The following is a 56,734-nucleotide window of genomic DNA, read 5'->3' on the forward strand; positions in this document are numbered from 1 at the left end:
ATGAACGGGATACGGGCCTCCCAGAGATTTGAAGTCATGTCCAAGCGGCTTGGTAGTCGGTTGCGTGAACATGCGCAGGAAACCTTCCCACCGGACGCTCAGAAGGGCCTCCGACGCTTCGCCATGCGGGAAGCGGCTGAACTGCTTCGCATTAATCAGAATACCTTTCGCCATCATGTGTCAAACCTCGAAGGCTTTCCCGAAGGTGTCCTGGAGGGCGGCAACCGCCGTAGCTTCTCTGCAGAGGAGATGGTCGAGGCACAACGCGTACTTCTCGAGACTGGAAGGATCAAGCCAGAAGAACACCCGCACAGAAGACCGGGAGAGGCTTGTCAGGTCTTGACGATCTTCAACCTGAAGGGTGGTTCGGCAAAGACGTCATCTGTTGCCCATGTAGGACAACTACTGGGTCTGCGCGGCTACCGGGTCTTGCTGATCGACCTAGACAGCCAGGCAAGTCTGACAAACCTGTTCGGGGTTACTCCCGAGCTCGATCCGGATATGCCGACTTCATACGATCTTATCCGATCCGACGATCCATTGCCCGCAGCAGATATCATTCGCAAAACGAACTTCCCGACTGTGGATCTGATTCCAGCATCCATGGACATCATGGAGTACGAGTTCGAGGTCGCCTTGAGCTTCAGGCACGGCGCCACCACGTTCCATAGCCGCATCCGGGAAGCGCTTGAGCCCGTCCTCAACCGATATGATGTGGTGATATTTGACACCCCACCGCAGCTGAACTTCTCTGTGATCTCTGCACTCTTTGCATCAACTGGGGTCCTGATCCCGCTCAACGCGTCGATGCTCGATGTCATGTCGCTGGCGAGCTTTCTGGGCATGGCGAGCAACCTGATGGGCGTCGTCGAGGCACACGCCCCGGAACATGGACTGAACTTCGTGCGCGTTCTGATCACCCGCTACGAAAATACGGATGGTCCGCAAGTGCAGATCTCGTCTCTGCTTCGGACAGTCCTCGGGGATGCCGTGCTGTCTGCCGAGTTCCTGAAATCAACAGCCGTGGGTGATGCTGCGAACACCCAGCAGAGCATCTTCGAGGTCGAACCTCGCGACGTGAATCGCAGAACTTACGAGCGCGCGATCGAGTCCGTCTCGCGCGTGACCGACGAAGTCGAACGCGAAATCCTGAAAGCATGGGGGCGTAGCCATGGCGCGTAAGGTCTTCGGGGACTCACTCAAGAACGCGATGGGCAAAACGCCGCCTTCGGACGAGGATCTGGATGTGAAGCGAACGAGCCCAACTGTAGCTCGCGCACAAGCATCCGTGCTCGAAGAAGATAAACACGCCACGCGGCTGATCGACCCGACCGCCATACGGATGTCCGCGGTCATGGACCGCATCGATCCAAGCGATGGTCTGGATGAGCTTGTCTCGTCGATCCGCGAGCACGGTCAAAAGGTTCCAGTGCTGGTTCGCCGAACCCAGGACGGTGCGCTTGAGATCGTCTATGGACGCCGTCGGCTTCTCGCTTGTAGCCAACTTGGTCAGAAAGTGCGCGCCACGGTCATGGAGATGACCGACGAGGAAGCTCTCATTGCCCAAGGCGTGGAGAATAATGCGCGTCAAGACCCATCGTTCATCGAAAGGGCTCTGTTTGTCGCCGGGATCATTCGAGAACTTGGGAAAACCGACGAAACGCGCAAGAACGCTCAAACGATCGCGTATCGGGCACTTCAGATCGATGAATCGCTCGTCTCGCGGATGAACCGTATCGCTACGGGCATCCCGATGGAACTGATCCAGGCTATCGGACCTGCACACGGCGTTGGTCGACGGGTTTGGGAAAAGCTTTTCAGGCTGTGCGAGAAAGACGTCGCGAGAGCCCGAGAAGTTGCCGGCAAAATCCCTCGCAACGTACCGGGCCCCGACCGTCTCGAAGCGGCGGTTACCTTGCTGACAGCCACCAAACCGTCGACGCAGAAGACACATCCCAGTGAGCGCGTGAAGATCGGCCGAAAGGGCAACCGCATCACCATCGATGTGGACGCTGATCTTGTCCCTCGTGTTGAGGAGGCAGTCCGGAAACTGGTCATGGAGCTTCTTGACCGCGGTCAAGACGGGCCAAAGTGACGACCCCGTGTCTTGACCGCGGTCAAGACATCAAAAGCAACGAGCAGAAACGAAAGGAGGACCGGCTAGAAAAAGAAAGACCCCCCGAAAGCGATGCTTCCGAAGGGCCTCAATCAGTCTCGACACCTGATTGATACCCCCAAAACGAATCGATTTCAACACCGCTCGCGGTGAACGGGGATGCTTTTTCTTCCGAAACACCATGAGACATGCAACTGAAACAACAACCGCCCTGGCGGAACGGATATCTCTGCCCTGCCCTAACCCCTATGAGCTTCTGGGCCCAGTTCGCGTACTGAGGAAGGAGCTCGGTCTCACAGCCAATGACCTCGCCGTTCTGACCGCGCTCATTAGCTTCCTACCCCGCAAAGAACGTGAGATTCAGGACAGCCAGCGACTTACGCTCACTGTCGTGTTCCCATCGAACGCTTCTCTGTCAGAGCGCGCCAATGGACTCGATGAGAGAACACTTCGACGCAGCCTGGGACGCCTCTCAGCTGCTGAACTGATCGAACGCAAGAACTCAGCAAATGGCAAACGCTTTCCGCTGCGGTATGGAGGCGTTATCAGAGATGCCTTCGGCATCGACCTGATGCCCTTGATCCAGAGGTACGGATCGCTCTCGACGCAAGCCTTGCAACTCACCGAAGAACGCGAGCGCTTGCGCTCACTGAAGGCTGAGGCGTTGGCCCTACGAGCTTCGCTACTCCAACAGACACGCTTCGATGACGCAAAGCTCTCTACCCTCAACATGATCAGAAATGTCCTGCGTCGAGCAACATTAACCGTTGATGCAGTCCTGAGCGTTATCTCGGAACTTAGAGCCCTCGGAGCCGATACCGACGCAAGCTACGGTGAACACCATGCCGCAGAAAAAGCTGGTTCCGAAGATAATTTACAAGCTATCGAACACCGACCTTATGCACCAGAATCCAACGATCTGCCCGCCACAAACGGACAAAATGTCCGGCACATAGAGTCTATAAAAAAAGATATTAAAAAGATTGCTCCCTCTACGGTCAATCGCAGTGAACAAACCGCAAAAACCAAACCGACGATGAACCGAGACCCAGCACGCATGGCATGGGAGGATTTCACCCATGTTGCAGGATTTTTCCCAGAACCGCCGCGGACAGGAGAAGCCCTTACCCGCATTCTATACGAGCTCGGTCGATTGCTTAGAATAAGCCAAGACGAACTTCGGTATGGCATCCAGAAAGCTGGCGCGGGAAAACTGCTTCTCGTCTTCGACTACCTGATAGCAAGAGCAGACACGATCAAACACCCTGACGCCTATTTCGAAAGGATCCTACGCACACAACTTGCTCCCACGTGAACTTCTTGACCGCGGTCAAGAACGATCGTGAGAGGGAAAGGAGTGTTGGTTTGAGGGTGACGGGAAGTGAGATCGGGAGAGTGGCTTCCGGCGCCCGTCGTGGAGAAGATCTGATGACCAAAGCTGTCCAGAAAATCACGATGTCCCCTTCACGGGATATCCCTTTCGACAAGCTGGTGCTGAGCCAGTCCAATGTGCGGCGCATCAAGGCTGGCGTGTCCGTCGAGGAACTGGCCGAAGACATCGGCCGCCGCGGCCTCTTGCAGAGCCTGAGCGTTCGGCCCGTCTTGGCTAACGATGGTACCGAGACCGGCAAGTTCGAGATACCGGCCGGGGGCCGCCGGTTCCAGGCATTGTCCTTGCTGGTGAAGCAAAAGCGGTTGGCGAAGACGACGCCCATTCCTTGCATCGTGCGCGATGCTGCGTCCGACATCCTGGCCGAGGACGATTCCTTGGCCGAGAACATGCAGCGCGTCGCCTTGCACCCGCTCGATCAGTTCCGCGCGTTTGTGTCCCTGCGGGATAAGGGTCAGAGCGATGCAGAGATTGCTGCGGCCTTCTTCGTGACGCCGCAGGTCGTGAAGCAGCGCCTGAAACTCGCTTCCGTCGCCCCTGCCCTGCTTGAAGTCTACGCCGAGGATGGCATGACGCTGGAGCAGCTCATGGCCTTCACGGTGAACCCCGATCACGCGCGTCAGGTTCAGGTCTGGGATGTGATCCATTCATCCTGGAACAAGGAGCCATTCCAAATCCGGCGCATGCTGACCGAGACTTCGGTCCGGGCGTCCGACCGGCGCGCGGTCTTTGTGGGTGTTGAGGCCTATGAAGCGGCGGGTGGCACGATGCTGCATGACCTGTTCCAAGGCGATGACGGTGGCTGGCTCGAAGACCCTGCCCTGCTTGATCGGCTGGTGACAGAAAAACTCCAGGCCGAGGCTGAGACGATTGCCGTTGAGGGCTGGAAGTGGATCGAGGTCGCACTCGACCTGCCCTACGGCTACAGCCACGGCCTGCGGTCCCTGTCCGGTGATCCGGCACCGATGACGGATGACGAAGGCGCGGCCCATGCCAGGCTGCTGACCGAGTATCGGGCGCTGGAAGAGGAATACGCGGGTCAGGATGAAATCCCCGACGAGATCGACACGCGGCTTGGCGTGTTGGAAACGGAGATGGAAAAGCTCGAGACCCGGCCATTGATCTTCGATCCCTTGGAAATCGGACGGGCAGGGGCGTTCGTCACGCTCGACCGCTACGGCGCGCTGGCAGTCTATCGCGGCTATGTGCGTCCAGCGGATGAGCCCGTTGAGGAGACCGCGGTCCAGGATGGTACTGATCCTGCGGTGGCGGGGCAGGGGGATGATCGTGATCTCACCGATGGCTATGACAGTGCCGCTCATGGCGGAACCGTAATCATGTCGGGAGGCCAGCCGATTGGCGGCGATCTGCCCGAGGATGAGGATGACGGAGCGCTGAAGCCGCTGCCCGAGCGGTTGGTCATGGAGTTGACGGCCCACCGGACGCTGGCGCTGCGTGAAGCGATCGGGCGCTCGCCCGACGTAGCGTTGACGTTGCTGCTGCTGAAGCTTGTGACGGACACCTTCCGCACCTCCTCTGCTTCGGGCAGCTGTCTCGAAGCCTCGGTGCGTCACGTCTACATGTCGGCGCAGGCGCCCGATCTGAAGGACAGCGTGGTGGCAAAGCTGGTCGACGAGCGTCACGCGGAATGGGAAGCCGATCTGCCGCTTGGCGACGATGCGGCACTCTGGGACTATCTGACGGTCCTCGACCAGGGCAGTCGGTTGGCCTTGCTGGCGCATTGCCTCAGCTTCGGCGTCAACGCGCTGCATGAGAAGGTGAACCCTTACGGGGCAGGCATCTCCGCTGGCGGTCTGACCCGGCGGATGGCGCATGCCGATCTCTTGGCGCGCGCGACAGATCTCGACATGATCGAGGCGGGCTGGGAGCCGACGGTCGACACCTATCTCAACCGCGTGCCCAAGGCCCGCATCCTTGAGGCCGTGCTCGAGGCGAAAGGGGAGGGGACTGCGCAGCTCCTCGATCACCTGAAGAAGGGAGAGATGGCCAGTGAGGCCGCGCGCTTGCTGAAGGGCAGCGGCTGGTTGCCCGAGGTCCTGCGCCGGAACGATCTCGTGGCGCTGGACGGTGAGGACCATGCCGAAGGGCAGGGGCCGGATGTCGATGCCGAAGTCGCCGACAGCGTCAGTGAAGCTGACCTTCCTGCATTCCTGACGGATGACCTGCCTGCTGAAGGCGCGTCGATGCTGGCCGCGGAATAACGTGATCCAGCGGGGGGCGGGCATTCCGCCCCCAATCACCCTATAACGTAACAATATCAATAGGATGAATGCGATTACTCGCATTCGGAATGAGGAATCATGTCTGCAACAACCATCATCGACACAGCCCCCCTCGGGGCGCTCATTCGCTACACTGACGGCAGCCCCAAGCCACCGGCACGCTTCACAAAGAAGCTGGCGGCCTGGGAGCGCTCGAACGGCGTTGGCCGCCTTGTGAAAAAGGAACCACCCCGGCCCTATCCGACATGGACGGCACCCGCGTCGTTCACGCTGCATGAGGGTAACTTCTCCTCGGACGGGGTGATCCTCGTGACCATCATGCGCAGCCATTCCGCTGACAGCACCCTCGTCTTCGAGGTGGTCGAGGATCCGAAGCCCGGGCAGGTGCGCGTGCTTCTCGACTTCGGCGGCAACACGGAGCTGCTGCATCTGGCGGAGTCCGTTACTGCGGCCGAGCTTTGGATCGCCAAGGAAGGATACCGCAACGCGCGGCTTGAAATCGTCGGCGATGAACAGGGCGAAAGGGCAGGGGGCGCGGACCTGGCCGCCTGAGCCCAACTGAAACCGAGAGGCCCGCCCAAGCGCGGGCCTCTCAACCATCACAACCTTGTCCTTTGAGTTCGCGGGGCGCCAAAGGATCCATCCCCAAAGAAGGTGTCTTCAACCAAGAGCGTGGCCGGGAGGCTGGCGGCGTTCCAAGCATCAGCGGGACAACCGGCTCCTGACGTTGGGGGACCATCCCCCGCTCGCCACTCCCTTCCTTGGCCAGAATCCCGTCTTCGAGATCAACCCGCGAGGGGTCGGACTACGGGCAAGCCCGTGCCGCCGGGCGGATTCGGACGAGCCGAACGCACCCGGTGATGTCAGCCAGTCTTCGGGCCTTCGAGGTCCTGTCGCGCGGGGGATGGTCCCCCGCCTCCAAGACAGGAGCCAAACAGATGTCCCGCAAAGATGCACACGCCTTCGCCGCCTCCCTCGCCGCCACGCTCATGGTCTCGATCGTCGTCTTCCAGGCAGGGGATGGAACCTTCGGCGCCGTTCCCGCCGATGAAATCGACGGGGACGAGGTCGTGATCGTCTCGGAGTACGATCCCTTCGGGTGAGGCTTTGGCCTCACTTCCCGAAGGCCCGGGCACGGCGCAGGTGCGCCTACGGGCATATCGACGACCAAGTGATCGGTGATGCCGATCTGAGGAACGCTGGTGTGCCACCCTGGCGCAGATCGTGGTGCGCACAGGCCGCTGGGAGCCGACCTTCACCGCGAAGCGCACGAATGGCAGCGCAAAGCAGCGGGCTGACACTACAACCATCGAAGCATCGGGAAAATTTCACTTGCCTTTAAGAAACACAACATCGTATGATGTAGAAAATCTTAAAGGGGCTGAGCATTGCCGTCATTCAACACCGTGATAGTCTCCACGCTGGTGGACGTTGAAACCCGCCTTGAGGACTTTGGCGTCACTCGCCAGCAGATTATGGCTATCGGACAAACCGCCCGCGCCTATGCGGACGACGCCAGCCCCTCCATGCCGCTCAACGCGGCTGGAATGTTGTCTTACATTCACGGCGTTGGCGAACTCCGCCAGCAGCTTGTCGGTCCTGACTACGTGCCGGACAGAACTTGCGGCATTGAAGCGGTTGTAAAACGTGATCGCACTGTCCGCATTGGCTTCCAGAACGTTGATAAATGCTGTGTCAATATGCCGCCCCTGCCACGCTCCGAAAAGGGTAGCGGCGCGGAAAGCCTTTCTGGACCCGATTTGTTTGTCAACGCAGGTATGAAACCCGGCCCCCTCACCGCCGTATTGAAGGACGGTATCCGTACCTACTATGTCATGGTTGGCCTTGATGGCAGTGTGGAACTGTCTTGCCCCGTGATCGAAAAGGGTAAGTTTGTTCACTGGATGGAACGGATATACATCTATTCGCCTGACAGCGACTGGGAGGCAGACCCGCAAACCGATACCGGCCCCATTGAAGACTTCGACATCACCGTTTCCTTCAAACACTAATGTTCAACGCAGATCGTCTCAAAACAGCCCGCGAACGGCGGATGCTGACAGCGAAGGGACTCGCAGAGCGCGTAGGCGTGTCTGCGGTCACTCTATCAAAGTATGAAAACGGGCATCCGCCCGATGAAGCGACAGCGAAGCGCCTGGCGTTCGCGCTTTCCTATCCAATTGATTTCTTTTACCGGGAAGCGCCAGAGCGTATTGATACCGACGCCGTTAGCTTCCGCAGTCTGTCGCGTATGAAGGCCAAAGAGCGCCGAGCTGCAGAAGCAGCGGGATCGTTGGGAATCGAGCTTTACGAGTGGATCGACTCCCGCTTCAACCTGCCCGCCGCCGACCTTATCGACCTGAGCAAAGAGCGCAGCCGCCCGCATGTCGCCGCCCGCCTTCTGCGCCAGCATTGGGGCATAGGCGACAGGCCTATAGGAAACGTTCTCAAGCTGATCGAGTCAAAGGGTATTCGCGTCCTTTCCCTGTCGGAAGCGACCAAGCATGTTGACGCTTTCTCGTTTTGGCGCGGGGAACATCCCTATGTTTTCTTGAACCAAGAGAAGACGGCGGAACGGTCCATCTTTGATACGGCACATGAGCTTGGACACCTTGTCTTGCATCACCACGCAGGGTCGAAAGCCGACAAAGAGGCAGAGACGCAGGCCGACAGATTTGCATCGGCATTCCTCATGCCCGAAAACGACATGATGGACTATGCGCACCTTTTCACAGTTGGGCAGATCATTTCGGCCAAGAAGCGTTGGAAGGTATCGGCCATGGCCTTGGCATACCGCCTCAATTCTCTGGGCTATATCAGCGAATGGAACTACCGTTCTTTGCTGATCGAGCTTGGGAAGCGAGGCTATCGAAGCGGCGAGCCAGACGGAATCGAGCGTGAGGTTTCGACCGTGCTCGCAAAGGTCTTGGCCGCTCTTTGGTCAAAGGGCATGACTAAGGACGACATCGCCAAAGACCTTGGGATTCCTTTGGGGGAAATCGAGGCCCTTATTTTCCGACTGTCGCCAGATCAACGGGCCGTTAATGAGCCGCACAAACCGGCGCTGCGAGTGGTGAAGTAGCACTGCAAAGCCGGATCCATGAAAGTGTGACGATCACCCGATTCGGCAGTTAATTGTCCGTTCTGTCCAGCCATGTCATTGCCCGATGCTGTTTAGAAAGGCGGTTCAGGGTCGATCGCGTCGCCCACACTCTCAACTTATGGCTAGGTCGCTCGCTGTGTTGCCCGCGTCTAACGCCTCCACGAACCACTGCGGTTTGCGCCCTCGACCGGACCAAGTGAGCGCCGGGTTCTCAAGGTGCCGGTACTTCGCCGCTCCAGGCACCCGCGTGGTTTTCATCTCAGTGCCGACAAGTTCGGCCAGAGAGTAGCCCATTTCTCTGGCCACAGCTTCGACCTTGGTGCGGGCTTCCGCCTTCTGTCGAGCCTCAAAGGTGGAGATCGCCTTGGCGATGTCCTTCTGCATTTTCTTCAGCTCTGGAAGCGACAACGCCTCGAGATCGTAATCAGCCATGCTATGCCTCGTGTCCTGAATGTTCCGGTATCGATAGCCCGCCGGGGCATGGGCCCGCAACTCCCGTAGGCAGGGAGGCAGGTGACGAGGGTTGGTTGAACCATAATCTTGGCCGCTAGTGGGGTGATGGGCTTGGGTTCAGGTAGTCCCGATTGGCAGGATGACAGGGTCTGGCATGGGCTCCCCGCGCCTCTCTGACTTCTGGGCCATCCCTTCGACTGACAATCCCCTAATCCCGTTCGGCCTCCTGCGCGCAACCCCGCGTCAGCCCGGGCCGTGTTGGCCGCCTATGGCGTCCTGCCCGCTCCACCCCGGTCCTTTGGGGGTTTCCGGTGTCCATGCTGTCCACCGTGCACGCATCGCCCGACGGGCTTTTTCCGGGTCTTGTCGAAGGGACGGTCCCGAAGACAGGAAACACAGGAGCTAATCATGCAGAACATCGTCATCCTCGCCGGCAACATCGGTCAGAAACCCGAAACCCGCACCACCCAGAGCGGCACCAACATCACCAACTTCAGCCTCGCCACCTCACGCCCCCGCCTCTCGGAAGGTCGCGTGTTGCGCGACGAGAACGGCTACCGGGTTATGGACACCGAATGGCACCGCATCACCTGCTTCAACGGTCTCGGCAAGACGGTCGCGGAGCATTGCGAAAAGGGCATGAAGGTCCTCGTCCACGGCCGCATCCACTACACCAAGTGGATCGACAGCATGGGGAACGACCGCTACGGCTGCGAGATCATCGCCGAGAAGGTCGACTTCCTGAGCCGCCCGAAGTCGGCCGAGAACGAAAACCCCGAGCTGGTCGACCGCGACGACGAGATCCCGTTCTGAGAACGGGGTCCCCCCCCTCGGGCCCGGCGGGACAACCCGCCGGGTTCGCTGCACTGCCGCAAGGCAGCTTTGAGCCCGAAGTTACCTTTCTGGCTCCTTACTGATTACAGTCGTGACAGTACGCGTCGAACGGCTTTGCGTCATGGCTATCGCCCCCAATATCAAAGCGCAGGCAATTGCCTGTGCAGCTGTGATCACTTCACCAAACGCAAGCACGCCAACGGCAAACATCGTCGGCAGTTCAATGCTTCCGATAACAGCCGTGCGCGTGGCACCGATAATAGGTGAACAAACAGTGTAAATCAGTTGCGGAATAAGCGCGGTGATCAGGCCGATACCAACAATCAGAAACCAGTCACTCCCGCCCTTTGGCTGGATTTCATTGATCTCAGACGCGAGAATGAGAGGCGCAAGGCCAATGACTGACCCAAGTGAGACCGACGCTATTCTGGCCAAAGGGGCAATGCGAGACAGGCGATGAACGAGAACGCATATCCCAAAACCAAAACCGAAAGGTGCCGCCAATGACACGAGCAGCGTTAGAATCTGGTCTGCAGGCGCAGATGCTGGAGATCCTGCAATGATCGCCGCAGTAACAATCAACCCAGCTGCAACGATGCTGCGCCGTGTCGGTCGGTCGCCAAAAAGCGTCCATGAGATCACAATCGTGAACACCGGATACGTCATATATAATACACCAACGGTCGATGCCGGAACTGTCTCAAGAGCCGTGACATAACCGACCCAGCCAAGCCCCATTACGCCTCCTGCCACCATTCCCCAGACGATTTCCCGCCAATTTGAGCGATACTTCAGGAGTGCCGGTAGCAGGACAACCGCTGCCAATATATATCGATAAAATGCGACCGCGTAGGGAGCGAGGCCCTGATCGGTCAACCCGCGGCTAAAATACGGGACAAAGCCAAAGCAGATGGATGCAAAAAGAACACCAGCTGCCGCAAGGGCATAAGGGGTAGCTGTGCCTTTAACTGAGTTTGGTTTGTCCATGTCTGATGGCTAGCACACGCTGATGTAATTGGCACCACCAGAACAAAGGAACAGCAGCTTTGTCCCGCATTGCGGCCGATCATGCCAAGATTTCGAGAGTGAGAGGAGTGCCGGTTTCCCGGTGACGGGTTTAGGGCTGGGAGAGTGGCTCTCGGCGCCTGTCACGGGAGATAGCCGATGGGCGTTGTAGAAGTTCTGGATCCAGTCGCACCGGCGCGGGCTGGTGGCTGGAAGGTGGATGTGAGTCGGGGTGAGCGGAACGGGCGGGTGTCGTCCGAATGGTTCAACCGGCCCGATGACGAGCGGTATCTGTCGCTCGACGATCTCTGGGCATCGGTGAAGGGTCGGTCGGAACGCAGCCGCAGCCGTGTGGTGCAGACTGCCGACATCCGTGTCGAGGCCGCGCGCGACAACCCCGAGCGGTTGCACTTGGTACTGCCAAAGGCACAAGAACCGGTCGCGCCCACGCATTGGGCGTTCGGCCAGCTTGCCAGCATCGTTGGCGCGCCGGCGTCCTACCTGCGGCAGTTGCCCGCGCCGTTGGCGGGCATCAACCTGCAATACGGTCTGACCAACCACCGCGCCGAGCAGGTGAAGACCTTCGAGACCGAGGATGGCCGCACCGAACTGCGCGCGGTGACCGGCCCCGACTACGGCCGCATCCACGACTATGAGCTGGTCGAGGCGGTGCAGCGGATTGCGGGCAATGGCACCGGCGACACGCGCTGGAAGGTGCCGGGCGTGCTCGATTGGTCGACCGGGGTCTACAACCCCGATGTCGAGATCAGCCGCGACACGACCACGCTATATGCCTCGGACCGCGACGTCTTCCTGTTCCTGGTCGACGATCGCAACCCGATCGAAGCGGGCAAGCTGCCGGACGGCTCCCCCGATCTTTACTTCCGGGGCTTCTACTGCTGGAACTCCGAAGTTGGTGCCAAGACCCTCGGCATGGCGAGCTTCTACCTGCGGGCGGTGTGTCAAAACAGGAATCTGTGGGGCGTCGAGGATTTCCAGGAGATCCGCATCCGGCATTCGAAATACGCCGCCTCGCGCTTTGCCCATGAGGCGGCCCCGGCGCTGACGCGCTTCGCCAATTCCTCGCCGCAGGGGTTCGTGAATGGCATCAAGGCCGCGCGGCGACAGATCGTGGCGCGCAGCGATGAGGATCGCGCGGATTTCCTGCGCAAGCGGGGCTTCTCGAAGGCGGAGTCCGGCAAGATCATCGAGAAGGTGCTGATGGAAGAGGGCCGCCCGCCGGAAAGCATCTTCGACTTCGTGCAGGGTATCACGCGGCTTGCGCGCGACAAGACCCAGCAGGATGCCCGCCTCGACATGGAAGGGCGCGCCAAGAAGCTCCTCGACCGGGTCGGCTGAACTGGAGGCCAAGTGCAGACTTCTGCACTTGGCCTATTCTCCGCCAAGCTGCCGGTCTGCACTATTCACTGCGAGCAGCCCTTCTATGAGTGGGCGTTCCAATTCCCGTCCCAAGATGCTCTTTCTGGTATACTTGAAACCATTTCGTGTTGCGTCCTCTTTACTCATGAGCACTGCGCCACGGTCCAAAATTTCTAACATCTCTAGGTGCCTTCGAAGATTGCTATGTTCAGATTGAGCTCTCGCGGTTCTCATCAGAGATGGTTCCCCAATGCGCCCATCCGAAAACTCTAGCCAAGCATGCCCATCCCATTCGACTGGACCTTTTGGATTTCTCGGAAAAGCCTTTCGATACTGAAATGTCTTTGTTCCGTTGCAAGACAGAGATCCAAGGCAAACTTCGTTTAGGATTCCGTCATCTCGGAGTCGCGCGGATATATATGCGCACAAGTTCACGCAGCGCCCGACCGTGTTTGGAAACGCGGCAAGAGCTTCCGTAGCTCGTTTCCCAAACCCTTCTGCAATTGGATCGAGTTGCGTCTCGGTCATTACAGATTCCGAACTTTCAATATTAGGCCTTCAGTAGAACAGCCTTCAGCGCGTTTCTGCAAGACATAGAGCCATCACCGCCGCCCCTTTGAGGAAGAGGGCGGCGTTTTGGTCTTTGACGGCTTGAGGTGGGGAGAACGGCTTCCCGCGCCGTCGGAGATATTGCCATGTTTGACCTTCCCCTGCCGATCCAACCGAGCCCGCGCCTGATGGGTCCTGTCCCAAATGGCCCGACTGTCGCTTCTGATCCCAGCCTGCCTTTCGCGCTGACGCGGATGCACCGGACGCCTGCAGCCCTGATGTCGGGCGCCGCTGCCCCTGTGGTCGTTGAGCGTTTTGCGACGCTGGCCGATGCCATGCAGGGGGCGTTTGAGCTTGCCGAGGACAACGGCTCCGATGCAGCGCCGCAGCTTCTAGCCATCCTTGATTGCGACCAGCGCCTGGTTCTTGCCGGGGCCGCCAGTCATGGCGCTGTGGCTTGGTGCCACCCTGTCGCCAATGCTCTTGAGGCGCGGGCCGTTGTGACCGAGGCGGTTCAATTTCGCGCCGAAGCTGGCCGCGCCACTGACTGGCACGAGCCTGAACTGGCACAGCGGCTGCGTCACCGTGCCGATCTGTTGGATGCCCGTCTTGTTGATCCGCTCTGGCGCGCTTTTGCCGCCCGGGCGCTGCAGATCGCGGCGTGACGCCCGAGAGACAGAGGAGGGCTGGGAAGGGTTTGAGCCTTCGGGGGGCAGAAGAGTGCGCCACCCGGGGGGTCTGACCTGTCCTCACCGAACGGAGATATCCATGACCCAGACTGAACCCACTCTGGCCGCCCCGCTGCGGCCTTCCGCTGTCGATTTCGGGGCGATCCTTGCCGCGCATGCCGAACGCACCGCCCGGACCCTCGCCCTGCGCCCCGGCAACAAGGACCGCCTGTTCCATGGCCTCATGGCCGCCGGCATCACTCATGTCACCGTGACCTTCGACGGTGCTGGCGACAGCGGCCAGATCGAAAGCATCGGCGCCTGGGCGGGTGAGACGGCTGTCGACTTCCCCGCAACCGAAATCCCCTATGCCGCGCTGACGTGGGATGATCCCGAGGTCGAGATGCGGCAGCTCTCGCTGGAGGATGTCGTCGAGCAACTCACCTACGACTTCCTCTCCGATACCCATGGCGGTTGGGAAAACAATGACGGCGCGTGGGGCGAGTTCTGCTTCGATGCGTCCGCACGCTGCATCCATCTCGAGTTCAACGAGCGCTTCACCTCGTCCGAACTTTACACGCACGATTTCTGAGGTGGCGGCGATGGCACATCCCTATCACCACGCGCTCTCCTCGGTGAGGAAATGGGGCGGCACGGTCGATGATTTCATCGCCGTGCATACCTGGTTCGACCAGAGCAAGGAGATCACCGCCGATTTTCGGCACCGGGCCCTGCGGCACCATGCCGAGGGCATATTCATGGCCGAGACGATCTTCGGCCAGACCCTCACGCTCTCGACCGGGCGCTTCATCCCGACCCGATGGGTTGGCGAACAACATGTGAAAGAGGATCTCGGCTTCATCCCGAGCTTTGCCGATTGGGTGAAGGCCATCCGGCCCGAACCCTGGATGGGCCGGTCCGAGCGGATCGAGGCGCAGGTCGATCCGCATCACGCCTCGCCCGTGGTCGAGGTCAGCTGACATGACTGATCCCGCATACTTGCGCCTCGGTCTGCCGCCGACGGCATCGCCTCAGACAGTTCTGCGCGCGGCGGTCCGGGCGCTTCACCCCGACACGCGCGCCGTGCGCAGCTTCCGGACGGCGCGCAAGCGCTTCTACCGGCAGATGCTCTGCGCGCATGCCGCGCGACAGGCGGCGGGCGACAGTCCCACCGGCTGATCGCCGCCAACCACTCCTTCATCCCTACACAACGCCCGGCCTCATGGTCGGGTCTTCCCCATTCAGGAGGTCCCCATGGCGGATTACTTCACCTATTTCTCGTGCCTGCTCGACGTTGGCACCCCTGACAAGGCTGCCCGCGCGCTCGCGCTGTTCCAGGAACTCCGCGCTGCGGATCAGGACGCCGATGACCCGGAGGTCGCGGGCTTCGATCTCGTGCGCCAGGATGCCCCCGAGGGCAGCACCCTTTGGATCCATGACGACGACCACGGCGATGTCGAGGCGGTCATCCGCTTCGTGCTGCGCCTGGCGGAAGAGCTCGACCTCATCGGCCTTTGGGGCTTCCAGTACGCCCTGACCTGCTCCCGACCTCGCCTCGACGCCTGCGGCGGCGGCGCGCATGCCATCGATCTCGGTGCTCGCAAGTCTATCGGCTGGACCAGCACGCAAGAATGGCTGGCCGCTGCACTGAATGGGGAGGACGTCGATGCCTGAGATCATCTGCACCAAGGTCTACCAGTTCCCCGAACTCTTGGATGCCGCCAAGGAAAAAGCGCGCAGCTGGTATCGCGAACTCGGCCCCCACGACGACTGGTGGGACGCGGTCTACGAGGATTTCGAGAGGGTCTGCGAGATCCTCGGCATTCGCCTGAAGACCACGCCCGTCCGTCTGATGGGCGGCGGGACACGGGCCAAGCCCTGCATCTGGTTCTCCGGCTTCTGGAGCCAGGGCGACGGAGCCTGCTTCGGAGGCTATTGGTCCCACGCCAAGGGCGCGGCCGCGCGCATCCGGGACTACGCCCCGAGCGACACGACGCTGCATGGTATGGCGGATCGGTTGCAGGCCATCCAGCGGCGGAACTTCTACCAGCTCGCCGCCGAGGTCAGCCATCGCGGGCGCTACTACCACGAATACACCATGTCGGTGGACGTCACCCGCGACAGCCCGACCTGGCAGCCGCCGACCGAGGACGCCGAGGAGACCGTGACCGAGGCGTTCCGCGATCTGGCCCGCTGGCTCTACCGCCAGCTTGAGGCTGAATACGACCACCTGACCTCGGACGAGTCCGTTGAGGACGGCATCATCGCCAATGAATACACCTTCACCGAAGCAGGGCGGCGGTTCGGATGACACATGGGCGGGCGCAACCCATCTCTTGCAGAATATCCAGAATGTATGTATATTCTGCACAAATGGAGACCTCGATCATGCATGATCTTCCCGAGTTCAAGGCGGCCGACCTGACGCGGCACACAAGTGACCTGTTCGACGCGGCCATTCGGTCGCCGATTGCGATCACCAAGCATCGCAAACCCAAATTCGTGCTGATGAGCATGGACCAGTATCAGCAGCTCGCGCGAGGGGCCACACAGCAGGCTCATATGGTTGACGAGATGCCCGAGGATCTCAAGGCGCTGATGATAGAAGGGCTCGAGCGGGACTTGACGCGGGCGGATGACTGAGCCGAGTGCTGGAGAGGTTTTCCACTATCCGTTCCTTTGGAAACGCGAGCAGATGGCGGGTGAGACCGAGGGCCGCAAGACGCGGCCTGTCTGTATCGCCGTCACTGTCGCCAAGTCCGATAGCGAGACCGTGGTGTTCATCCTGCCGATCACGACGCAGCCGCCCTTGCCCTCGCGCAAATTTATCGAGGTGCCACAGATCGAGTCGCAGCGCGTGGGGTTAGAGACCCATGTCCGCAAATGGGTCATGCTGGACGAGATCAACACGGATATTCTGGAGCGGTCCTATGTCTGGGAGGACCGCACGCCCATTGGCACGTTCAGTTCCGTCTTCACATCCAAGATCCAGTCCAGCCTGATCGCGCTTGCCAAGTCGGGCGGGGCATCCGTTGTCGATCGGCTGAAGTAGTCTCGATCACCGCAGGGTCAGCCCAGCTTTACTTGTTCCCGTCGATCCACTTCGACATCAGCCCCTTGTCACGGAAGCATTCATCCGGCACGGCGCGGCGCTTGATGCGGGCGAGGCGCTCGGCAAAGGCGACCTGCTTTGATGTCGGGCGGCTGTCCTGCGCGCCCGGGTTCAGCTTGGCTTGCGCGTCAATCCATGCGCTCAGGGACCGCCGATCTTGCTGAATCTCCCACGGCAAAAGCGTCTGGTTGCGCAGGGCCAGCGCGCGCGCATAGGCGATCTGCTTAGGGGTCGCGGGCAGGGCGTAAGTGGTGCTTTCCATCGGGGATCTCCCTTCCTAGCTTGGCTCTCAAAATAGAACATAACAGGAACAAAGGCAAGCCACCTCAGGAAATCATGGGGTTTGAGAGGAAGAGGAGGGCCGGGGAAGGTCAGGCCTGAGGGTGCCCGAAAGAGGGTGTCCGGGGCTGATCCTGTCCCTCATTCCGGAGTTTCCCGATGACCCATCTCGCCCATTTTGCGACCGAGCGCGCCCTTGCGTCTGTTGTCCCCATCCCGTCCCCCGATACGGCCGCTGCGATCTTGAGGGTGGCCGAAGCGCTGCAGCCTGATCTGGCGCAAGGTTTCCAGATCGACGTGCTGCGCCTGCGCCTTGAGATGGAGCGCGCCTTTGGCGGCTCTGACGCGACCGGCGCCTGGGACTGGAAGCTGGCCTATGAAGCAGGCGAGGCAGCGCTGGTCCTGTTCCTGCGGAAATTCGGCCGCGCGCTGTTGGCGCGGGCGGGCTCGCCCGCAGCGCTGCTGCCGATCCTTGCCAAGGTGTCCGGCCTTTTGCCGACCCATACGCGGCGGTCCGAGGAGATGGAGCGGTTCCAGCAGTTCTCGACGCCGATGCCTATGGGGCTGGCCGCAATGGCTGCAGCACAGATCACCGCGCGCGATCTGGTGCTGGAGCCATCGGCTGGGACGGGCCTTCTGGCGGTCCTCGCGGAAATCGCGGGCGGCAGCCTCGCGCTGAACGAGCTTGCCGACACCCGCGCTGATCTCCTCCGTCGCTTGTTTCCGGGCCGGCCTGTCACGGGCTTTGACGCAGCCCAGATCGACGATCATCTGGACGCGGGGCTGCGCCCGAGCGTGATCCTGATGAACCCGCCGTTCTCGGCGGTGGCCAATGTCGACGCCCGCACCACCGAGGCGACAGCGCGGCATCTGCGCTCTGCGCTCGCGCGCCTGGTCCCCGGCGGACGGCTTGTGGCCATCACCGGCGCCGGTTTCGCGCCCGATGCGCCCGCCTGGGCGGAAACCTTCGCGTGTCTGACCCAGACCGCGCATCTGGTCTTTACGGGTGCTGTGTCGGGTGCGGCCTTCGCCAAGCACGGCACCAGCTTCGAGACGCGGATTTCGGTCTTCGACAAATGCCGCGGTGGCGAGGCGGGCGGCATCACAGCCGATCTGGCGCGCCCGATTTCGTCCGATGTGGCTAGCCTGCTGTCGCTGATCACTGCCCACGTCCCCCCGCGCCTCGCGCTGGACGCCCGAAGCCCTAGCGCGCACGTCCCCACTTCCCCCTTCCCGGGAAACCCTGCCCGCACCACGCGCGCCGCCATCGGCACATCGCGCGCCACGCTCGCAACACCCCTCGCCACCACTGGCGCGCAGCTAGAGGCCACAGACCTCGCCTACACACTGCGCGATGCTACCGAGGATGGAGCCAGCGCGCGCCTGTCGGATGCCATTTATGAGACCTACCGGCTGCAGGCGATCGACATCCCCGGCGCCACACCGCACCCGACCAAGCTTGTGCAATCTGCGGCCATGGCTTCGGTCGCTCCCCCAAAACCCAGCTACCGGCCGAAACTCCCCGCCGCCGTGCTGCGCAACGGTCTGCTCTCCGATGCGCAAATCGAGACCGTGATCTACGCGGGCGAGGCGCATGGCGCGTATCTTGCCGGGTCTTGGACTGTCGATGAAACCGGCGACATGGTCTCGGCCGCGCCCGACGATGCCGCGGACGCCGTCAGCTTCCGCCGTGGCTTCTTCCTTGGCGATGGCACCGGTGCGGGCAAGGGCCGCCAGTCGGCTGGGATTGTGCTCGACAACTGGACGCAGGGTCGGCGCAAAGCGCTCTGGATCTCCAAAAGTGACAAGCTGCTGGAGGATGCGCAGCGCGACTGGTCGGCCCTTGGCCAGGAACGCTTGCTGGTGACGCCGCTGTCGCGCTTTGCGCAAGGCAAAGACATCCCGCTCTCCGAGGGCATTCTGTTCACCACCTATGCCACGCTGCGTTCCGAGGAGCGGAGCGTAAAAAAGTCCCGCGTCGATCAGATCGTCGACTGGCTCGGAGCTGATTTCGACGGGGTGGTCCTCTTTGACGAAAGCCATGCCATGGCCAACGCCGCTGGATCGAAAGGCGAGCGCGGCGATGTCACGGCCTCGCAGCAGGGCAGGGCGGGCCTGCGCCTGCAGCATAAGCTGCCCAATGCCCGCGTGGTCTATGTTTCGGCCACCGGTGCAACGACGGTGCACAACCTCGCCTATGCGCAGCGCCTCGGTCTTTGGGGCGGCGAGGATTTCCCGTTCGCGACGCGCGCGGAATTCGTGCAAGCGATTGAGGCGGGCGGCGTTGCCGCGATGGAGGTCCTGGCCCGCGATCTGCGGTCGCTTGGCCTCTACACGGCGCGCTCGCTGTCCTATGACGGCGTCGAATACGAGATGCTGGAACATGCGCTGACGCCGGAGCAGCGCGGGATCTATGATGCATATGCGCTCGCCTTCGGAGTCATACATCGGAACCTGTCCGCGGCGCTGGAAGCGGCCAACATTACTGGCGAATCCGGCGGTACGCTGAACCGCCAGGCCAAGTCCGCCGCCCGCTCGGCTTTCGAGTCCGCCAAGCAGCGCTTCTTCGGCCATCTGCTCACTTCCATGAAAACCCCGACCCTGATCGCTGCCATCGACGCCGATCTCGCCGCAGGCCACGCGGCCGTCATCCAGATCGTCTCGACAGGCGAGGCGCTGATGGAGCGCCGCCTGTCGGACATCCCCACGGACGAGTGGAACGATCTGCGGGTGGATATCACGCCAAGAGAGGCTTGCCTGGACTACCTCGCCCATTCCTTCCCGGTGCAGCTCTATGAGCCGTTCACCGATAGCGAAGGCAACCTCTCTTCGCGGCCCGTCACGCGCGACGGCCAGCCGGTGGAATGTCGCGAAGCCGCGCGCAGGCGCGACGCGCTGATCGAGCATCTGGCCTCGCTGCCGCCGGTGCCCGGCGCGCTGGACCAGATCGTCCAGCGCTTCGGCACGGATCTGGTGGCGGAAGTGACGGGCCGCTCGCGGCGCATCGTGCGCAAGGGCGAGGGTCATTTGGCGCGGCTCGTCGTCGAAAGCCGGGCGGGGTCTGCCAATCTCGCGGAAACCGCCGCCTTCATGGATGACCAGAAGCGCATCCTGATCTTCTCGGATGCCGGCGGCACCGGGCGCAGCTATCACGCCGATCTTGGCGCCAAGAACCAGCGCCTGCGGGTCCACTATCTGCTGGAACCCGGCTGGAAGGCAGACGCCGCCATCCAAGGATTGGGCCGCACTAACCGGACCAATCAGGCGCAGCCGCCGCTGTTCCGACCCGTCGCCACAGATGTGAAGGCGGAGAAGCGGTTCCTGTCGACCATCGCGCGCCGTCTCGACACACTCGGGGCGATCACGCGTGGCCAACGCCAGACCGGCGGGCAGGGGCTGTTCCGGCCCGAGGACAATCTCGAGTCCCCCTATGCCCGCGACGCTCTGCGCCAGCTTTACCGCCGCCTCTATCGCGGTGATGTTGCGGGCTGCTCGCTCGGGGCGTTTGAGGATGCGACCGGCCTCAGCCTGACTGATGACAACGGTCTGAAGGATGACCTGCCGCCGATCACCACCTTCCTCAATCGCCTGCTGGCGCTCACAATCGACATGCAGGCTGTGCTCTTCGCGGCCTTCGAGGAACTCCTCGACCAACGGATCGAGGGCGCTATCGCCGCCGGGGTCTACGACCTCGGGCTCGAGACGCTGCGCGCCGAAAGCTTTCGCGTCACGGATGCCCGGGTGATCTACACCCATCCCGGTCCCGGCGCGGAAACCCAGCTTCTGACCATCGCGGAGAAGCGGCGCAACACGCCGACCTCGCTCGCGGATGCGCTCGACTGGCTGGACGACCCCAAGGCACGCCTGCTGGTCAACAGCCGCTCGGGCCGCGCCGCGGTGCAGGTGCCTGCCACCAGCCTGATGCTGGATGACGGCACCATCGAGCCGCGCCTGCGGCTGATCCGCCCGACGGAAGCGAGCACGGTTCCGGCCCGAATGATGGAGGACACCCATTGGCTGGAAGCCGACCGCGCGGCCTTCACTGAAGCCTGGACGGCAGAACTGGCCGAGGTGCCGGAATTCACGGAAACCACGCTGCACATCGTGGCGGGCCTCTTGCTGCCGATCTGGAAGCAGCTCCCCCAGGATGAAACCCGCGTCTACCGGCTGCAGACCGATGACGGTCAGCGCATCATCGGTCGCCGCGTTTCGCCGTCGTGGGTCGCGACCACACTTGCCGCCGATGCGCCGAAGCTCACGGCGGCGCAAGTCCATGCCCTTGTTCTGGAGGGCAAGACGGTCGTGCGCTTGGCCGAGGGGATGGAGTTGCACCGGTCCCGCGTCATGGGGGTGAACCGGATAGAACTGTCGGGCTTTTTGGGTGCCGCCAAGGACCGGCTCAAGGCCGATGGCTTCTTCTCCGAGATCATCGCCTGGAAGCTGCGGCTCTTCTGCCCAGCAGACTCCAGCGGCATCACAGTGCTTGATCGTCTGCTTGCACGTTGTCCTGTGACAGGACTACATGCGCGTGGAGGGTGCTGAGCCATGTATTCCGAGACTGAAGATGTGATCCGCGCTCTGGCGGAGAACGCAGAGAGCGTGTGTCGCGCCTACCTTCCCGCCGGACGGCGGGAAGGGTCCTACTGGATCGTCGGCGATTTGCAGAACAACCCCGGCCGGTCGCTCTTCGTGCGGCTGACTGGACCCACATCAGGACCGGGAGCCCGTGGCAAATGGCAGGACGCGGCTGTCGGACTGCATGGCGATCTCCTCGACATCATCCGCGAGCGAACCGGGATCTCGCGCTTTCCCGATCTTCTGGCCGAGGCCCGAGCGCATTTGGGCCGTCCCCAGCCGATCCTCCCGAATACGCCAGTGCCGAAGAAGCCCAAGGCCCCCGGTGGCACACCAGCGGCGGCGGCGCGATTGTTTGCAGCCTCGGTGCCGGTCGCAGGCACGCTTGCTGATACCTACCTTCGCGCCCGGGGCCTGACCCAAGGCGGCATGACGAGTGCGCTGCGCTTCCACCCGAAGTGCTGGCATCGGGATGAGGGCCAGACCCGGAGCATCCCACGACCGGCGTTGATCGCGGCGGTCACCGATGGGGCAGGGGCTTTGCAGGGTGTGCATCGCACCTGGCTGGCTCTTGACGGTCAGGGGAAAGCGGATGTCGAGACGCAGCGGCGTGCCATGGGTCACCTCCTTGGCAATGCTGTCAGGTTGACCCCGCATGAAGACATCCTCGTGGTCGGCGAAGGCATCGAGACCATGCTGTCCCTGTCCGAGGCGGCCTCCGGCCTTCCCGTCTGGGCGGCTCTCTCGTCGGGTCACCTCGGGGCGGTCCAGTTGCCGGAGGGGCTGCAGCGCCTTTACATCGCCATAGACCGCGATCCGGCCGGGCAACGCGCGGCAGAGAGGTTGAGCGCCAGAGCCACAGAGGTCGGGATTGGGTGCCATGTGCTCGAGCCACAACTCGGGGATTTCAACGATGATCTCCGGGCGACCGGCAAAGAGGCGCTGCGCCAGCATCTGGCAGGGCAGATCGGGCTTGAGGATCGGCAGCGCCTGTCAGGCTGAGCAGCATCGCGCAGAGGGTGGTCAGGGGCTGAGGGGGTAGGGGTCCTGCAGTCCTGTCGTGGGTGTGGATCATCACCTTTTGCCTCTTCCCGGGTAAATCTCATCCACCCGACACCCGAGCGGCCTTCAAGAGATGGGCAGGCGGCCGTCAAAGCGGACGCCCCCTCAAGGGCGGCAGGCAAGCTATTTCCGCCGCGGGGGACGAGCCCCCGCTTTGCATCGCGAAGCAAATAGCTTGCCTGCCGCCCTCCTCCACATGCTTTCCGGCCCCGAAGGCGGGGTGAGGGGGCGTCCCCAGTGACAGCTTTCGCAGCCCATGAAGGCCGCGCGGGTTGTCGCGCGGATGAGACAGGCCCGGAGGCAAGAAACAGATGACGATCCACACTAACGACGACACGTATGAACCCGCCCACACCGCATCCCAGACCGCCCATGCGCTCGACGAGTTGCAGCTTTATGGCTTCCGTCCCTTTGATGAGCCCGATCCGCGCCCGATGCCCGATGGGCAGCGCCTTGCGGTCGCCATCGCAGACATCTTCGATGCCCTCGTCGCGAGCCTGGAAGACACCCGCATGGAACCCGACCTCGAAGAGGTGCTCTGGGGCCAGGTCAACCTCTTCCACCGCGCCACGGCGAGGGTTGAGCGGTCGCTCGATGAGAACCAACAGGCGCAGCGCCGCCTCCAGCGCGAGCAGGACGGCTCCGAGGTGAAATCCACCGAACTCGAGCGCCTGACGGCCGAAGGCCTCACCCTGATCGAACGGCGCAACTGCATGGACATGATGCGGGATCACGCCGCCACCGAGTTCGTCCATCACACGGGATCGACCTGGCGGCCCCGCACCGGCTCGATGGTGAACCGTCAGCACATGACCGCCGCGCTCATTGACAGCCGTGACTTCCTCGCCGCCAAGCGCCGCGCAGAAACCGAGGTGATGTTGCCCGCAGGCCCTAAGGTTGCCCTCACCGGCGGGACCGACTTCAACGATCACCGGCTGATCTGGGGAAAGCTCGACCAGGTCCGCACCAAGTATCCCGATATGGTCCTTCTACATGGCGGAAGCCCCAAGGGCGCAGAACTCATCGCCGCCAAATGGGCCGAGGCCCGGGGCGTGACGCAGGTGGCCTTCAAGCCCGATTGGACCAAGCATGCCAAAGCCGCCCCCTTCAAGCGCAACGACGCCATGCTGGAGGTGCTGCCGGTGGGTGTTCTCGTCTTCCCGGGCACCGGCATCCAGGAGAACCTCGCCGACAAGGCCAAGAAGCTGGGCATCCCGGTCATGAAGTTCGAGAAGGGGGCGTGAGCCCCCTTTTCCCCTCGCGGGGAAATCGAGGTGGAAGAGCAGGCTTCCACCTGATATTTTGGAAGAAAGCCTGCTGGATCACGATATGTCTCACTCTGTCGCTCAACTTGAGGTGTTCCCGACCGACCTGCAGATGCGGCGGTTTTACCGCATGAGCATTCAGCCCGATCTCTTTGGGGGCGCCAGCTTGGTGCGCGAATGGGGCCGCATTGGCGCGCGTGGGCAGATGATGATTGAGCAGCATCCAGATGAAGGGCGCGCTGTCACCGCGCTGATGAAACTTGCCGCGATAAAGAAGCGGCGGGGTTATGCATGATGCGCGGCCGCGGTTCGAAAAGCGGGCAGACATAGGAAAACGAGGGGGAGATGGCACTCGACATCGATAAGATTGATGATGCGGCTCTCGCGATCCTTAGCCTGACGCTGCATTACGGCGATCAGGTCTGGAAGGGAGTCGATTGGGCCATCACCAACCGGCTTTTCGAGAACGGCCTGATTTTTGATCCCAAAAACAAGGCGAAATCGCTGAGCCTGACCCCAGAATGGGTCGCGCATGCGCGGGAGATTCTCGCGCGGGATTTCAGCAAGGCTGAGTGACGGGCGGCTTTGCGGGACCTTCCAGTCGTTCGCTGCGCGCCGCACGAATGACCTGCTTGCGCGGAAGCGGATGTCTGAGTGGCAGAATCAGGTGATCGCATGGTAGGCGCAAGTGTCTTATCTCGCCTCCCGAAGGCGCTTCTTCAATTCCATCAATTCAAAGCATGGCGGGTTTTCAATCCCATCCGGCACCAGGATGTTGTCGTCACTGCGAAGTGCCATGCCGTCTTGGTCGTGAACGCCAACCTCCCACGCCTCCCGGACATAGAGCATTCGCTTCAAAATCGAAAGGTCAGTGAAAAACTGCGGTTCACCCTCAGGCCCAAGAACCGCAGGTGCCAGAATGAAACACTGCTTCTCCTCGAAGTCAGATAGAAACGTATCCAGGTTGTTGCTGTTTGGCGGGGTCATGGTTAGCATCCGCGAGGCTTGCATAAACTTCTTGCTTGGGTCCAGACCATCCTTTTTGGGGTCGAAATTCTTGGAGATCGACGCGCGGTAATGTGACGGATGCTGCGCATCAACCCCTCTCAGGAGCGCAATCCGAATAGCATCCTCCTTATCCCGCGACCCGAATTTATCTCGCCATCCGGAAAATATTGAACATGCCGTTTGTTCATCACGAAATATCAGCGCAAGCATGGGAGGATATGCAGGGCCATAACCCGCAAACATTATTCCGTTCCATCCGGCCCTATCCCAGAGATGCAAGTTAATGATGGACTCGACGACGTAACCCCGATGACTTTGAACAATCTTCTCCGGGTCCGTAAATCCCTCGTCCTCTCCCCTACGCTCATCAAGAAACGCTCCCCTTATCACAGTTGGCGCATCACTCTTAAGCTGGTACTCCCTCTCGGAAAGGAACTGCAGCCCCGCGATAGTTGATGCGTGCGTACCGAAAAGCCGATGATTGCCAATGCAAGCATTGCTGAAGCTGATACTGCGCTGGATAACAAACTCGTCTACGAGCTGCGACATGAACCCGTTGTCCTTGTCAGGATTCACCACAGCAATTGCGTCGATAACCCGGGCGCAAAAGTCTATAAGATGATCGCAAAGCGTCTGATGGTGGGCAACATCTCTGACATCCAGTTCGACAGGCCACTTGACCGTCAGCATCATTGAGCCCGGATCAAAAATAATGTCAGGTTCACCGAGGTCTTCGCATATCTCTACCGACACAGACAATTCTGAGGCGTGGGCGAGCATACCCGTCTCAATAGATGTTGCCAGGAAGCCTTCGAGCGCGCCGATATGGGCCTCGCACAGCAAGTGCCCGAACACCGACGCGTCCGCAGTGAATTTCACCTTTACACCCAGGAGGATCACTGAGGCCTCAAACTCGCGGTTCTGGTACATTAGAAGGCGCTTGGGAAGGTCTCGGGCCGCCGGCTGCACAGCGGCCAGCTCTGCAAGTTCTTTGAGTTCATCTATCGAGCCCTCTTCAGGGATCGAGCCATCCTGCTCCAAGCTTTCGGCATGGCCCAGCAAGAGTATCAACGCCATGCGGGCCGAGAACAAACGCAGCTTCTCAAGCATGTCGGGCACAGTGGACAGCGCCCGGAGATCGTCTGCTTCCAGGTTGACGATCTGACACATCAGAAGGCGGTCAAACTCAAGCAGCTTGTTCCGGAGGCCTTCGCGGCCCTCATCGGACAAGGGCAGAACTTCATGCAGGCTGTTCAGCCAGAGGATCACATTCAGCGCATCGACAAACCGTCCGAGCTGTATGGATATCATGGCGAAGAGGCTTGCGGATGGAACAAGCTCCGGCCTGGGGCCGTCAGTGCCATCTGACAAAATGACCATTCTGACCAGCGATGATAGCGACGTCGCGCGCGCTGCCCACAGAAGGCCTGCGCCGCGATAGGCAACAGAAAGACAATAGAGCGTTTCGAACTGCTCTTCCGCGTATTCCTCCTTCATGAAATAAATCGACGCTTTGCCAAGCCAGCGAATGGCCTCTATTGGCTCTTCGGCTTCGAGCCGCTGCTCGCCTCTTCGAAAGAGGATTTTTCCGGCTTTTCCTTCTTTGGCCCTTTCGCCCATAAACTCAGCTAGCTTAAGCACCAGAGCATCGAATGCATCGCTGGCAGGAGCAAAGGGCTGTAGCGCATCGATCACTTGATCGATCATCTCAGCAGGAAATTCTCCAAGTCCATGTGCTTGATCAATAACATCGGAAAGGCCGTTCCAGACTGCATCCAGGCTTTCTACATCTGTCTTGACGGATGCAGACGATAGCTCCAGCAGGTGGCCAAGCGCCTTTCCATAAAGCGCATTGTTTGGCCGGGACGCGTCTGCGCTAATCTCCTGAACCTTGACTCGCAGACGTTCGCCGCGCGCCTCAATCTCAAGTTCCTCAGCACCTTCCCAACCCTGCATAACCCGCGCAGTCAGAACCGTGTACAGGTTGGACAACTTGGATATGTCGTCCGCGTGGTTCTCCTCAAACGCAAGCGCTTCAATCTCCTCGTATGATTCATTGATGGCGTCAATTTCATCGAACCACCACAGATCGGTCCAGGCGCCCTCATAGATGGCCTGCATTTTCTGCCGCCTAGTTCCGTGCTTCTTTGCCAGTTTTATTGCCCGGTCAAATCGACCGACTGTTTCGATCCGCGGCCTTTCCAGCATTCTCGACAACTGCGCAGCTTCCAGAGCGTCCACGACCCGCTGCGTGATTTCTCCGCCGTTTTGTCCTCCCTTGGCGATCCGTTCTTCGAGTGCGTCTAGAGTCTTCCTCCGTTCAAAATCGCGCGGCCCGACCACCATTTTGGACTCGTCATACTGACCAGCCTTCAGATATTCATATGCAAGGTCTTTGTGATCATGCTCAAAAACCCGGTCAATAATCCATGATCTGTCATGAATCGTGACGGGAACATTGAACTTTTTGACGAGTTCGTCCTCGACCCGCAGGCGATCCTTGGATCGCGCCGCGCGGCTGGTGACGAATATAATTCTGTCGTAAGAACGACCTGTATCAACAATGCCCTGGACGTCGCTCCGAACTTTCGGCGCCCATTTTTCCTTCGCGCTGAAAGCAAATCCCCACCTTTCCGCACCTGAGCCTGGCAGTCCCTGAAACCAGCGGTCTGATATCTCGGGCGCAACGGAGTAAGTCTCCGTATCTACTTTTCCGTCGCCGCCGCCCTCCGGCCCGGTCTGAGGACGGAGGTTCGGGCAAATCTCTCTCTCGCACAGCTTGCGCGCAAAAATCTCAAAGTCCTGGTGCTGATTCCGCTGAGTTAAGCTTTCCAAATGATGGCTCAGCTCGGATTTTGCCAATATGTATACGCCCTCAGTTTTGCTGTCCGAGAATAGATAGGGTCTGTTGTGCCTCATGATTTCAGAGGGCCGGGGAAAATTGTTCATATCGAATTCCAAGCGGCCATAAACGCAAGCCAGTGGTACGTAGTGGTTGGGCAAGGTCTCTCGTTTATGGTATGATATGTGCCGTGCAAGCGCTAGATGTTGTTGCCCATATGACCTGAAAGTGGATTCGGTAGGCCTCCTGAACAACGCCAGCCATGGGGTTTACGTGTGTGTGGTGGGCGCACCCTTCGGGCTGGGCTGTTGGGAACGGAGCCTGAGCAGTTCCCATGCTGATCGTCGCGACACTCTCTTCGCCCGAAGGCTTCAGGTCATTCAAGTTGGAAAGCGGTTCCTGATGTTGGACGGTCAAGAATGCTGCGACTGGCGACGAACGGCAGGTTCAGAGATACCGCAATGCGGCGCGAGGCGGCTCGATGAACGACCGCTCTGGGCCGAACACGATGCAGCACCTGGGAAAGAGGCGTCCATGCTGCGATGTGCGTGACTGTCTACAATGGTGAAGGTTTCGACATGGGCAAGCCCCGTAAGCGGGGCCGGGCTGCTGAGGCTGCGCCCTGAATTCTGACCTTGCTGTCTTCCTGTGCCAATACGTCTTGGTCTGTCTCATCCTGAGCCATCCCAAAACGTTTGCCACATGGTCGCCTTCACGATCCGCTTTGAGCCCTGACGGGTCTGCATCCCTCTTGCAAGGCGGACGCTGCCGCCGGGCGAAGCCGAGGGGCTCTAGTCTTCGCCACTTGGCATAAGATTCCGAAGGGCTATGGGTCTGGCTTCTGGTCGAACAGGATAACGCGAGCGCCTTCCTCACTGTCAGGATCGCCTACCAGCGCGAATGGCATATCCGACCCGTTCTTCTCGTAGAGGCAGCGGTATTTCATCTGCCCGCTGAGAGGATCACGCACCCGGTCGTAGCGAAAGCTGTGTTGTATGCCGTCTTCGATCCAGGCCTTGACGCCATCGCGGGTCACGAGTGCAAGCGGCGTGCCGTCAAGCAAGATTGTCTCGCCAACGTTGAAAATCTCTTTCATCTCATGGGTCTCCTATCGGTTCTCTTTGGTAGGGTTGCAAACCGTCGTCGCCCTTGCAACGATCTCTTTCCCGCGTGTGCTCTCTCTCGGTGTCATTGCCCCCGGATCACAACCGCGTCCTGCTCCAGTCGCTTGCAAACATCGTAGGGCTGATGGCAGGTCTATCCTGCGTCATCATAAGGAACGTACTTCAAATTTGCGCTGTCTGCCTGATCAAAGCCATCGGACCATCTGGTACGGCGCATGCCGCAATTCCATCGGAACACGACGCCGACCTCGACATCTTCACCGTTTATTGTCGCCCAAATAACTTCGACGGGATGACCCGCATAATTTTTCATACTTTACTCCTGACCTCCATTTGGTCGGAGCCGCAGCTTTCAGGTGGTGGGTAATTGCCTGCACCTATATACTTAACCGACACAAAACGGAGTTTACAAACTTGCTTTACAGGCCTCTATACATTGCGCTCTTTCTGGGCGCGGCTTCATCGGCTGTCGCTGCCGAATGGGAGATCGGCGTGTCGCGAGGTCTGGAGACCTATGCCGCGACAGCGAACGACGGGACTGTGCTCTTAGTTTGCGATCCCGACCATGTCTACAACTCATACGTGAACCATTCATATTTTTTGTTGCGTTTCGAAGACGGCAGAACGCCACAAAAGGTTGTGTTTCTTGCAACGAGTGGAGAGCAGGCTGCCTTCTCCGTGCGGGACGGGATCGCAACGCACCGAGATGCTGATCCTGCCGAATGGGCGCAGCTCATCGACATGATCGAGACAGGCGGTCAAATCGCTGTCGTGACTGCACGCGATGCCTTTACGCTGGATCAGGACGCGCTGCCCGGGCTTCGATGCCGCTGATCTTTTGAGTGAGCTCTTCGATCTCGGAGTGCAGCAGCGCCTTACCGAAGGCGGATAACAGCTGCGTCACCCCATAGACGTTGAGAGGGTCATCAATGCTTGTCTGCAACGCCGCCACAAGGGTGGCGTCGAGCCTGATCATCGATTTCATAAAGGGGGCACCAGTGCCTTTGGGCTCGGCCAGGCGTGGTCGTGCAGCGGAGGCAATCTCATGCCAGGTTGCGGTGTCGCGCAGGTTTTGCATGCGGGCGCGAACCGCTTTGATCAAGGCACGCCGAACGTAGTCCGGGTCAAGGCCAGATCGTTCTGCCAGCGCATCAATCCGTGCCTGATCCTCAGCCCCGATGCGCACGTAATAGGTTCGAGACTGCGCTTCGGTGCTATTGCTGCAAGCATCGTCCGCCAACGGCTGGGTGGATACCCCTGGGTTGATGCGCGCCGTTTCAGCCGAGGCTGCCTTTTCCCCTTTCCGGGGTTCTTTCTTGTCCACTGAATTTGCCGCTGGGCCTTCTGTCGCGACCGCTGCCGCCGTACTCTGATTGAATGCGGCATATTTCGTGGCGCTCGTGGCGAACTGCCGCGATCGCGCCAGCCTGTCTTCGTTCGAGACAGCGGTCCCGGACCGGTTTGGAATCTTCCTAACCATTGGCAGCGTCCACCATGGCCTCGATGTCGCAAAGGACATCGCTGCATAAGGCGAGGGCGGAGGAAAGATGCCCCGCTTGCAACCGATGACGACGATCTTGTTCATAAATGTCCCGCACATATCCCAGCGGTCCGGTCAGCGGCATGCGCTGGATCGCAGTGAGATGGGGCACCGGCGTGGGCAGAAGTGGCAGGGTTGAAATCACCTCGAAAACCTCAAGGTCCTGCCGGTGAACCCTGCGTCTTGCCGCATCACGCTCAAAGTCATCTCCTGCGGTCACGAAATCGATCGCGCGTTTGTCCGCGTTCATCAATACCGCTGAAAACAGCGGGGCGGGGTCATCCGGCCCGAGGGTCTCGATCATGCGTATAACCCATGTAAGGGTTTTCAGGGCCGCTACGAAATCCGATTGTACCGGCACGGTCGGCACCAGGATCATGTCGCAGGCCAGCGCCAGTGTTTCGGTGTCGGGGTGTTCGCCGGGGCGGGTGTCGATCAGAACCAGATCAACACCTTCAGCCTCAAAGCTGTCCAGCGCGTGGTAAAGGCCTTCAACGGTCTCGGGGGCATCGGCCACGGTCAAGCCTGTGGGCCATGGAAGGCGTGGCAGATCACCGAAGTCGGCGCGCGCGCTTTTTGATTCCCATTCGAGGATTTGCTTGTCAGCATCCGCATCCATGACATGCACACGGCGGCCGCGTGCGAGCATGGCGGACGCAAGCATCTGTATGAGAGTTGTCTTTCCCGAACCGCCCTTCGCGGAGATGGCCGTCACAACAAGCATTCAATGTCTCCATAACGTATATTTTGTGCCGTTATGGCGATGCCTCGGGATGGCGTCCAGACCTTGCGCGATAAAGGCGTTCAACCTTTGGGTCAGACAGATGTGCAGCTGCTGTGGCGATGTGCTGTTTTGGCGATCATCTGCGTACGCGTTCGGTCAATCGGTCAATCGGTCAGCCGGTCACTCACGCCGACCGTCATTGCAGCGCCCATCTTTTTCGCCATCGCGTCGTTGTGACAATTTCTCAATGCTGCCATCAGCCTTCGAGGTGTCGGGTCACCGGACCATCGACTATCCGTATCAGCGCCGAGGTAATACGCACGGGGCCGTGCAGGCGTTCCAATCCCACAAGGTCTTCTTCTCCTTCCGGGAGAACCCCTTTGAGCATTCAACGCCAATGAAGGGATATCGTGTCGGCTGCGCCGACGTCATTCCCGCGCCTGTTCAGGATCCGGGCCGGGGTCCCGGATCGCGGCGCGGGGGAGGCGGTGTCCCTTCGGTCTGTTCGTTGTCGCGTGGGGTTTACAGCAGGCATGGCCAAGGCCCTGCCTGCTGATCACCGAAGGTGCGACAACGGACCAAAGGGACGTTGACAGGAACGGTATTGTGTATGACAAAACTTGTGCGACGACTCATTAGAGTTTTCGTGTTTACAAAAGATATCTAATGATAAATCTTGCCGCCGATGTCCAAACGCCTCTCCACCATTGCCCGACAGGAGGTTCTCCGGCTCGCCGCGCAAGGGCTTGGCGATGGGGAGATCGCCGCGCGTGTTGGCTGCTCCCGGCCCACTGTCGCCCGCGTGCGGGCGCGCGGCGTGGTGACGGATCGAACCACAAAGGGCCGCGTGCTGCAGGTTCGGGTGTCCGCCCGTGAGGCCGAAGCATTCGAGGCGCTTGTGGCTGAGACGGGCATGACCACGTCGGGTCTGCTCCGGCACATGATCCGTCTGTCATCCGGCATTGTCGCGTTTCGCCGGGACGAGGTCACGGCGCTCAAGGCGTCGGCCAATCAGCTCAATGCCTTGGCGCGCAATCTTGTGCAGATGCTGAAGCTTGCCCATGCGGGCAAGCTGCGGTGGAACGCGCGCGACGCGGCAATGGTCGGTCGGCTTGCGGACCGGGCTGAAGAGGTTGCCCGGGCCGTGCAGGCTTTGCGCGCGGCCTCGCTGCGCGGGTCCTTCGTCCGGGTGTCCGATCTTCGGGACGTTGGGGAGGGGCAGCGCGATGGCTGAAACACGCACCCTCCAGCAGGCGGTATTGGGCGAGATACTGCCTCATGTGGGGCGGCGGTCTGCAGCCATGGCAGGCGAGGCGCGCGTATCTTCGGGCCGTCGGCGTGGCACGTCCGGCGGGGCAGTTGCGGTAATGTCCTGGAACGCGCTGCGGGTGCCGCAAAGCGTGGTGAAGCGGGTTGGCTCGGGCGGGTGTCATTCACCCAAAGAGTTGCGCAGACAGATGAAGTACATCCTGCGCGACGAGGCGCAGGTCGCAGCCTGGTCGAACCAGATCGGCATCGATCGTGTCTTTGGCGAGCGTGGCATGGAAAATGTCATTGCCGATTGGAGTGCTTCCTGGTGCGGGGCGCCGAAACGGGGTCACACCGATCACATCATCCTGTCCTTTCCCAAGGGAACCGAGGCGGAGTTGGCGGAAGCCATCTCGCGCGAATGGGCGCAGGAGGTGTTCGGCGGGGATTACCGGGATCGATATCGGTATGTGGCGGCCCTTCATTGCAACACAGATCATGTGCATGCCCATGTTCTTGTTGACAAGGTCGGGATGGAGGACGGCAAGTTCCTCTCGATCAGCCGCCATTCCGAGATCAGCTATGACATGATGCGCGAGCTGCATGCGCAGATCGCGGGCGAGCACGGGCTGGTGCTGAACGCCTCTTCCCGTCTGTCGCGTGGCATCATGGAAAACGCCCCGCGGGACACCGATTTGCAGGCGGCCCGCAAGGAGGGACGGGAGCCAGTGGTTGCCCCGCTGGATCCTGAAAGCCGCGCTCTGCGAGAGGCCGAGATACGCACACACGCCGAGGGGTATCGGCAGCTGGCGCAACTTGCGGGGATGGGCCTGGAGGCCGACACCCCTCCGGATGGATGGATGGGGCGCATCGCGGTGGGCGCAGAGCTTGCCGCCACCAACTTGATGAAAGGAATGCCGGTGAAAGAAGGGTTTGCCGAAGGGGTTGAGATCCCCGTTGCCGGAGCGGATGTGATCGGTCGTCTGGTCGCCGCCCGCGAGACATTGCAAGCGGAAGCCGACACCGCCTGGAGCGCCATTCAGGACATGGCGCCCGGTGCCGAAAAGGTCGAACTGGAACAGCTCTTTGCCGGGCAGGCCCGCGAAATGGGCACGCTTCTGGGCCGCGACTTTCTTGCGGATCATTCTTCATCGGTGTCGCCCGAGCGCGATCCCTACAGAGTGCAAGGGTTTGCGGGGCTGGCTGCACGGGCAGGAGACGAGGGCCATCCGCTCTCGGCTGAGGCCGATGCTGCACTGGGTCATTTCCGGGCGGAATTGGCGCGGGTTCTGGCACCGATGGAGGCACGGCTCGAGGAGGCGGGCAGCAGCGTCGAAGAAGTCGCTGCCCGTTTCACCGCACCCCATCGCAGCGAGGCGCAACTCGAAGCCTCACGCCCAGTGGACGCACAGGAGCGCGCGGACTGGCTTGGGCTGGAACGCGATCTGCAGGCGCGCGCGCGTGATGTTTTTGCGGGGCTGCACATGGATCGTGATCTTTTGGCGGATCTGGCGCGTCAGGACATTCTCGACGCGGGGCAGGGCAGTCGCCTTGCCGACATCGCCACGCTGGACAAGCTGATCTCCGACGTGCGGCAAGACCTGCGCGACGGGGATATGGATCAGTTGGCAGCGGGCCGGATCGATCCGCTCATGGACCGCATCGAAGACCCTGGTCTGCGACAAGCCGTGTTCTCGGAGTTAAAGGCCATCGCCGCAGTGGATGCGGGTGATGACATTGCCGGTCGCGACAGCGAACCCGCCGCCACCTACCGGACCCGTATCGAGACTTTCGAGCGCGCCGAGGAGCGGGGGCGCGACCGGGACGATACCAGTGGCGATTACGGCCTCTAGAGGATTCAAAACATGCTGCATGCAATGGAAAGCCGTTGGCGGTATCCGATCGCCATCCTGCTCGGTCTCGGTGTTGGCACCTGGATCGGTGCCGCGATCGCCACGCTCTATCTGATGGCGCGATTTGGCGAAGACCTGGGTGGGTTCGATATTTTCGAACTTTGGTTGCTCAATCTGTCTGATCCACGGATCAAGGCAAACCCTGCGGTGGAACATACTGCGTGGCTCATCACGGCACTTCCTGCCCTGCTTCTGGCGGCGACAGGAGCGACATCCGTTCATCGCGGGTCGCTCACCGATTATGATGATGCGCATTTCCAGTCGCGTCCCGAGCTCCGCCGCAACCGTATGTCGGCGTCTCTTTCCCAGAACGGCTTTCTGTTCGGCAAGCTCGGGTCACCTGCGTCCCGCGCGCCTTTCGTGTCGGCCACGCCAGATCGCTTCCCACACGCAATGATGATCGCGCCAACGGGCCGGGGCAAAGGGGTAGGCTTCGTTTTGCCAAACCTTTTGCACTTCCAGGGCAGTGCCGTGATCCTTGACGTCAAGGGCGAGAATTTCGAGAAGACATCCATCCACCGCCAAAAGGCGCTGAACAATCAGGTCTGGTACTTTTCGCCCTATGACTACGTTCAGCCCGAAGGTAAAAACGGGCCTGTCCTGACCCGCACGCACCGGTTCAATCCTCTCCAGCGCATTGCCGATCTGCCCAGCCCCGAGCAGCAATACACCGCCGTAAACACCATGGCGGACTTGTTCCTCATCGTCGAAAGCGTGAACGCGCAGAGCTTTTTCCAGGCCGGACGCAGCCTGTTCGTGGCGTCTTGCCTCTATGCCATCGAGACCGGAAAGCCGACGATCGGTGAGGCGTTGCGGATCATGACTGGCGGCGGCAATAAAAAGGAATTCTACAAACGGGCCGCCATGCAGACCGCAAACCCGGTGGTGGCAGAGATTTTCCTGAGCATGGCCGACGAAGTGGATAAGATTCTCGATTCCTATGTCAGTGTGATCCGCGGGGCCGGATTGGAGCTCTGGCTCGATCCGGCGGTGGACCGGGCAACACAGGCAAGCGATTTCGACTTCGGGACGTTCCGACGAGAGCCACAGTCGCTCTATATTGTCGTGCAGCCGGAGCACCTGAAAACACTGGCCCCCCTGATCCGGCTCCTGTTCGCCGATGCCATCGCATGTCTGCAGCGCGCGCATCCCGGACCGGACGAGGCACATCCCGTCATGTTCCTGATGGATGAATTCGACCAACTGGGCAAACAACCCCTGGTCTTGCAGAGCATCAAGACGATCCGCTCCTATGGCGGGCGGCTCTTTATCATCTCGCAGTCGATCCCCGGTCTTGAGGGCATCTATGGCGAAACCGACCGCCGCGCGCTGCAGGCCGGTGCGGGTGTGCAGATCTACATGACCCCGCAGGATGATCGCACCGCCGACGTGCTGTCCGCAGCCCTCGGCAAGCGCACGATCGTGGGCAAGACCAGATCACAGGCAACCGTGCGCAAGCTCTCGGAAAGTGCAAATATCAGCCGTCGCTCGGAAGAACGGGCGCTGGTATCCCCCGCTGAATTGCTGCGTTTCCCGCTCGACAAGGTCCTTGTCCTGCCCGAGGGGCAATATCCCATCAAGGCGGATCACATCCGCTACTATGCGGACCGGCATTTTGAGGAGATCGACAAAGCACGGCAGGGGCATTCCTTGCCCTATCCTCCTGCTGCAGCGCCAGTCTCGAACAGGCCGAAGAAAATCACCCTCGAGCATTCAGAACCTGCAGCACCCGCGGCGATCTCCATGGGCGACAAGGAATTCGAGACTGCGGTGCAGACCTACACAGGCGCGCTACAGGGATACGCAGAAGCCGCGAGGGCAAAGCCAAAGAAAACACGTTTTGGTGGTCGGGCGCGCTCTTCGGACGCAAAGGCGAGGGGATGATCTGGAAATCGAATGTGGCTGTGCTGTTCTGCCATGCGCCAGCTATGAGACAGATACCAATCGCGCCTGTTTCGGGTCATAGACATAGCCCGAAATCGTCCCGTCCTTGATCCGTTCAACTGCATCCTTTATCGCGAATATTGGCACGAGAAACCACTCTCTCGGAATCACGGGCCTACCAAAGCGATCCATGATCTCGATCTCGAGCCGCGCGGGCTCGAAGATGCGATGGATCAGGTTCTCCAGTTTTGTCCGATTGATGTTGTAGAGTTCATAAGTCGCAACCACCTCGACGTTCGCCATCAGAAACGTTGGTTGCAGATGTGCGCCAGCGATCCGCTTTTCAACGCTCATATTGGTGACGCCGATCTTGTGTACGAGTTCGCGATTTTCGGCCACAAGTGGATGATCGGATTTGCTGCGAAGCACATAAATGATCCCGCTCGCCTCATCACCGTCGAGTGTCTGATCGGAAAAAAGTGGCCCTGCCGATGGATCGGTGATCCGCCGTCCGGCGTCGTCCTTGTTCAACGCGCGCTGAAGCGAGCGCATCAGCATGTTGCTCTCGGTCCCGTTGTCGAAAATCACCCGCAGACGCGCATCCGTGCGACCTTGCTCGTTGGTGATGGTCTCGCCCTTGTCGGCGACATAGGCCTTTTGACCGCTGACAATGAAGAAGCGTCCCTTCTCGATCTCGGCTTTCATCTCGAACGGGCGAGTTTCGCGCAAGCCGCTATCCAGTTCTTTCTGGACCTGCTCGAACAAGGGTTTGAACGTCGCGAAATCCTTGCATTTCTCGCGGTTTGCGACTTCATCGGCGGCCTTTTTCTCGGCTGTTGACCGGACATGCTTCAATTCCGTGAGGGGTGATTTAGCAACTTCCACGCCCAGTTCGGCGAGGAGGGCATCGTCATCGAGGTCATCGGAGTCTGATGCTGAGGGCGCAGGGGTGTTTGCTAGGAGACCCTGCTCGTCGAGTGGGGCAAGGAGGTCGCGGCATTCCTGCAAGTCGCGGATCCGATCAAGACGCACGGCGTAGAGGCGTTCAAAGATATCACGATCCTCCCCGTGCTGGGGAGGCCGGCCATGCTCATCTGCAAATCGCAAGATTTCCTCAAAACCTGCGATGATGCGTTCTTCGCGTGGTGTGCGGCTGAGCTGCTTCTTGACCTCGACCTCGACGCCAAGCTCAGCAAGGAGGGCGTCGTCTTCGTCCGTGAAACCCTTAGCCATTGGCAGCCTCCTGCTTCATGCGCGCGAGATACGCCACGCCTTCGGCCATTTTCTTCTCCCACGGATCAGGCGATGTGATGGAAGGCAGACGGCCCCGCTCCTGCTTGAACTTGACGGCGCGTTTCGCCAGATCTCGCGCCTCGTCCGGTGACAGTTGCACCTTTTTCGCCGAGATGACGGCCTGGACCTGCCGAAGGCTTTCCTCGCTCATCGTCTTTGCCAGAATCGAGTAGGCTTCGCCGAACGGGTTGATGCGATCAATCAGATCGATGTCGAGTTCGCGCACGTCCATTGCGAATTTGCGCACCCCGTCGATCAAGGCGGTATTGCCGGTTGTTTCTGTGTCATCGCGGTTCGACAGCGCGATCTCTTTCGCCTTTTGGGTCAGGTTCAGCGCAGCAACTGCGTGTTGGCGCACCGCTTCCTGATCCTCTGCATCTAGCTCTGGGAACCTGGCACCGACAATCTTGCCCATGCGAACCTGCGTCAGTTCCTCCGGCACCAGCTCTTCGTCGAAGAGACCCCGTTCGATCGTAGTCTTGTCCTGAACGAAAGCTGTGATCACCTCATTGAGGTCCTCTTGGCAGATGCGCTTGGCTTCCTTGCTCTTGGGTTCGACCAGACCTTTGATTTCGATCTGGAACTGCCCGCTGGCCTCGCTGAAGCCAACGTTCTCTTTGTTGGGGTCATAGCCGCCCTCGCCGTAATCGAACCCTTCGACAGGGCCACTTTTCACGGTCTTGGGCGTGAAGTTGAAACGTGGGGCCAGCACCTGCTCCATCAGCAGGCTTGCAGCGATCGCCTTCAGTGTATCGTTGACTGCCTCGGTCACGGCTTCGGCCGCGGCGTCGGGCTCCGCGATAAGGTTGGTGAACCGCGCTCGGGTCTTGCCCTCGGCATCGCGGGTGGCGCGGCCGATGATCTGCACGATCTCCGTCAGGCTGGCGCGATAACCCACCGTCAGGGCGTGTTCGCACCAGATCCAATCGAACCCTTCTTTCGCCATACCCAGGGCGATGATGATGTCGACATGATCGCGGTTGTTCTTCTGCGTGGAGTCTTTCAGCGCGGCGGAAACCTTGTCACGCTTGGATGGCTCGTCGTCCACCAGATCGGCGATGCGTAAGACTCGCTCGTCGGGCGTCTTGACCAGCTGAAAGCCTGTGATGGGATCCGCTCCCTGCCAATCGCCCAGGGCGTCAATGATATGCTCGACCTCGCGATGCTTGTCCTTGGTGCTTTCGCGCGAGTTCACGTTCGGGATGTGAAGGATTGTCTTCTCGGTCGGATCCAAAACCTTGAGGATGTCGTCCGCATAGGACCCGGAATAGAAGAAATACCCGATGTCGAGCGTCTTGAGGTATTTGTAACCATTCAACTGCTGATAGTAGGTATAGGTAAAGGTATCGAACTTTGCCTCATCTTCGGGCGACAGAACGGCTTCGGCATCGCCGCGGAAATAGGACCCGGTCATCGCAACCAGATGCACCTTGTCGCGCGCGACCAGTGCGCCCAGATGCGTGCCCAGCTTGTTATCAGGGTTGGCAGAGACGTGGTGAAACTCGTCTACCGCGATGAGCCGATCATCAAACGCTTCAATCCCGAACTTGTCCACGGCGAACCGAAAGGTCGCGTGGGTGCAGACCAGAATCTTGTCGTCGCTCGCCAGAAACTTGCCGACAGCGCCGACCTTGCCGTCATCCCCGCCGGGAGCGTTGCATAGGTTCCATCGCGGTTGCACGGTCCAGTCTGCCCAGAAGCCGTACTTGCTCAGCGGCTCGTCGTTGAAGCTGGACCCGATGGACTTTTCCGGCACCACGACGATGGCCTGGCGCAGGCCCTGATTGTGCAGCTTGTCGAGCGCGATGAACATCAGCGCGCGGCTCTTGCCCGAGGCCGGGGGCGACTTGATCAGCAGGTATTGCTCGCCCCGCTTCTCATAGGCACCCTCTTGCATTTCGCGCATGCCAAGCTCGTTCGATTTGGTCGAGCTTCCATTGGCCGCGTAATTGACAGAGACGGAAGGAACCTGCTGTGTCATGATGTTTTCCTTCTGAGGGGCGCGGAATCATTCGCTTTGGGGCAGGCAATCAAAACCCGATCAAGTAGCGATACCGCACCCTGCCTATCGTAACAGTATGATTTATATGTATTTTCCAATTTACGCCCTCTAGCCCACATACGCACAATCAAAACCCGATCAAATGTTGTCCCTGTCACGCCCATGAGGGGACATATCCGGCCCGAGGGCGTTCAGCATCCGCAGGACGGATCAGATCAGCATCCAGCGTTGCGCGAATAACCCGCGATGCCTGCGCAGCGTTCTGGTCGTCGATGCCAAGCCGCTCCCGAAGTGTCGCGTTCGTCATCTTTTGACCGCCTACGTATTTGAGCGCGGCATGTTGGTAACACGCTCGCACGGCTTCTTCCGGTGTCATGTCCGCAAAGCGGCGTGGTGCAAACAGAACCACGCGCACGGCGTCTCCCTCCATGCGGAAATCCGGTGGTGGCAACTGGTGTAGCTCAACCGCCGAGATCACCTTGTCGATGCCGGTGCCTTGTTCTTCGCAAAGTTTCATCCGCCGCATCAACGACGCAAGGGCTTCATTTCGGGAACGCGGCGGCGAGTCCAAAAACCGGTCGGGGCTAACCAAGGGGGCGCCCGGGTTCGTGATCTCCATGCGATCACTGAACAACTCGATGAGTGGTCCTGCACCGGTGATTGTCATGTCTTGGTGGATCAATGCGTTGGCGATCAATTCGCGGATCGCGATCGACGGATAAAGTGGTCGCTCCTCGCGGAATGCTTTTCCGATCAGTTCGTTGCGAGGCAGAAGGCCGTCGATATAGTCCACCAGCCCCTGAAAACCCGCTGCATAGCCGCGCTGGCCATCCTGGCGGTGGCTCACGTCATCTGCACGTCCGGTGCCGGCATAGGCCACGAAACGGACGCCTTTGCGCTCTACAGAGGGGCCGAAATCGGCAAGTTTCTTGGCATACAGGATTGCACCCAGATTGGTGATGTTCCAACGGTCGCTTACATCTTTCTGGATCAGGCGATCCGCCAATAGCCTGTCGAAGATCCCCTGCCTGTTATCCGGCAAGGGCTGGCCCGTAAGATCGAAGTAGTTGGCGTAATTCAGCCGCTCAAGAACGTCGTCGCCGGTTAGGAACTGCGCCGCGACCCCTGTCTCCCAAGCGTAGGGCTGCAACTTGGCCCAGAGGGAACGCAGGCGTTCCGGATGGTCGGAGAGGCGCGGCGTGGCGCTGCCGATGCGCAAATAGGCTGTGCGGTCAAATTCTACCGGGGCGGTTGCGGCGGCGGGGATGGTCAGCAGGATCAGGCGCCCCCCATCGTGATCGACTTCTTCGAAACGAAACTCGATGCTTGGCGACAGGTGGTTCGCAATCCACAGTTCGAGCGGCTGCCCCTTCTCCTTCTTCACTGTCGGCTCAAAAACCGTGCCGACAGCCGCATGATCACCGTCTCGCACCCCCCAAACCACATAGGCAAAGTGCTGATCGGCCAGACGTGCGGCATTGGACAAGGCCGAGATCAGCTTGCCGATCAACGGTCCGTCAGCATTGTTTTCCTTGAACTCGATCCATGTGGTTTCCGCTGGTTTGGCGCGCAGATCGTCCACCAGCCTGCGAGTGCGTTCCGCACTCATGACAGGGTCAAGGGTCATGATGTTTTCACTTTCTGACCCATCTCGCCCGACCAGCGTTTTTCGTAGGCGCATTCCTGTATTGCCCGCCGACCCGGATCGTTCGGCTTAGCCGGACTATCGTTGGTGGCATAAATAATCGAAATGGAGGGAAAACCTTTGATCATTGACCTTTCACCCGCTTATCAAAACGTCTTAAGAATATACGGGCTGTGATCAGGATTATTTGAAACCGAAAAGCACAATCTTCTTCATCTGACAGACCCGGATGGCTGCCGTGCGGATGCAATCTTGCCCACAACCCCAATACGTACGCGGGTTTGCCTCTGTCGTTCTCCCACTCATTGTATTCGTGAAGTAGGAATGGTCCCGATTTTGTATCTGCAAGGTATTGCCTCTTCGCGTCATCACTAACCTTAGGATTACATCCAAAATACTCCGCAATTTTGTCCAGCAGTTCCTGATAGAAATCTCTGATCATCGCGTTGGCGGAAGACCAGTTCCCTTGCGAAAAGTTCTGAACCGCTTGATCCAAATGCCCCTTGGCGACGCCAAACCCGTGCCGACCAAGTAAGGCCTCAATTTCGCTGGTCGCCTCTCGAAAATCTGTCTCAGGGACATCCTCAGGCAGCATCCGCCTGAGAACAGTCTGTATAATGACCCTTGGAGCGTCATCGAAAATGGAAGATCTGCCCATTGGGTCTGGCACCTCCTCTTCCACAAGTTCGAAGCCATCCATTTTCAGACCAGCAACAAGACGCAACCAGACATCTGGCTTGTTGCGCTTGCTCTGCTCGGATGCCGTAATTGCATGCTCAATCATGGCTCTGCTTAGGTCGCTGTTCCCATTTACCGTCGGAACAGAACGCCGTCCCATACTGCTTTTGGCGAACCTAACTAAATCATTGGCCTTCGAAGCGCCCGATCCAGAGCCACAGAATTCCTCGACACCCCACCCTAAAACAAGAGACGAGAACGCGGCTTGCGTTGACATTTCAGCAATCATCTCGCCCGCTGCCATCAGCGTCATGCTATTGAAGTTACTCATACGCTCACCTTCGTCGTCATCTTCGTGTACATCTCGAACAGTTTTTCCAGCCGTTCCGTGTCGTTACGGAAGCGGCGGCCGATGTAGATGCGTTCCAGCACCTCGTCGTTGTGGTCATGCGCGGCGCGGAGGTTGGCGGGCATTTTTTCGGGGTCGTAGAGGTCGGCGATGGTGGCGGGGAAATGCGCCTCGCGCGCCAGTAGGATGCCTTCGGCCGCCGCTGTCAGATCAGCGCGATTTTTTTCGGTCAGCTTTGGGACGGGGAAGGTATTCCAGCCGAGGGTGTTGGAATAGCTGAAATCGGTTCGCATCCGCACGCAAACCGTGCCGATCCAGACCCAATGCAGACGCGAGGCGATCAGCGCCATGTTCCAGAGCGGGGCGTCGTAGAGGGCGAAGGACTTTTCTTGAATGATACTCTCAGGGGCCAAGACGCCAACAGGAAGGTATGGCCGGTTCTCCGAGCTGACACGCGGAACGACCATAACTGATTTTTCCGCCGTAACCTGATCTCGAAACCTATATGGTGTTTCAGCGAGTTTCTGGGCGGCTTTGTCCTGCTTGGCGGCCTGTCGTGCCTTGGCAACCTCCGCCATTTTTTGGGCGATCGGCGGAACTGACTCTGCCGCTGAACGGTCTTTTTCCTTTATCCAGAGACAGGCGCGAGGCGCGGCCGAGATGAACTCCTTTGAGCCATACAGAGGTCGAACAAAGTGTGAGGCCCTCGGATAAGTTTCAATCAATTCTCGCCCTTCTTGGCGCGAAAAGATTAACGCCGCCCCGTAGTAGGGGTGGTTGCCAAATTGCATGATTGCGCGGTCATCAACGGGTTTCGAGCGCATCGTGATCGCCACATTTGGAGCGGTCACCAGATAGGCATTGATGTTGTCGGCCTCTCTGACGACCGCTCCGCCATCCTCAGCAAGCGTGAACAGCTTGCGCACCGCGCCCGAATGATTTGAAATACCAACTATCACAACAGTCACACCTGCATTGTGGCTGGCAAGGTTTGCCCATTTGAAACTGGTATGGGCAAAGGCGATTTCGTGCCCTGTCTTGGAAATCAACGGCCAGAGGATCGGCACCTGTTGCCCCTGACAGATCGAATTGGTGGACACGAAGGCCGATACGGTGGGCGTATGCAGCCCGTAATCGGCGGCCTTCATGAACCAGCCTGCAACATAGTCGAGTGACTTCCAGCTTTTCGTGCGTCCCTCGAAAATGCGCCCAAGGTCTTCTTTCTGCTCCGTGCTCTGCCATTTGGACCCCAGATATGGAGGGTTGCCGCAGATATAGGTCTCGCCCCCCTCGTTCACGAAGTCGATCTGCGCCTGATCCAGCGGCGACATGAACAGGTCATCGGCCTGAAACTTCACCCCCGTCCCCGTGGGCGGGCAGACAGACAGCCAGTCCAGCCGCAGGGCGTTGCCGCAGGTGATCCAGTTCTGCGCATCCAGCGGCAGGAATTCAGCCAGCGCCTCTTTCTGGCCGCGATAGGTCACGTCGCATTGGTATTCCGCGATGATCAGCGCCAACCGCGCGATCTCGGCCGAGAAATCCCGCAGCTCGATTCCGCGATAGTTGGTCAGGGGAATGTCGGTGCGGCGCAGCGGCTCGCCCCGGCGCTTGTTAATCTCGTATTCCAGCGCGCGCATTTCCTTGTAGGCGATGACAAGGAAGTTGCCCGAGCCGCAGGCGGGATCGAAGACGCGGATCTTGGCCATGCGGGCGCGCAGATTGGCCAGCTTGCGCGCGTTGTCGCCCGCCGCCTCCAGCTCTGCCCGGAGATCATCGAGGAAGAGCGGGTTCAGCACCTTCAGGATGTTCGGCACGGACGTGTAGTGCATGCCGAGGACCGAGCGTTCCTCCTCATCCGCGACGGCCTGGATCATCGAGCCAAAAATGTCGGGGTTGATCTGCGTCCAGTCGAGGCTGCCGATATGGGATAGGTAGCGCTGCGCGATCTTGGAAAAGCGCGGCACATCGGTGCTGCCCGAGAAGAGGCCACCGTTCACATAGGGAAAGGTGTCGGCCCAGCGGGGCAGCTTGGCCTCGGCCCGTTTGGGGATGGCGGTGTTCATCGCACGGAAGATCTCGCCGATGACTTCGTGCGTGTTCGACCCGTCACGGTTCGCCATCTGGTCGATGGTGGCGGTGAAGAGGTTGTCGCTGACGAAGATGTCGGTGTCTTCGGCGAAAAAGCAGAAGATCAGCCGCGCCATGAAATGGTTCATGTCGTGGCGTTTTTCGGCGCTGCCCCAGTCGTGGTTGTCCTTGATCAGTTCGACATAGAGCCGGTTGAGGCGGCTGGTGGCGCGGATGTCAAACGCACTTTCGCGGATCTGCTTGACGGTGGAGATACCTGCGAGCGGCAGGAAAAAGCCGAAATGGTCGGGGAAATCGGAGTAGCGGCAGGCGATGGTTTCGCCGGTGGTGATGTCCTCGGCATCGAGGTCTATGCCGTCGGTGGCGAGGATGAACTTGGCCTTGGCGCGGGTGGTCGCGGGGCTGTCGCGAAGGGCGGTCAGGGTCGCCGCGATGTCGCCCGGCGCGCAGGTCGCAAGATGGATGTTGTTGGTCTGCAGGACGCCGCCGATGTCTGATTTGTTCGACGCGCCGGTGCGCAGACGCTTGATCGTCGTCTCTTTGTTGCCGAAGGCGATCAGGAAGGCATAGGGAAAGTCGGCCGCGTCGAAAGACTGCTCGGCGAGTTCGGTAACGGCTTGTTCGATTTCAACGGCGTTCATGCGGCAGTCCAGGGGTTGATCAGGTCGATCTCGCAACCCTCGAAGTCAGGCGTATTGCGTGTGGCAACGGTGGCGCCGCAAGCGTGGGCAATGGATGCGATCTGGCAATCGGCCTGGGCGATCGGTCGCCCGGCGGACCGTCGTGCGGCGGCGATGGTGGCGCAGGACTGCGCGGCGTTGCTGTCGAAGGGCAGAATGCGCCCGGCCAGGTCCTCGCGCAGGATGCGATCCACCGCATCAACCAGCGCAGCGCGGCGCTTGCCGTTCCCCATGATCGCGAGGCCGTAGCGCAGCTCCGCCTCCGATATCGAGGTCAGGTAGACGTTGAGCCCGTCCTGAGCCGACAACCAGTGTTCGACCCTGGGCTCCGGGGCCGGGCGCAAAAGCTCGGAGATGACATTCGTGTCGAGGATGATCATGCGTCAGGCCTAGTCGAATATGGGCGGTTCGCGCATGGCTTCACGCTGCGGAAGGTCGAGATCAACGCCGCCCAGAGGCGCGACCCGCGCACGGATCGCCGCAGCAAGATCGTGGCTGGGCTTCGCCTCGCCAACGACGTGGCGCAGGATCTCGCGCGCCTCCTCTTCCATCGAACGGCCATGTTCGGCCGCGCGGATGCGAAGGCGCCGCTTCACGTCATCGTCAAGGTTTCGGATGGTAATGCTTGCCATGATATCCTCCTGAGAGGAGTGTAATCATCGCAATCAATGCGATCAAGCGCAAACGCGCTCATGTTGGGACAAGACGGGAGAGATCACCGTCCGAAAGTGCTCAATGCGCACGCTTCCAAACATCCCTCAGCTGGTCACTTCTGATTTTTCAATACCAGGCACCCACACCTGTTCGACCCCACGTCTCCCGTCCTTCCGACCAAGCTGCACCACGACATCGATGCTGGAGGCGGCATAGCGCCTTACCTCCTCAAAACTCATATTGATGCCGACGGACATGACCATGAGGGCAAGGCGGTCGAGCGCCTTCTGCGCGGTATCGGCGTGAATTGTGGTGAAAGAGCCGGAATGGCCGGTGTTGATCGCGTCGAGGAAGGTCTTGCATTCATCGCCGCGCAACTCGCCAAGAATGATCCGGTCAGGACGCATGCGCAAAGAGGTCTCCAGCAATTTGGCCGCGGTGCGTTCACTTGAGGGGACACGGTCCGCCTTGAGCATCGTGCGATTGGGCTGCGGAGGAAAGAGCTCAAATGCGTCCTCGATGGTCAAGATACGTTCCGTCTCGGTCACCAGCGCGAGAAGCGCCCGAGCAAAAGTCGTTTTGCCCGTGGACGTCCCGCCGCTGATCATGATGTTCAACCGCTCATCGATGCAGAGTTTCATGGCGGCTCGAATATCCCCCGCTTGGGTCAGCGCGATCACCCGTTCGGCTTTTTCCTGTCGTTCGGCGTCCAGGTCCACCAGTGCACCGTGCAACAGACCGATGTCGCCCAAGGTGAGTTGGTCTTCACTGTAGCGGCGCAAGGTGATCGACGGCCCGCCATCCACGACCGGTGGATAGACGACCTGTGCCCGGATCGGCTTGCCGTTTATCTCGATCTTGCCGGAGACGAGCGGCTTTTTCTCGCTGATCTGTCCGTGGGTGGCGCTGGCAATGGATGTTGCAAGGTCCCGAGCTTGGGAAGGGGAGAAAAACACACCTTCGAGGCCGACCATATGCTCAGCCCCCCGGGTTTCCACCCAGACCTTTCCATCGGGATTGACCGCTATTTCGACCACGCAGGGATCGGCGATCGGTGCAGCCAGAGGTTTTAGATAGGTCGAAAGAAAACTGGCTTTTTCTGCCGCCGGGTTCATCAATAGAACTCGAGATCACGGTCGACGATCACACTTATCGCAGCACCTGGCTGGACCGAGATAACCGGAGGCAGGGTGGCATATTCGCCGATCACCGCATTGGTTGCCTGCGAAAAACTGCCCGCGACATCCTCGGCAATTTCTGATCCGGTCTCGGAGCTGGCCTCGGATGCGGCGATTGCCGGTCCTGCGCCGATGATCGAGAGCAATGCGGCTGTGCCAAAGCGCAGCCCAAAGCGGGAGTTCACGGAGCCCGTCACGCCCGAGCGGCCCTGATCGTCCGCGCCAAATGCGGCGAGCTGAACCGATTGCCCCTCGGGTGTGACGATGCGTGACCAGCCAACCAGAATGCGGGCCTGGCCCAAAGAGACATTCGAATTGTAGGTCCCGAAGAGGCGGGAGCCTTCGGGAATGAGAACGCGGGACTGATCGAAACTCCAGACCGGGTAGTTCACGATGGCGGTAATCTGTCCGGGCAATGTGGATTCGATGGCGGTTTCCAGTGACGCTTGAATGAGCGTGCCCTGCAGAACCGTATTGGAAGGATTGGCGATAACCTCCGCTGTCGCGACTTGAACGGGCTGGGCACCGTCCAACACGAAGGCGCGCGCCGCCGCATCTCCGACCGCAGGTCCCCTCTCAGGGTCAGATGCCGGACTGCCCGTCTGGCCGCCCGCATCAAAGATCACCCCTTCGGACCGGATTTGTGTGTTGCGCAGCGCCGCCGCCTCGGCACGCCGACGGTCCAGTTCAGCCCGTCGCGCGGCTTCCTCGGCAGCGAGCTGATCCCGCTCGGTTTGCGCGCGTAGAGCGTCACTCATACCGTCATCGATCTGCTGTTGCAGGGCGTCGTTCTGGCGCTGCAGTCCGAGCATTTGCTCCATCAACTGCTCCATCCGGCCATCGGCAACACGCGCGCGTGCGGCAACCTCATCAGCGAGACGTTTTTGCGCTTCAAGATCGGCTTCTGCCAACCGGGTGTCCATCTCGCTTTGCATCTGGGCGATGAGCGCCGTGTTCTGTTCCTGGACCGAGCGCAGCGCTTCGGCCAGCTCGGCGGAATTGTCGGGGGCAGGGGCCTCGGCCAGTCTTGCCAACTGGGCTTGTAGGGCGATCACGTCGCTCGCAAGCTTGGCGTTCTGTTCCTCGAGGGCTTGGCGCTGCGCCGCGAGTTCATCCTCGATTGGTCCGGGATCGAACCTAGGCTCTGATCTTTGTTCGGTCGGTTCCGCGTCGGTTGTCATGCGGCCGAACCCGTCACCGTCGACCTGATCCTGAAAGTCGTCGGCTTTCGATGTTTCAACGGCAGAAGTGATGCCGCTGCCTTGCACAAGCGGGTAGGCAATGATGGCGGTCCCAGCCAGAAGCAATGCACCCAAACCAAGCCTGAGCCCGAGAGATGCGCGCCGCTTGGGTGCGAAGCTGTATTCCTTTTCCCCGGTTTTCTCGTTGCTCATGATCAGAACTCCCGTCCACGCAGGGCGGCCACGGCAGCAGCCTCGGTCGTGAACCCACCAGTTTCCCGGGTAATGCAGATATGATCGTCGCCCATTCGGATCGTGTAGGCGTCCCGCACGCCGGTGACCCGCACGACCGCACCTTGCGTCTGGCTGTTCTGGGTGATCTCGTAGCCTTGGGCGTTCAAGCCGAAGATCGAGGGCCGCACGCCGGGCCGGAATTCAAAGAAGGTCGAGCGCCCATCATTCCAGACCCGCACCGGGCGGATCGCACCGCTGCCCGCGAACTGATAGCCGGTATCTCGGCCTCCAGCCGCAAGCTGGCGCCCGGCGGGTCGCTCGTCGGGAAAGTTTACGACGACCCGGAAAGACTGTGTCCGCGAGCGTCCCTCTGTCAGATAGAAGGCGACAGCGCGGCGGTTGGTAAAGATCGTCAGGTTTGTCGCGGCCCGAGCCTCGACAGGCTTGATCGAGATCGTATTGCGGTTTGACAGAACCTCCACTTCATAGGACGCGGAGTCACCGATCAGGACTTGATTGATCCGTTCGCCGGGACCGAGTTCGATTGACGTGTTTACCCGAAGGTGGGTGTCGATCCGGATCACATCCGTAGGGTTGAAGGTCACGTGGCGAACGCGGGCGTCCTGGCCCATGGTGACCGGTGCGCGCTCGGCCAAGGCGGGCGTTCCGAGCAACCCGCCGACCGTTGCGATGGCAATTATGAAGGTTTTCATGAACTATTCTCGTGTCAGTGTTTCGGCATCGACCCGGTAAGCGGTCACCGAGAAGCCAAGGGGATTTTCCCAAACGCGTGTCAGGGAGCGTTCGCGGCGGGGGGCAAATTCAAACCCTACGGTGGCGATGAATGTTTGCGTGACGGGGGTCTGGTTGGGTCGGGTGAGGCGTTTGTCGAACCGGATCTGAGCCACTTCGTCCTGCAGGAAGGTGATCGCCCGCACGCGGACATCGACCTGCGCATTCGCGCCGTAGCTGCGCGGTGGATAATTCTCGGCCCCCGCGGTCCAGAGTTCTATCAGCGAGGCGCGGGCGGGCCCGCTGGAGCGCCGCTGGACACTTTCGAGCCGTTCTTGAATGCCGTTCCTGAAATAGCTTTCGCGGTCGCTGATATAACTGACAAGCAGGGATTCCTTGATCGCTTCCTCATCGGTGATACCAGTCGGCTGAACCTGATAGATGCGTTCTGCTGCACCCGACGTGCTGTCGACGAGGACGGTAAACACTTCGGTTTCGCGCAGGGGCAACATAACCGTAATGGTCAGGGCCAACAGCACGGATACGGCGCAGGAACAGCCCGCAACGATCCATGCGGCGCGCGCTGCCCGGCGCGGACCCATCACCAAATCGATATCGAAACCACTCATGACTATCCCTTCTTCATCTTTCCGGCGAGCTTGACCGCACCGCCCGCATAGCTCCCGGCACGGGCCGCGCTGGACGATCGGTCGGAGACGCCTTGTCCCTGAAGTCCTGCATTGAAGCCCCGTCGCATGTCATCTCCGCCCCGGATCGCGGCACCGGTATTGCGCCACGCGTTCCCGGGCATCCGCGCGGCATTTGCACCGATCGAGGCGAGGCCGATGTTCGTGGCGGCAAGCCCTTGCGCGAAAGTTGGCACGAGCAACATCAGGCCAGCGCCGATCATCATCACCACGACGAACGAAATCGCGTCCCCGAGTGTTTCGACGCTGTCGAGGCTATCAGGCGCGACAGCTTCACCCGTCGCTATGGTGAAGCCAGCCATGGCAGCCACGAACAGCGGCACAAAGGAAAAACCGATGGCGAGTTTGACCCATGCCTCGAACAGTGGCGCCGATTGTTTGAATAATGTGCAAGCCACGACCACAGGTGCGATGGCGATCAATACCGCCAACATGATCTTGGCGGCCGACAGAACGATGATGGTGATCGTCGCCATGGCGGCGGCCACAAGAAACATGACCACGCTGGTCATGGCACCGGCCAGCCAGCCTCCATTCTGGCTGATCGCCTGTCCGACATTCAGGGCTTGGGAGTAGAGATCGTCGATTCCATCATAAAGGTTCCCAACTGTGCCGCCTGACAGTGAGTTCAGTATCCCCGCGCCGAGCTCCGCCGGGGCGTTTGTCAAAGCGTCATAGGGGACAGAGAGGTTCGCGAAGGTCAGGAACACATTCACCAGCACAATGCGCAGCCCTACCGACACGATTGTGGAAACCGAGAGCGGCACGGCTTGCAGACCCACATTTGCGCCTACAAGAACGACCACCAACACAGATGCGGTCTGTACAACCGGGCGTACTGCGGCAACCGTATCAGCATACGTGTCAGCTGCCACGCCCGCGACAGTGGCATCTACCAATGCCAGAACCTCAGCGATTATGGCCATCCTTAACTACCACACCGCTCCAATTGGAAGTTCTGATAGCGCTCGTTTACATCTGACCAATCGCTGCGACGGTATTTGCGAAAGACGCTGAAATCGCTGGTAGTTGCATCCTGCGCCGGTTTGCCAATTCGTTCCTGCGTAAACGCATCGAGCGACCCGAGATCATAGATGCAGCCGCAGAAGCCCTGCGACATTGCAAGCTCTCTCAGGTCGGTGCCGAAGCCCCATCGAACCGCTCCACGGAAAATCTCGTTGCCGAAAAACTCAGTGTCCGGATAGCTGAAGGTGCAGGTTTGCGGCTTCGGGAACATCAAGAGCCCTCTTGCCTGTACCTCGCGCATGAGATCGAGGAGGCGTTCTTCCTCCCCATTTTCGGTGGCAGTGACGACCTCCCCGAGCAACGTATCGTCGGGCAGGTCTTGCAAGTCTTCCGCCCAGGCACTGCCTGCCAGGGCGATGAAAACTGCAAGTGCTTTGAGTGATGTATTCAAGGGTCAGTCCTCGGCGCCGGAAAAATCAAAGAAGGAGCGTGTGCGCGCCTGCTCGGCCGCGAAATCAATGCCGTTTTGACCTTGCGCCAAGCCTTGGGCGGCATTCAGGCGCCACATCTGGCCCAGCATGTAATTCGTCTCCGCGGCCATACGCGTGTTGAGATCGATCGATTCCTTGAGCGTTTCCTGATCGCCAATCGCTTCCACCAGCCCATCGATACGCTCGATGCTCTGGGCGGCTTCCTCGTAGGAAATTTGGGCTTGCCCGATAATCATGGCATTGGCAGCCGCCAGATCGGCTATGGCAGCGCCTTGCGGGTTCCCGGCGTCGTTCAGCTCGGTGAGTTTTTCCGAGGTGAACCCCGCACTGGCCATCGTCTCGCGCATGGCATCGGCGGCCCGGCGCTCTCCCATGGTGACGTCGCCATCGAGCAGATCGTCCAGCAGGCTGTCAAAATCCCCGAGCGACAGACTGTCCATGAAACCCGATAGATCGGTGATCTTCTGGGCGCGGGCACGCAGGTCCTCCACATCGTTGTAAAGGGCTGCGATTTCATTCAGGCCGGTAATTGAACCCAGGACGTCATCAAGAAGGCCCTGAATAACAGTGAGGCGCTCGATCTGGGTGCGCAATTCCTCGATTTGCTGAAGCTGGTTTTCCGCATCGCGCAGCGCGGCCTGCAGCTGCTCGATATTCTGCGCGAGGTTCGATCCATCGATCACTGGCACGCCCTGAGCGAAAGCAGGGGGCAGGTGAGCCGCCATGAGCGTGCCCGCGACAAGGATAGCGGCAAGGCGGGTCTCAGCCTTCATCGGAATACCTCCAGAAAGTGGATTGCTCCAGGTGATCGGCGGCCTCGGTCAAACCTTGTGCCGCTTCGACTTTCACGTGGGCCGCGCGCAGACGCAGTGTCAGCGCCATGAGCCGCGCCCGTTCAGCAAGCATATAGGTGGAGCGGTCCAGCGCCTCTTTTGCGTTACGGGGCGGATCTTCACGCAAAAGCGCCGCGATCCTCGTCATGGCCTGATCGATCTGGGTGCCCATGTAGGCGCCATAGCCGACCGAGGCATCCGCCCAGTTGCCCCAGGCGGCCGAGGCGCCATCGAAGCCCGCCAGTGACCCCGTCATGTCGACGCCGGTGATAGTGCCAAGATAGTCGTTGTAATAGCCGTTGATGCGCCGGACGTAGGTCTGGGTTTCCTTGAAAGGAGGCACACCACCATATTCGAGAACACGGCCGGGGCCTGCATTATAGGCCGCCAGAGCGTGATCGATCCGACCGAAGCGGTTCAATTGCGTGAGAATGTAGCGTGCGCCACCGTCCAGGTTTTCCCAAGGATCATACGGGTTCACACCGAGATCCGATGCTGTGCCCGGCATCAGCTGGCAAAAACCGCGCGCCCCCACGTGGGAGACGGCTGCATTGTTGAAACGACTTTCCTGCTTGATCAGTGACTGAAACAGGATACGCCACGTCAGTGGCGTCAGACCGGCGGCCGCAACACCGGGATGACCCTCATAGCGCCGCGCCACCGTGATGATCATGCGCTCCACGTCGCTTGGCTCACCGAAGAGGCGATCGGCATCAGGATGATCTTCCTGGGCTGGGTAAGTCTCTGCAGCGCTCGCCCAGCCGGGCCCACCAGCCTCGAACCCACTCAGGTCGGTGACACCGGTGGTCTCCGCAAGGAAACGCTCATAGGCTTCAAGCTGCTCTTGATAGATATCCGCTTGTTCCTGGCGGGCGTCGCGCTTCTGGCCCTGCCGCAAGGCGTCGCGTGCGAGCTCTTCCACGCGAGACACAGCGCGGGCAAGGTTGGAGCCATCGATCACTGGTACGCCCTGCGCAGAGGCAAGCGAGCCAAGACCCAGAGCCAACGGAATCGCCATTCTAGAAGCTCTGGAAATCACAATGCGCATTCCGTGAAACAAGGCCGGGGGCAGGGGCCGAGAACGCCATAGCGGGCCGCTCAAAACAGGGCGATCGCACGCCTGTTGATGCACCTTCGCAAGCGCTCAGGACCGTCATGGCGACCAACAGAAAAAATCGTGCTTTCACATCATGTCCTTCCAGAATTCTTCTTTCTTGCGCCAATTGGCAGGCGCTTTTTCCTCGCCGGTCTTGCCGCCACCAAGAACAGTAACCAGACCGCCCAAGCCTGCGAGATCGGTATTGACGAACACGCTGTCGGTGCCGGAACGGATCAATGCCAGCCGCAATCCGGCTGTCGGGCTGGAAAGAAAATCCGCCTCGCGCGCATTCAGGCGCAGGATGCTATAATCCTCCGGATTTGCCCGTGGATTGGGAAACAGGATCTGGGTTGCCACACTTTCCGCGATGATCTGGCCGACCGAACTTTGGTCCAGATGACCCGGTGTCTGGGTCAACATCATCACCACGCAGTTGCGCTTGCGCATGGTAACCAGCCAGTCATGGAGGCGCTTGACGAAGATATCGTCAGCCAACATCTTCCACGCCTCGTCGATCACAATAATCGTTGGTCTGCGATCCTCGATCACGCGCTCGATACGGCGGAAGAGATAGGCGAGGAGGGCGGAGCGTTCTGCGTCCTGGTCCAGAAGTTCGGTCATGTCGAGACCAAGGACATCCTCGCCAATGGCAATCGACTGGGCACTGGGCCTTGAGAAAAGCCAACCGTACCGGCCGGCTTCTGTCCATTCCCGCACGCGGGACACCAGGTCGCCGTCATCATCGGTAGAAGCCACGAGGCTTGCCAAACCGTCAAAGGTTCTAAGGCCCGGCTCCGCAGCGGCGATCTGACGAACCGCCTCGTTCAGTGCTGCGGTCTGGACCGTCTCAAATGGACGGTGGCGGGCCAGAATGTCGCCGAGCCAATCTGTCAGCCAGGCGGCCCCCCGCGCATCGGTCTCCGTGGTCATTGGGTTAAAGCCGGTGGGCTGGCCCACCTTGATTTCGCTGTAGCTGCCACCCAAAGCGCGGATCGCCATCTCCAACCCCTGATCCTTGTCGAAAACGATGACCCGCGCACCCACTCTGCGGGCCTGCGCCATGAGAAAAGCCGTGCCCAGTGTCTTGCCGGACCCGGTGCGGCCCAGAACAAGCGTGTGCCCGACGCTTGGCTCATCGGTCCGGCGCCCCGCTTCGTGAAAGTTGAACCGGTAGAGGCTGGAGGTCACGGTCGGGAAGGCCGTGATCGTCTTGCCCCATGGGCTGGCCTCGGGTCCGCGTCCCGGCCTTGTCTTGTGAAACGCGGCCAGTTCCGCGAAATTGTGCGACGAAACGATCCCGTCACGGATCCGGTAGGCCCAGTTTCCGGGCGCTTGTGCGAAATAGAGCGCCTTTGCGGCCCAGGATTCCCTTACCAGAACGGCACCGGTCTCTTGCCCCGCCCGCCAGATCTCGGAAGCTGCCTGTTCCAGTTCCTCGGCGCTGTCACAGAAGACCTGCACGGATGCATGGTGTGTCCCAAAGGTCGACCGGCCGGATGCCACGGCGTCGGCGGCTTCGATCAATTGCTCTGTCAGGCTGACACCAGCATCCTCGGAGGCACCCCGCTGGCGAAAGGTGCGTTGAATGCGCTCAACCATCTCATTGGCGCGCCGCGGCGTGAAAGAGTTGGTGATCGTGATGTCATAGGGCAGTTCCAACGCGTCAAGCATGGTTGGCCAGGTGCGACTGGGATAGGATTTTATCCCGAAAATCGCGCCGTATCGTGCGCTGTCGCCGCTTTCCAGCCGCATGGTTTTGCCTTGAAAGCTGACGTCGAAATTGCTCATCGTGTCAGCCAACAGTTGCCCGGGGGCCGCGATGATCTTGCCGTAGCTCTGTCCGTGTACCGCGGCCAACACTGCAAGCCAGTCCCCGCTCGAGACTGTCAGGCGCGCTGCGCCTGCGTCGGAATACATCGCCATGAGCAGCGTCATGGCCTCTTCCAGGGCAACAATTCGCGTATCGATGTCTTTCTGGAAATCGCGGCCCCCGCCTAGGGCACCCAGAACCTTCGAGAATGCCTGCGGCATCGACGGACGCATCAATACTGTCAGCATCAAGGTGCGGGCTTTCAGGTCACGTGCGCGCAGGCTTCTCTGCCACGCCGCGTCTACCGCATTTGCAAAAGGCATACCGTCAGGCGCAGCAAGGTCCGCGACATCCGGGCGTGATACCTTGTTGATGTGGAAACCGAAACGCTCGCCCAACTGACTGACGATCCGGGCAAAGCCTTCACTGATCTCATCGATCCGGGTGTCATCGCTGGTGAAGCTGTCGATCCCGCCAAGCGTGACCGACGCCATCAGATCACCCTGCCGCGTCAGGATGACATTGTCTCGCACCGCAGCAATGTAAGGTAGGTGCCGCCCAAGACGCTCGGCTTTCAAGACCTTGTCCCCAAGTGCATCCCGAACAGCGTTGCTTGCAATCAACCCCCGAAACTCACGCGACATAGAAATCGCCCCCATCGCGGGATCGCACACTCGTTCGCGGTGTGCGCGACATCACCACGTTCAAAATCTGGAACAGATGTGGATTGCGGTCTGCGACCACCCAAAGCGGTGGGTAGCCCGCGAGGAACACCAGCAGGAACCGCATGTCGTCAACCAGAATGAAAGGGATCACGGATGCGAAGACCAGCGCCACAAAATATCCGATCGGGAGACCGAATATCCGTGGCGGCTTGGTCATCCCCAGAAAGAGTGGTGTGTCGCGCATGGAGGTCTCTGCGGCCTGTCAGATCAAGGAGCCGCAAAGCCATCGATGATGGTCTCGGCCGAAAAGATCAGCACCACGCCGACAAACACGGCGACGAAGATCGGCCAGTTGAGACGCCCGAAAAACATCATGACACCCGATCCCACGAGAGCGAGCACGCCGAGGCCACGACCGATCGGACCCGTCACCGCGTCGATGATGTTGTCGATCATGTCAGAGACCGGGCTGAGGTCCTGTGCAAGCGCCGGGGCTGCGGCCACTATCAGCAACGCGGCCAATGCCGCCCGGGTATAGTCGATGCGTTTCATATCTGGTCTCCGATGGATTGGGCATAGACGGCCATGACCTTGCGGACATGGCCTTGGGTTTCGCGGTAGGGGGGAATCCCGCCATGGCGCGCCACGGCTTCGGGGCCGGCATTATAGGCTGCAAGCGCAAGCTGCGGCGTGCCGAAACGATCAAGTTGTGTCAGCAAGTAGCGGGCGGATCCATGCAGGTTTTGCTCAGGATCATGCGGATCGACGCCAAGCACGCGCGCAGTGTCCGGCATCAACTGCCCAAGCCCGATTGCGCCGACATGCGACCGCGCGCCTGGATCAAATGCGCTTTCAATAGCGATGTTGGCGCGAAAGAATGCGAGCCAATCGCGAGAGGACATCCCGGCCCTGCGCAGGGCCGGGTGGTCCACGTAAACCGACCCCACATCCAGGATCATAGTCTCGATCGCAGGGCGGCCCGATGGGACCCGAGGCGGAGACAGGCGTGGTGAATCAAGAGGGACGACCTCAGAGCGTGCGACACCGTCGCTTTGCTCGGGTTGGGGTCTTGCAAAGTCGAGAACGCTACTGGTCAGTCGACCAACACGGTCTGGAGCATCGAGATCGATAA

The 56,734-nt window shown here is 60.2% G+C and carries 54 protein-coding genes and 1 pseudogene; 27 read left to right on the forward strand and 28 right to left on the reverse strand.

Features of this window, described 5'->3' with window-relative positions; all coding sequences use genetic code 11:
* The 8 genes from repA (at nt 1) to DSM107133_RS21205 (ending at nt 8,831) form a co-directional block, all read left to right on the forward strand.
* Entirely contained in the window at nt 1-1,182 is a 1,182-nt protein-coding gene (gene repA / locus DSM107133_RS21170; RefSeq protein WP_071675919.1) for a plasmid partitioning protein RepA, read from the forward strand.
* On the forward strand, nt 1,172-2,095 hold the full coding sequence (locus tag DSM107133_RS21175) for a ParB/RepB/Spo0J family partition protein (RefSeq protein WP_114294356.1): 924 nt from the start codon (nt 1,172-1,174) through the stop codon (nt 2,093-2,095). The genes repA and DSM107133_RS21175 overlap by 11 nt, the downstream gene beginning before the upstream one ends.
* A 202-nt stretch (nt 2,096-2,297) precedes the next feature.
* Entirely contained in the window at nt 2,298-3,431 is a 1,134-nt protein-coding gene (locus DSM107133_RS21180; RefSeq protein WP_114294354.1) for a helix-turn-helix domain-containing protein, read from the forward strand.
* Nucleotides 3,432-3,544: 113 nt separating this feature from the next.
* Nucleotides 3,545-5,728 (forward strand): ParB/RepB/Spo0J family partition protein, encoded by a 2,184-nt coding sequence (locus tag DSM107133_RS21185; protein ID WP_243253626.1) that lies wholly within the window; start codon nt 3,545-3,547, stop codon nt 5,726-5,728.
* Nucleotides 5,729-5,827: 99 nt separating this feature from the next.
* Nucleotides 5,828-6,301: a hypothetical protein gene (locus tag DSM107133_RS21190; RefSeq protein ID WP_114293647.1), complete on the forward strand. Its 474-nt coding sequence runs from the start codon at nt 5,828-5,830 to the stop codon at nt 6,299-6,301.
* Nucleotides 6,302-6,687: 386 nt separating this feature from the next.
* A complete protein-coding gene (locus DSM107133_RS21195; RefSeq protein WP_007803240.1) occupies nt 6,688-6,852 on the forward strand; it encodes a hypothetical protein in 165 nt (54 codons plus the stop codon).
* A 321-nt stretch (nt 6,853-7,173) separates the two neighbouring features.
* A complete protein-coding gene (locus tag DSM107133_RS21200; protein WP_205387822.1) occupies nt 7,174-7,761 on the forward strand; it encodes a hypothetical protein in 588 nt (195 codons plus the stop codon).
* The gene (locus DSM107133_RS21205; RefSeq protein WP_067296439.1) at nt 7,761-8,831 is read left to right on the forward strand and encodes an ImmA/IrrE family metallo-endopeptidase; all 1,071 of its coding nucleotides are present in this window, start codon (nt 7,761-7,763) and stop codon (nt 8,829-8,831) included. Before DSM107133_RS21200 ends, DSM107133_RS21205 begins: the two co-directional genes overlap by 1 nt.
* A 132-nt stretch (nt 8,832-8,963) precedes the next feature.
* Here the strand turns inward: DSM107133_RS21205 and DSM107133_RS21210 are convergent, their stop codons facing one another.
* Nucleotides 8,964-9,284: an H-NS histone family protein gene (locus DSM107133_RS21210; protein WP_114293646.1), complete on the reverse strand. Its 321-nt coding sequence runs from the start codon at nt 9,282-9,284 to the stop codon at nt 8,964-8,966.
* A 429-nt stretch (nt 9,285-9,713) separates the two neighbouring features.
* Between DSM107133_RS21210 and DSM107133_RS21215 the strand changes: the two genes are divergently transcribed.
* Nucleotides 9,714-10,118 carry a single-stranded DNA-binding protein gene (locus DSM107133_RS21215; protein ID WP_114293645.1) on the forward strand — a complete coding sequence of 135 codons (405 nt, stop codon included), beginning with the start codon at nt 9,714-9,716 and terminating at the stop codon, nt 10,116-10,118.
* An 81-nt stretch (nt 10,119-10,199) separates the two neighbouring features.
* Here DSM107133_RS21215 and DSM107133_RS21220 read toward each other — a convergent pair whose 3' ends face one another.
* Nucleotides 10,200-11,126, reverse strand: coding sequence for a DMT family transporter (locus tag DSM107133_RS21220; protein ID WP_114293644.1), 927 nt, complete (start codon nt 11,124-11,126; stop codon nt 10,200-10,202).
* Nucleotides 11,127-11,303: 177 nt separating this feature from the next.
* On the opposite strand from DSM107133_RS21220, the gene DSM107133_RS21225 reads away from it, so the two are divergent.
* From DSM107133_RS21225 to DSM107133_RS21265, 9 genes are all read left to right on the forward strand, one after another.
* On the forward strand, nt 11,304-12,503 hold the full coding sequence (locus tag DSM107133_RS21225) for a DUF932 domain-containing protein (RefSeq protein ID WP_243253627.1): 1,200 nt from the start codon (nt 11,304-11,306) through the stop codon (nt 12,501-12,503).
* Between the two features lie 716 nt (nt 12,504-13,219).
* Nucleotides 13,220-13,738 carry a DNA repair protein RadC gene (locus DSM107133_RS21230; RefSeq protein ID WP_114293642.1) on the forward strand — a complete coding sequence of 173 codons (519 nt, stop codon included), beginning with the start codon at nt 13,220-13,222 and terminating at the stop codon, nt 13,736-13,738.
* Nucleotides 13,739-13,841: 103 nt separating this feature from the next.
* Nucleotides 13,842-14,333, forward strand: coding sequence for a DUF6878 family protein (locus tag DSM107133_RS21235; RefSeq protein ID WP_114293641.1), 492 nt, complete (start codon nt 13,842-13,844; stop codon nt 14,331-14,333).
* A 10-nt stretch (nt 14,334-14,343) separates the two neighbouring features.
* Nucleotides 14,344-14,721 (forward strand): hypothetical protein, encoded by a 378-nt coding sequence (locus DSM107133_RS21240; protein ID WP_114293707.1) that lies wholly within the window; start codon nt 14,344-14,346, stop codon nt 14,719-14,721.
* A gap of 1 nt (nt 14,722) precedes the next feature.
* The gene (locus tag DSM107133_RS21245) at nt 14,723-14,920 is read left to right on the forward strand and encodes a hypothetical protein (protein WP_114293640.1); all 198 of its coding nucleotides are present in this window, start codon (nt 14,723-14,725) and stop codon (nt 14,918-14,920) included.
* Between the two features lie 75 nt (nt 14,921-14,995).
* On the forward strand, nt 14,996-15,415 hold the full coding sequence (locus DSM107133_RS21250) for a hypothetical protein (RefSeq protein ID WP_114293639.1): 420 nt from the start codon (nt 14,996-14,998) through the stop codon (nt 15,413-15,415).
* Nucleotides 15,408-16,052: an antitoxin of toxin-antitoxin stability system gene (locus tag DSM107133_RS21255; protein ID WP_114293706.1), complete on the forward strand. Its 645-nt coding sequence runs from the start codon at nt 15,408-15,410 to the stop codon at nt 16,050-16,052. Before DSM107133_RS21250 ends, DSM107133_RS21255 begins: the two co-directional genes overlap by 8 nt.
* A gap of 62 nt (nt 16,053-16,114) precedes the next feature.
* Nucleotides 16,115-16,384 carry a type II toxin-antitoxin system prevent-host-death family antitoxin gene (locus DSM107133_RS21260; protein ID WP_114293705.1) on the forward strand — a complete coding sequence of 90 codons (270 nt, stop codon included), beginning with the start codon at nt 16,115-16,117 and terminating at the stop codon, nt 16,382-16,384.
* Entirely contained in the window at nt 16,377-16,793 is a 417-nt protein-coding gene (locus DSM107133_RS21265) for a hypothetical protein (protein ID WP_240310530.1), read from the forward strand. Before DSM107133_RS21260 ends, DSM107133_RS21265 begins: the two co-directional genes overlap by 8 nt.
* Nucleotides 16,794-16,821: 28 nt before the next feature.
* On the opposite strand, the gene DSM107133_RS21270 is transcribed toward DSM107133_RS21265, so the two are convergent.
* Nucleotides 16,822-17,115: a hypothetical protein gene (locus DSM107133_RS21270; RefSeq protein WP_114293637.1), complete on the reverse strand. Its 294-nt coding sequence runs from the start codon at nt 17,113-17,115 to the stop codon at nt 16,822-16,824.
* Nucleotides 17,116-17,291: 176 nt separating this feature from the next.
* Between DSM107133_RS21270 and DSM107133_RS21275 the strand changes: the two genes are divergently transcribed.
* From DSM107133_RS21275 to DSM107133_RS21295, 5 genes are all read left to right on the forward strand, one after another.
* On the forward strand, nt 17,292-21,674 hold the full coding sequence (locus tag DSM107133_RS21275) for a bifunctional class I SAM-dependent methyltransferase/DEAD/DEAH box helicase (protein ID WP_243253628.1): 4,383 nt from the start codon (nt 17,292-17,294) through the stop codon (nt 21,672-21,674).
* Between the two features lie 3 nt (nt 21,675-21,677).
* Complete coding sequence (locus DSM107133_RS21280; RefSeq protein WP_243253629.1) at nt 21,678-22,709, forward strand: toprim domain-containing protein; 1,032 nt, start codon at nt 21,678-21,680, stop codon at nt 22,707-22,709.
* Nucleotides 22,710-23,080: 371 nt separating this feature from the next.
* Entirely contained in the window at nt 23,081-24,013 is a 933-nt protein-coding gene (locus DSM107133_RS21285) for a DUF2493 domain-containing protein (protein WP_114295052.1), read from the forward strand.
* Nucleotides 24,014-24,098: 85 nt separating this feature from the next.
* On the forward strand, nt 24,099-24,329 hold the full coding sequence (locus DSM107133_RS21290; RefSeq protein ID WP_114295079.1) for a WGR domain-containing protein: 231 nt from the start codon (nt 24,099-24,101) through the stop codon (nt 24,327-24,329).
* A 50-nt stretch (nt 24,330-24,379) separates the two neighbouring features.
* Complete coding sequence (locus tag DSM107133_RS21295; protein ID WP_089423527.1) at nt 24,380-24,610, forward strand: DUF6429 family protein; 231 nt, start codon at nt 24,380-24,382, stop codon at nt 24,608-24,610.
* Between the two features lie 117 nt (nt 24,611-24,727).
* Here DSM107133_RS21295 and DSM107133_RS21300 read toward each other — a convergent pair whose 3' ends face one another.
* The 3 genes from DSM107133_RS21300 to DSM107133_RS21310 all read right to left on the reverse strand — a co-directional run bounded on the left by DSM107133_RS21300 (nt 24,728) and on the right by DSM107133_RS21310 (nt 29,321).
* Nucleotides 24,728-28,045: a hypothetical protein gene (locus DSM107133_RS21300; RefSeq protein ID WP_162792138.1), complete on the reverse strand. Its 3,318-nt coding sequence runs from the start codon at nt 28,043-28,045 to the stop codon at nt 24,728-24,730.
* Between the two features lie 665 nt (nt 28,046-28,710).
* Complete coding sequence (locus DSM107133_RS21305; protein ID WP_114295054.1) at nt 28,711-28,980, reverse strand: hypothetical protein; 270 nt, start codon at nt 28,978-28,980, stop codon at nt 28,711-28,713.
* 161 nt (nt 28,981-29,141) lie between these two features.
* A complete protein-coding gene (locus DSM107133_RS21310) occupies nt 29,142-29,321 on the reverse strand; it encodes a hypothetical protein (RefSeq protein WP_114295055.1) in 180 nt (59 codons plus the stop codon).
* Between the two features lie 101 nt (nt 29,322-29,422).
* Here DSM107133_RS21310 and DSM107133_RS21315 point away from each other — a divergent pair, with 101 nt between their 5' ends.
* Nucleotides 29,423-29,842 (forward strand): hypothetical protein, encoded by a 420-nt coding sequence (locus DSM107133_RS21315; RefSeq protein WP_162792139.1) that lies wholly within the window; start codon nt 29,423-29,425, stop codon nt 29,840-29,842.
* Here DSM107133_RS21315 and DSM107133_RS21320 read toward each other — a convergent pair.
* Both DSM107133_RS21320 and DSM107133_RS21325 read right to left on the reverse strand, forming a co-directional pair.
* Nucleotides 29,799-30,488: a hypothetical protein gene (locus DSM107133_RS21320; protein WP_114273191.1), complete on the reverse strand. Its 690-nt coding sequence runs from the start codon at nt 30,486-30,488 to the stop codon at nt 29,799-29,801. The genes DSM107133_RS21315 and DSM107133_RS21320 overlap by 44 nt on opposite strands.
* The gene (locus DSM107133_RS21325) at nt 30,481-31,272 is read right to left on the reverse strand and encodes an AAA family ATPase (RefSeq protein WP_114295057.1); all 792 of its coding nucleotides are present in this window, start codon (nt 31,270-31,272) and stop codon (nt 30,481-30,483) included. Before DSM107133_RS21325 ends, DSM107133_RS21320 begins: the two co-directional genes overlap by 8 nt.
* A gap of 685 nt (nt 31,273-31,957) precedes the next feature.
* Here DSM107133_RS21325 and DSM107133_RS21330 point away from each other — a divergent pair.
* The 3 genes from DSM107133_RS21330 to DSM107133_RS21340 are packed head-to-tail and all read left to right on the forward strand — an operon-like array spanning nt 31,958 to nt 36,317.
* Nucleotides 31,958-32,506 (forward strand): helix-turn-helix domain-containing protein, encoded by a 549-nt coding sequence (locus tag DSM107133_RS21330; RefSeq protein WP_114295059.1) that lies wholly within the window; start codon nt 31,958-31,960, stop codon nt 32,504-32,506.
* The gene (locus DSM107133_RS21335) at nt 32,499-34,373 is read left to right on the forward strand and encodes a relaxase/mobilization nuclease domain-containing protein (protein ID WP_162792140.1); all 1,875 of its coding nucleotides are present in this window, start codon (nt 32,499-32,501) and stop codon (nt 34,371-34,373) included. Before DSM107133_RS21330 ends, DSM107133_RS21335 begins: the two co-directional genes overlap by 8 nt.
* 12 nt (nt 34,374-34,385) lie before the next feature.
* Nucleotides 34,386-36,317 carry a type IV secretory system conjugative DNA transfer family protein gene (locus DSM107133_RS21340; RefSeq protein WP_114295061.1) on the forward strand — a complete coding sequence of 644 codons (1,932 nt, stop codon included), beginning with the start codon at nt 34,386-34,388 and terminating at the stop codon, nt 36,315-36,317.
* A gap of 42 nt (nt 36,318-36,359) precedes the next feature.
* On the opposite strand, the gene DSM107133_RS21345 is transcribed toward DSM107133_RS21340, so the two are convergent.
* From DSM107133_RS21345 to DSM107133_RS21440, 20 genes and pseudogenes are all read right to left on the reverse strand, one after another.
* A complete protein-coding gene (locus tag DSM107133_RS21345; RefSeq protein WP_114295062.1) occupies nt 36,360-37,550 on the reverse strand; it encodes a GIY-YIG nuclease family protein in 1,191 nt (396 codons plus the stop codon).
* A complete protein-coding gene (locus DSM107133_RS21350; RefSeq protein ID WP_114295063.1) occupies nt 37,543-39,591 on the reverse strand; it encodes a pseudomurein-binding repeat-containing protein in 2,049 nt (682 codons plus the stop codon). Before DSM107133_RS21350 ends, DSM107133_RS21345 begins: the two co-directional genes overlap by 8 nt.
* 175 nt (nt 39,592-39,766) lie before the next feature.
* Nucleotides 39,767-41,239 carry an ATP-binding protein gene (locus tag DSM107133_RS21355; RefSeq protein WP_114295064.1) on the reverse strand — a complete coding sequence of 491 codons (1,473 nt, stop codon included), beginning with the start codon at nt 41,237-41,239 and terminating at the stop codon, nt 39,767-39,769.
* A complete protein-coding gene (locus DSM107133_RS21360) occupies nt 41,236-41,385 on the reverse strand; it encodes a hypothetical protein (protein ID WP_162792141.1) in 150 nt (49 codons plus the stop codon). The genes DSM107133_RS21355 and DSM107133_RS21360 overlap by 4 nt, the downstream gene beginning before the upstream one ends.
* Entirely contained in the window at nt 41,382-42,266 is an 885-nt protein-coding gene (locus DSM107133_RS21365; RefSeq protein WP_114295065.1) for a hypothetical protein, read from the reverse strand. Before DSM107133_RS21365 ends, DSM107133_RS21360 begins: the two co-directional genes overlap by 4 nt.
* Nucleotides 42,263-45,013: a DNA methyltransferase gene (locus DSM107133_RS21370; RefSeq protein WP_114295066.1), complete on the reverse strand. Its 2,751-nt coding sequence runs from the start codon at nt 45,011-45,013 to the stop codon at nt 42,263-42,265. The genes DSM107133_RS21365 and DSM107133_RS21370 overlap by 4 nt, the downstream gene beginning before the upstream one ends.
* On the reverse strand, nt 45,010-45,432 hold the full coding sequence (locus tag DSM107133_RS21375) for a type II toxin-antitoxin system VapC family toxin (RefSeq protein WP_114295067.1): 423 nt from the start codon (nt 45,430-45,432) through the stop codon (nt 45,010-45,012). Before DSM107133_RS21375 ends, DSM107133_RS21370 begins: the two co-directional genes overlap by 4 nt.
* Nucleotides 45,433-45,441: 9 nt before the next feature.
* Nucleotides 45,442-45,684 (reverse strand): plasmid stabilization protein, encoded by a 243-nt coding sequence (locus tag DSM107133_RS21380; RefSeq protein WP_114295068.1) that lies wholly within the window; start codon nt 45,682-45,684, stop codon nt 45,442-45,444.
* A gap of 126 nt (nt 45,685-45,810) precedes the next feature.
* Nucleotides 45,811-46,821, reverse strand: a complete 1,011-nt coding sequence (gene virB11 / locus DSM107133_RS21385; protein WP_114295069.1) for a P-type DNA transfer ATPase VirB11 — start codon at nt 46,819-46,821, stop codon at nt 45,811-45,813.
* Nucleotides 46,821-48,278 carry a TrbI/VirB10 family protein gene (locus DSM107133_RS21390; RefSeq protein WP_114295070.1) on the reverse strand — a complete coding sequence of 486 codons (1,458 nt, stop codon included), beginning with the start codon at nt 48,276-48,278 and terminating at the stop codon, nt 46,821-46,823. The genes virB11 and DSM107133_RS21390 overlap by 1 nt, the downstream gene beginning before the upstream one ends.
* 2 nt (nt 48,279-48,280) lie before the next feature.
* Nucleotides 48,281-49,012 (reverse strand): TrbG/VirB9 family P-type conjugative transfer protein, encoded by a 732-nt coding sequence (locus tag DSM107133_RS21395; protein ID WP_111550066.1) that lies wholly within the window; start codon nt 49,010-49,012, stop codon nt 48,281-48,283.
* A 3-nt stretch (nt 49,013-49,015) separates the two neighbouring features.
* Entirely contained in the window at nt 49,016-49,660 is a 645-nt protein-coding gene (locus DSM107133_RS21400) for a type IV secretion system protein (protein ID WP_114295071.1), read from the reverse strand.
* Between the two features lie 2 nt (nt 49,661-49,662).
* On the reverse strand, nt 49,663-50,664 hold the full coding sequence (locus tag DSM107133_RS21405) for a type IV secretion system protein (protein WP_114295072.1): 1,002 nt from the start codon (nt 50,662-50,664) through the stop codon (nt 49,663-49,665).
* Nucleotides 50,665-50,666: 2 nt separating this feature from the next.
* Nucleotides 50,667-51,155: a hypothetical protein gene (locus tag DSM107133_RS21410; RefSeq protein WP_089852529.1), complete on the reverse strand. Its 489-nt coding sequence runs from the start codon at nt 51,153-51,155 to the stop codon at nt 50,667-50,669.
* Between the two features lie 3 nt (nt 51,156-51,158).
* Nucleotides 51,159-51,968 carry a type IV secretion system protein gene (locus DSM107133_RS21415; protein ID WP_114295073.1) on the reverse strand — a complete coding sequence of 270 codons (810 nt, stop codon included), beginning with the start codon at nt 51,966-51,968 and terminating at the stop codon, nt 51,159-51,161.
* Nucleotides 51,958-53,046 (reverse strand): lytic transglycosylase domain-containing protein, encoded by a 1,089-nt coding sequence (locus DSM107133_RS21420; RefSeq protein WP_162792142.1) that lies wholly within the window; start codon nt 53,044-53,046, stop codon nt 51,958-51,960. The genes DSM107133_RS21415 and DSM107133_RS21420 overlap by 11 nt, the downstream gene beginning before the upstream one ends.
* Before the next feature lie 165 nt (nt 53,047-53,211).
* Entirely contained in the window at nt 53,212-55,581 is a 2,370-nt protein-coding gene (locus DSM107133_RS21425; protein ID WP_243253630.1) for a type IV secretion system DNA-binding domain-containing protein, read from the reverse strand.
* Nucleotides 55,571-55,846, reverse strand: a complete 276-nt coding sequence (locus DSM107133_RS21430) for a VirB3 family type IV secretion system protein (RefSeq protein WP_114295076.1) — start codon at nt 55,844-55,846, stop codon at nt 55,571-55,573. Before DSM107133_RS21430 ends, DSM107133_RS21425 begins: the two co-directional genes overlap by 11 nt.
* Before the next feature lie 23 nt (nt 55,847-55,869).
* On the reverse strand, nt 55,870-56,154 hold the full coding sequence (locus DSM107133_RS21435) for a TrbC/VirB2 family protein (RefSeq protein WP_037239483.1): 285 nt from the start codon (nt 56,152-56,154) through the stop codon (nt 55,870-55,872).
* Nucleotides 56,151-56,528, reverse strand: a pseudogene (locus tag DSM107133_RS21440) (lytic transglycosylase domain-containing protein); the annotation flags it as partial. The gene DSM107133_RS21435 and the pseudogene DSM107133_RS21440, both read right to left, overlap by 4 nt.
* Nucleotides 56,529-56,734: the final 206 nt, after the last annotated feature.

The sequence above is a fragment of the Pseudosulfitobacter sp. DSM 107133 genome (assembly GCF_022788695.1).
GTDB lineage: Bacteria > Pseudomonadota > Alphaproteobacteria > Rhodobacterales > Rhodobacteraceae > Pseudosulfitobacter.

Coding starts and splice junctions, on each gene's coding strand:
- DSM107133_RS21330 (WP_114295059.1), top strand. CDS start 31,958: ATGTCCAAACGCCTCTCCACCATTGCCCGACAGGAGGTTCTCCGGCTC.
- DSM107133_RS21405 (WP_114295072.1), bottom strand. CDS start 50,664: ATGGCCATAATCGCTGAGGTTCTGGCATTGGTAGATGCCACTGTCGCG.
- DSM107133_RS21175 (WP_114294356.1), top strand. CDS start 1,172: ATGGCGCGTAAGGTCTTCGGGGACTCACTCAAGAACGCGATGGGCAAA.
- DSM107133_RS21275 (WP_243253628.1), top strand. CDS start 17,292: ATGACCCATCTCGCCCATTTTGCGACCGAGCGCGCCCTTGCGTCTGTT.
- DSM107133_RS21310 (WP_114295055.1), bottom strand. CDS start 29,321: ATGAAAAATTATGCGGGTCATCCCGTCGAAGTTATTTGGGCGACAATA.
- DSM107133_RS21255 (WP_114293706.1), top strand. CDS start 15,408: ATGCCTGAGATCATCTGCACCAAGGTCTACCAGTTCCCCGAACTCTTG.
- DSM107133_RS21265 (WP_240310530.1), top strand. CDS start 16,377: ATGACTGAGCCGAGTGCTGGAGAGGTTTTCCACTATCCGTTCCTTTGG.
- DSM107133_RS21335 (WP_162792140.1), top strand. CDS start 32,499: ATGGCTGAAACACGCACCCTCCAGCAGGCGGTATTGGGCGAGATACTG.
- virB11 (WP_114295069.1), bottom strand. CDS start 46,821: ATGAACCCGGCGGCAGAAAAAGCCAGTTTTCTTTCGACCTATCTAAAA.
- DSM107133_RS21345 (WP_114295062.1), bottom strand. CDS start 37,550: ATGGCTAAGGGTTTCACGGACGAAGACGACGCCCTCCTTGCTGAGCTT.
- DSM107133_RS21415 (WP_114295073.1), bottom strand. CDS start 51,968: ATGAAGGCTGAGACCCGCCTTGCCGCTATCCTTGTCGCGGGCACGCTC.
- DSM107133_RS21375 (WP_114295067.1), bottom strand. CDS start 45,432: ATGATCATCCTCGACACGAATGTCATCTCCGAGCTTTTGCGCCCGGCC.
- DSM107133_RS21220 (WP_114293644.1), bottom strand. CDS start 11,126: ATGGACAAACCAAACTCAGTTAAAGGCACAGCTACCCCTTATGCCCTT.
- DSM107133_RS21370 (WP_114295066.1), bottom strand. CDS start 45,013: ATGAACGCCGTTGAAATCGAACAAGCCGTTACCGAACTCGCCGAGCAG.
- DSM107133_RS21285 (WP_114295052.1), top strand. CDS start 23,081: ATGACGATCCACACTAACGACGACACGTATGAACCCGCCCACACCGCA.
- DSM107133_RS21190 (WP_114293647.1), top strand. CDS start 5,828: ATGTCTGCAACAACCATCATCGACACAGCCCCCCTCGGGGCGCTCATT.
- DSM107133_RS21270 (WP_114293637.1), bottom strand. CDS start 17,115: ATGGAAAGCACCACTTACGCCCTGCCCGCGACCCCTAAGCAGATCGCC.
- DSM107133_RS21380 (WP_114295068.1), bottom strand. CDS start 45,684: ATGGCAAGCATTACCATCCGAAACCTTGACGATGACGTGAAGCGGCGC.
- DSM107133_RS21225 (WP_243253627.1), top strand. CDS start 11,304: ATGGGCGTTGTAGAAGTTCTGGATCCAGTCGCACCGGCGCGGGCTGGT.
- DSM107133_RS21185 (WP_243253626.1), top strand. CDS start 3,545: ATGACCAAAGCTGTCCAGAAAATCACGATGTCCCCTTCACGGGATATC.
- DSM107133_RS21390 (WP_114295070.1), bottom strand. CDS start 48,278: ATGAGCAACGAGAAAACCGGGGAAAAGGAATACAGCTTCGCACCCAAG.
- DSM107133_RS21215 (WP_114293645.1), top strand. CDS start 9,714: ATGCAGAACATCGTCATCCTCGCCGGCAACATCGGTCAGAAACCCGAA.
- DSM107133_RS21365 (WP_114295065.1), bottom strand. CDS start 42,266: ATGAGTAACTTCAATAGCATGACGCTGATGGCAGCGGGCGAGATGATT.
- DSM107133_RS21320 (WP_114273191.1), bottom strand. CDS start 30,488: ATGGTTAGGAAGATTCCAAACCGGTCCGGGACCGCTGTCTCGAACGAA.
- DSM107133_RS21355 (WP_114295064.1), bottom strand. CDS start 41,239: ATGACCCTTGACCCTGTCATGAGTGCGGAACGCACTCGCAGGCTGGTG.
- DSM107133_RS21425 (WP_243253630.1), bottom strand. CDS start 55,581: ATGTCGCGTGAGTTTCGGGGGTTGATTGCAAGCAACGCTGTTCGGGAT.
- DSM107133_RS21230 (WP_114293642.1), top strand. CDS start 13,220: ATGTTTGACCTTCCCCTGCCGATCCAACCGAGCCCGCGCCTGATGGGT.
- DSM107133_RS21245 (WP_114293640.1), top strand. CDS start 14,723: ATGACTGATCCCGCATACTTGCGCCTCGGTCTGCCGCCGACGGCATCG.
- DSM107133_RS21250 (WP_114293639.1), top strand. CDS start 14,996: ATGGCGGATTACTTCACCTATTTCTCGTGCCTGCTCGACGTTGGCACC.
- DSM107133_RS21195 (WP_007803240.1), top strand. CDS start 6,688: ATGTCCCGCAAAGATGCACACGCCTTCGCCGCCTCCCTCGCCGCCACG.
- DSM107133_RS21290 (WP_114295079.1), top strand. CDS start 24,099: ATGTCTCACTCTGTCGCTCAACTTGAGGTGTTCCCGACCGACCTGCAG.
- DSM107133_RS21280 (WP_243253629.1), top strand. CDS start 21,678: ATGTATTCCGAGACTGAAGATGTGATCCGCGCTCTGGCGGAGAACGCA.
- repA (WP_071675919.1), top strand. CDS start 1: ATGAACGGGATACGGGCCTCCCAGAGATTTGAAGTCATGTCCAAGCGG.
- DSM107133_RS21260 (WP_114293705.1), top strand. CDS start 16,115: ATGGAGACCTCGATCATGCATGATCTTCCCGAGTTCAAGGCGGCCGAC.
- DSM107133_RS21360 (WP_162792141.1), bottom strand. CDS start 41,385: ATGATCAAAGGTTTTCCCTCCATTTCGATTATTTATGCCACCAACGAT.
- DSM107133_RS21305 (WP_114295054.1), bottom strand. CDS start 28,980: ATGAAAGAGATTTTCAACGTTGGCGAGACAATCTTGCTTGACGGCACG.
- DSM107133_RS21340 (WP_114295061.1), top strand. CDS start 34,386: ATGCTGCATGCAATGGAAAGCCGTTGGCGGTATCCGATCGCCATCCTG.
- DSM107133_RS21430 (WP_114295076.1), bottom strand. CDS start 55,846: ATGCGCGACACACCACTCTTTCTGGGGATGACCAAGCCGCCACGGATA.
- DSM107133_RS21395 (WP_111550066.1), bottom strand. CDS start 49,012: ATGAAAACCTTCATAATTGCCATCGCAACGGTCGGCGGGTTGCTCGGA.
- DSM107133_RS21325 (WP_114295057.1), bottom strand. CDS start 31,272: ATGCTTGTTGTGACGGCCATCTCCGCGAAGGGCGGTTCGGGAAAGACA.
- DSM107133_RS21435 (WP_037239483.1), bottom strand. CDS start 56,154: ATGAAACGCATCGACTATACCCGGGCGGCATTGGCCGCGTTGCTGATA.
- DSM107133_RS21205 (WP_067296439.1), top strand. CDS start 7,761: ATGTTCAACGCAGATCGTCTCAAAACAGCCCGCGAACGGCGGATGCTG.
- DSM107133_RS21420 (WP_162792142.1), bottom strand. CDS start 53,046: ATGGCGATTCCGTTGGCTCTGGGTCTTGGCTCGCTTGCCTCTGCGCAG.
- DSM107133_RS21400 (WP_114295071.1), bottom strand. CDS start 49,660: ATGAGTGGTTTCGATATCGATTTGGTGATGGGTCCGCGCCGGGCAGCG.
- DSM107133_RS21350 (WP_114295063.1), bottom strand. CDS start 39,591: ATGACACAGCAGGTTCCTTCCGTCTCTGTCAATTACGCGGCCAATGGA.
- DSM107133_RS21210 (WP_114293646.1), bottom strand. CDS start 9,284: ATGGCTGATTACGATCTCGAGGCGTTGTCGCTTCCAGAGCTGAAGAAA.
- DSM107133_RS21235 (WP_114293641.1), top strand. CDS start 13,842: ATGACCCAGACTGAACCCACTCTGGCCGCCCCGCTGCGGCCTTCCGCT.
- DSM107133_RS21295 (WP_089423527.1), top strand. CDS start 24,380: ATGGCACTCGACATCGATAAGATTGATGATGCGGCTCTCGCGATCCTT.
- DSM107133_RS21240 (WP_114293707.1), top strand. CDS start 14,344: ATGGCACATCCCTATCACCACGCGCTCTCCTCGGTGAGGAAATGGGGC.
- DSM107133_RS21180 (WP_114294354.1), top strand. CDS start 2,298: ATGAGACATGCAACTGAAACAACAACCGCCCTGGCGGAACGGATATCT.